Source organism: Arthrobacter sp. DualSoilB13 (assembly GCF_055389195.1).
This window is the reverse complement of record NZ_AP035865.1, coordinates 4,050,256-4,106,521: the sequence shown is the minus strand read 5'-3', so window position 1 is coordinate 4,106,521 and position 56,266 is coordinate 4,050,256. Positions and strand designations below refer to the sequence as shown.

54 protein-coding genes (2 of these 54 running past the window's edge) are annotated in these 56,266 nt (G+C 62.9%); 31 read left to right on the top strand and 23 right to left on the bottom strand.

The features are described from left to right. The 11 genes from ACZ5J0_RS18965 to ACZ5J0_RS18915 all read left to right on the top strand — a co-directional run. Positions 1 to 400 carry the 3' portion of an L-serine ammonia-lyase gene (locus ACZ5J0_RS18965; protein ID WP_464093803.1) on the top strand. Its footprint begins 1,001 nt before the window's first position, so only the last 400 of its 1,401 coding nucleotides appear in the window; its start codon lies off the left edge, out of view; it ends in the stop codon at positions 398 to 400. A 103-nt stretch (positions 401 to 503) separates the two neighbouring features. Further along, positions 504 to 1,523, top strand: coding sequence for a lipoyl synthase (gene lipA / locus ACZ5J0_RS18960; protein ID WP_464093802.1), 1,020 nt, complete (start codon positions 504 to 506; stop codon positions 1,521 to 1,523). A 529-nt stretch (positions 1,524 to 2,052) separates the two neighbouring features. Further along, the gene (locus tag ACZ5J0_RS18955; RefSeq protein WP_464093801.1) at positions 2,053 to 2,505 is read left to right on the top strand and encodes a hypothetical protein; all 453 of its coding nucleotides are present in this window, start codon (positions 2,053 to 2,055) and stop codon (positions 2,503 to 2,505) included. Positions 2,506 to 2,637: 132 nt separating this feature from the next. Continuing rightward, positions 2,638 to 3,444 (top strand): hypothetical protein, encoded by an 807-nt coding sequence (locus ACZ5J0_RS18950; protein ID WP_464093800.1) that lies wholly within the window; start codon positions 2,638 to 2,640, stop codon positions 3,442 to 3,444. A gap of 1 nt (position 3,445) precedes the next feature. Next, positions 3,446 to 3,961, top strand: coding sequence for a hypothetical protein (locus ACZ5J0_RS18945; protein ID WP_464093799.1), 516 nt, complete (start codon positions 3,446 to 3,448; stop codon positions 3,959 to 3,961). Beyond that, positions 3,958 to 5,196: a hypothetical protein gene (locus ACZ5J0_RS18940; RefSeq protein ID WP_464093798.1), complete on the top strand. Its 1,239-nt coding sequence runs from the start codon at positions 3,958 to 3,960 to the stop codon at positions 5,194 to 5,196. Before ACZ5J0_RS18945 ends, ACZ5J0_RS18940 begins: the two co-directional genes overlap by 4 nt. A 166-nt stretch (positions 5,197 to 5,362) precedes the next feature. After that, positions 5,363 to 6,427 (top strand): FUSC family protein, encoded by a 1,065-nt coding sequence (locus ACZ5J0_RS18935; RefSeq protein WP_464093797.1) that lies wholly within the window; start codon positions 5,363 to 5,365, stop codon positions 6,425 to 6,427. A 96-nt stretch (positions 6,428 to 6,523) separates the two neighbouring features. Continuing rightward, entirely contained in the window at positions 6,524 to 7,021 is a 498-nt protein-coding gene (locus ACZ5J0_RS18930) for a MarR family winged helix-turn-helix transcriptional regulator (protein WP_223941217.1), read from the top strand. Positions 7,022 to 7,137: 116 nt separating this feature from the next. After that, positions 7,138 to 7,503, top strand: a complete 366-nt coding sequence (locus ACZ5J0_RS18925) for a hypothetical protein (RefSeq protein ID WP_223941216.1) — start codon at positions 7,138 to 7,140, stop codon at positions 7,501 to 7,503. Beyond that, complete coding sequence (locus ACZ5J0_RS18920) at positions 7,500 to 8,480, top strand: serine/threonine-protein kinase (RefSeq protein WP_223941215.1); 981 nt, start codon at positions 7,500 to 7,502, stop codon at positions 8,478 to 8,480. Before ACZ5J0_RS18925 ends, ACZ5J0_RS18920 begins: the two co-directional genes overlap by 4 nt. 75 nt (positions 8,481 to 8,555) lie before the next feature. Continuing rightward, positions 8,556 to 8,816 (top strand): GlsB/YeaQ/YmgE family stress response membrane protein, encoded by a 261-nt coding sequence (locus tag ACZ5J0_RS18915; protein WP_142937478.1) that lies wholly within the window; start codon positions 8,556 to 8,558, stop codon positions 8,814 to 8,816. A gap of 71 nt (positions 8,817 to 8,887) precedes the next feature. Here ACZ5J0_RS18915 and ACZ5J0_RS18910 read toward each other — a convergent pair whose 3' ends face one another. From ACZ5J0_RS18910 to ACZ5J0_RS18895, 4 genes are all read right to left on the bottom strand, one after another. Then, complete coding sequence (locus ACZ5J0_RS18910; protein WP_464093796.1) at positions 8,888 to 10,399, bottom strand: leucyl aminopeptidase; 1,512 nt, start codon at positions 10,397 to 10,399, stop codon at positions 8,888 to 8,890. Next, positions 10,396 to 12,168: an MFS transporter gene (locus ACZ5J0_RS18905; RefSeq protein ID WP_464093795.1), complete on the bottom strand. Its 1,773-nt coding sequence runs from the start codon at positions 12,166 to 12,168 to the stop codon at positions 10,396 to 10,398. Before ACZ5J0_RS18905 ends, ACZ5J0_RS18910 begins: the two co-directional genes overlap by 4 nt. 45 nt (positions 12,169 to 12,213) lie before the next feature. Beyond that, positions 12,214 to 14,016 (bottom strand): SLC13 family permease, encoded by a 1,803-nt coding sequence (locus ACZ5J0_RS18900; RefSeq protein WP_464093794.1) that lies wholly within the window; start codon positions 14,014 to 14,016, stop codon positions 12,214 to 12,216. Between the two features lie 115 nt (positions 14,017 to 14,131). Continuing rightward, entirely contained in the window at positions 14,132 to 16,768 is a 2,637-nt protein-coding gene (locus ACZ5J0_RS18895; RefSeq protein ID WP_464093793.1) for a LuxR C-terminal-related transcriptional regulator, read from the bottom strand. Positions 16,769 to 16,843: 75 nt separating this feature from the next. Here ACZ5J0_RS18895 and ACZ5J0_RS18890 point away from each other — a divergent pair, with 75 nt between their 5' ends. Continuing rightward, the gene (locus tag ACZ5J0_RS18890; protein WP_223941211.1) at positions 16,844 to 17,494 is read left to right on the top strand and encodes a DedA family protein; all 651 of its coding nucleotides are present in this window, start codon (positions 16,844 to 16,846) and stop codon (positions 17,492 to 17,494) included. 10 nt (positions 17,495 to 17,504) lie between these two features. On the opposite strand, the gene cls is transcribed toward ACZ5J0_RS18890, so the two are convergent. From cls to ACZ5J0_RS18875, 3 genes are read right to left on the bottom strand one after another with little or no spacing between them, the layout of a single operon-like run. Continuing rightward, positions 17,505 to 18,971, bottom strand: a complete 1,467-nt coding sequence (gene cls, locus ACZ5J0_RS18885; RefSeq protein ID WP_464093792.1) for a cardiolipin synthase — start codon at positions 18,969 to 18,971, stop codon at positions 17,505 to 17,507. 6 nt (positions 18,972 to 18,977) lie between these two features. Beyond that, positions 18,978 to 20,042, bottom strand: coding sequence for an AI-2E family transporter (locus tag ACZ5J0_RS18880; protein ID WP_464093791.1), 1,065 nt, complete (start codon positions 20,040 to 20,042; stop codon positions 18,978 to 18,980). A 44-nt stretch (positions 20,043 to 20,086) separates the two neighbouring features. Continuing rightward, positions 20,087 to 20,464 (bottom strand): hypothetical protein, encoded by a 378-nt coding sequence (locus ACZ5J0_RS18875; RefSeq protein WP_464093790.1) that lies wholly within the window; start codon positions 20,462 to 20,464, stop codon positions 20,087 to 20,089. 314 nt (positions 20,465 to 20,778) lie between these two features. Here ACZ5J0_RS18875 and ACZ5J0_RS18870 point away from each other — a divergent pair, with 314 nt between their 5' ends. After that, positions 20,779 to 22,041, top strand: coding sequence for a hypothetical protein (locus ACZ5J0_RS18870; RefSeq protein ID WP_464093789.1), 1,263 nt, complete (start codon positions 20,779 to 20,781; stop codon positions 22,039 to 22,041). A 46-nt stretch (positions 22,042 to 22,087) separates the two neighbouring features. On the opposite strand, the gene ACZ5J0_RS18865 is transcribed toward ACZ5J0_RS18870, so the two are convergent. Further along, positions 22,088 to 22,843, bottom strand: coding sequence for a ZIP family metal transporter (locus ACZ5J0_RS18865; protein ID WP_464093788.1), 756 nt, complete (start codon positions 22,841 to 22,843; stop codon positions 22,088 to 22,090). Positions 22,844 to 23,126: 283 nt separating this feature from the next. Between ACZ5J0_RS18865 and ACZ5J0_RS18860 the strand changes: the two genes are divergently transcribed. From ACZ5J0_RS18860 to ACZ5J0_RS18850, 3 genes are all read left to right on the top strand, one after another. Further along, positions 23,127 to 23,735: a TasA family protein gene (locus ACZ5J0_RS18860; protein ID WP_142936802.1), complete on the top strand. Its 609-nt coding sequence runs from the start codon at positions 23,127 to 23,129 to the stop codon at positions 23,733 to 23,735. A gap of 305 nt (positions 23,736 to 24,040) precedes the next feature. Beyond that, entirely contained in the window at positions 24,041 to 24,781 is a 741-nt protein-coding gene (locus tag ACZ5J0_RS18855) for a signal peptidase I (protein ID WP_166841869.1), read from the top strand. Continuing rightward, a complete protein-coding gene (locus tag ACZ5J0_RS18850; protein ID WP_464093787.1) occupies positions 24,774 to 25,187 on the top strand; it encodes an Hpt domain-containing protein in 414 nt (137 codons plus the stop codon). Before ACZ5J0_RS18855 ends, ACZ5J0_RS18850 begins: the two co-directional genes overlap by 8 nt. 57 nt (positions 25,188 to 25,244) lie before the next feature. On the opposite strand, the gene ACZ5J0_RS18845 is transcribed toward ACZ5J0_RS18850, so the two are convergent. Further along, a complete protein-coding gene (locus ACZ5J0_RS18845) occupies positions 25,245 to 26,558 on the bottom strand; it encodes an MFS transporter (RefSeq protein WP_464093786.1) in 1,314 nt (437 codons plus the stop codon). Positions 26,559 to 26,777: 219 nt separating this feature from the next. Here ACZ5J0_RS18845 and ACZ5J0_RS18840 point away from each other — a divergent pair, with 219 nt between their 5' ends. Further along, on the top strand, positions 26,778 to 27,518 hold the full coding sequence (locus tag ACZ5J0_RS18840; RefSeq protein ID WP_142937490.1) for an IclR family transcriptional regulator: 741 nt from the start codon (positions 26,778 to 26,780) through the stop codon (positions 27,516 to 27,518). A 117-nt stretch (positions 27,519 to 27,635) separates the two neighbouring features. Beyond that, complete coding sequence (locus ACZ5J0_RS18835; protein WP_142937491.1) at positions 27,636 to 28,823, top strand: 4-hydroxybenzoate 3-monooxygenase; 1,188 nt, start codon at positions 27,636 to 27,638, stop codon at positions 28,821 to 28,823. A gap of 555 nt (positions 28,824 to 29,378) precedes the next feature. Here ACZ5J0_RS18835 and ACZ5J0_RS18830 read toward each other — a convergent pair. Beyond that, a complete protein-coding gene (locus ACZ5J0_RS18830; RefSeq protein WP_464093785.1) occupies positions 29,379 to 31,412 on the bottom strand; it encodes an HNH endonuclease signature motif containing protein in 2,034 nt (677 codons plus the stop codon). Positions 31,413 to 31,542: 130 nt separating this feature from the next. Further along, the gene (locus ACZ5J0_RS18825) at positions 31,543 to 32,166 is read right to left on the bottom strand and encodes a hypothetical protein (protein ID WP_464093784.1); all 624 of its coding nucleotides are present in this window, start codon (positions 32,164 to 32,166) and stop codon (positions 31,543 to 31,545) included. Positions 32,167 to 32,421: 255 nt separating this feature from the next. On the opposite strand from ACZ5J0_RS18825, the gene ACZ5J0_RS18820 reads away from it, so the two are divergent. Continuing rightward, entirely contained in the window at positions 32,422 to 33,192 is a 771-nt protein-coding gene (locus tag ACZ5J0_RS18820) for an IclR family transcriptional regulator (protein WP_166842540.1), read from the top strand. Between the two features lie 35 nt (positions 33,193 to 33,227). Here the strand turns inward: ACZ5J0_RS18820 and ACZ5J0_RS18815 are convergent, their stop codons facing one another. The 6 genes from ACZ5J0_RS18815 to ACZ5J0_RS18790 are packed head-to-tail and all read right to left on the bottom strand — an operon-like array spanning position 33,228 to position 39,102. Further along, positions 33,228 to 34,193: a sugar kinase gene (locus ACZ5J0_RS18815; protein ID WP_464093783.1), complete on the bottom strand. Its 966-nt coding sequence runs from the start codon at positions 34,191 to 34,193 to the stop codon at positions 33,228 to 33,230. Beyond that, the gene (locus ACZ5J0_RS18810; protein WP_464093782.1) at positions 34,190 to 34,864 is read right to left on the bottom strand and encodes a bifunctional 4-hydroxy-2-oxoglutarate aldolase/2-dehydro-3-deoxy-phosphogluconate aldolase; all 675 of its coding nucleotides are present in this window, start codon (positions 34,862 to 34,864) and stop codon (positions 34,190 to 34,192) included. Before ACZ5J0_RS18810 ends, ACZ5J0_RS18815 begins: the two co-directional genes overlap by 4 nt. Then, positions 34,861 to 35,664: an SDR family oxidoreductase gene (locus ACZ5J0_RS18805; RefSeq protein ID WP_142937498.1), complete on the bottom strand. Its 804-nt coding sequence runs from the start codon at positions 35,662 to 35,664 to the stop codon at positions 34,861 to 34,863. The genes ACZ5J0_RS18810 and ACZ5J0_RS18805 overlap by 4 nt, the downstream gene beginning before the upstream one ends. Then, positions 35,661 to 36,746, bottom strand: coding sequence for a zinc-dependent alcohol dehydrogenase (locus ACZ5J0_RS18800; RefSeq protein WP_464093781.1), 1,086 nt, complete (start codon positions 36,744 to 36,746; stop codon positions 35,661 to 35,663). The genes ACZ5J0_RS18805 and ACZ5J0_RS18800 overlap by 4 nt, the downstream gene beginning before the upstream one ends. After that, complete coding sequence (locus tag ACZ5J0_RS18795; RefSeq protein WP_464093780.1) at positions 36,743 to 37,750, bottom strand: C-terminal binding protein; 1,008 nt, start codon at positions 37,748 to 37,750, stop codon at positions 36,743 to 36,745. Before ACZ5J0_RS18795 ends, ACZ5J0_RS18800 begins: the two co-directional genes overlap by 4 nt. Further along, on the bottom strand, positions 37,750 to 39,102 hold the full coding sequence (locus ACZ5J0_RS18790) for an MFS transporter (protein WP_464093779.1): 1,353 nt from the start codon (positions 39,100 to 39,102) through the stop codon (positions 37,750 to 37,752). Before ACZ5J0_RS18790 ends, ACZ5J0_RS18795 begins: the two co-directional genes overlap by 1 nt. Positions 39,103 to 39,393: 291 nt before the next feature. On the opposite strand from ACZ5J0_RS18790, the gene ACZ5J0_RS18785 reads away from it, so the two are divergent. Then, positions 39,394 to 39,603, top strand: coding sequence for a hypothetical protein (locus ACZ5J0_RS18785; protein ID WP_142937502.1), 210 nt, complete (start codon positions 39,394 to 39,396; stop codon positions 39,601 to 39,603). Here ACZ5J0_RS18785 and ACZ5J0_RS18780 read toward each other — a convergent pair. Further along, positions 39,572 to 41,431 (bottom strand): glycoside hydrolase family 15 protein, encoded by a 1,860-nt coding sequence (locus ACZ5J0_RS18780; protein WP_464093778.1) that lies wholly within the window; start codon positions 41,429 to 41,431, stop codon positions 39,572 to 39,574. The two genes, ACZ5J0_RS18785 and ACZ5J0_RS18780, sit on opposite strands and share 32 nt — an antisense overlap. Before the next feature lie 100 nt (positions 41,432 to 41,531). Beyond that, complete coding sequence (locus tag ACZ5J0_RS18775) at positions 41,532 to 42,224, bottom strand: TetR/AcrR family transcriptional regulator (RefSeq protein ID WP_142937504.1); 693 nt, start codon at positions 42,222 to 42,224, stop codon at positions 41,532 to 41,534. A 162-nt stretch (positions 42,225 to 42,386) separates the two neighbouring features. Between ACZ5J0_RS18775 and ACZ5J0_RS18770 the strand changes: the two genes are divergently transcribed. The 4 genes from ACZ5J0_RS18770 (at position 42,387) to ACZ5J0_RS18755 (ending at position 45,331) form a co-directional block, all read left to right on the top strand. Then, a complete protein-coding gene (locus tag ACZ5J0_RS18770) occupies positions 42,387 to 43,460 on the top strand; it encodes an NAD(P)-dependent alcohol dehydrogenase (protein WP_464093777.1) in 1,074 nt (357 codons plus the stop codon). A 116-nt stretch (positions 43,461 to 43,576) separates the two neighbouring features. Continuing rightward, a complete protein-coding gene (locus tag ACZ5J0_RS18765; RefSeq protein WP_166842529.1) occupies positions 43,577 to 44,473 on the top strand; it encodes an SDR family oxidoreductase in 897 nt (298 codons plus the stop codon). Positions 44,474 to 44,590: 117 nt separating this feature from the next. Further along, complete coding sequence (locus ACZ5J0_RS18760) at positions 44,591 to 44,821, top strand: DUF6458 family protein (RefSeq protein ID WP_043470828.1); 231 nt, start codon at positions 44,591 to 44,593, stop codon at positions 44,819 to 44,821. Positions 44,822 to 45,046: 225 nt separating this feature from the next. After that, a complete protein-coding gene (locus ACZ5J0_RS18755; RefSeq protein WP_464093776.1) occupies positions 45,047 to 45,331 on the top strand; it encodes a hypothetical protein in 285 nt (94 codons plus the stop codon). Positions 45,332 to 45,402: 71 nt separating this feature from the next. On the opposite strand, the gene ACZ5J0_RS18750 is transcribed toward ACZ5J0_RS18755, so the two are convergent. Further along, positions 45,403 to 45,996, bottom strand: a complete 594-nt coding sequence (locus tag ACZ5J0_RS18750) for a histidine phosphatase family protein (protein WP_223942693.1) — start codon at positions 45,994 to 45,996, stop codon at positions 45,403 to 45,405. 364 nt (positions 45,997 to 46,360) lie between these two features. On the opposite strand from ACZ5J0_RS18750, the gene ACZ5J0_RS18745 reads away from it, so the two are divergent. After that, positions 46,361 to 47,827, top strand: coding sequence for a serine/threonine-protein kinase (locus ACZ5J0_RS18745; protein ID WP_464093775.1), 1,467 nt, complete (start codon positions 46,361 to 46,363; stop codon positions 47,825 to 47,827). A gap of 1 nt (position 47,828) precedes the next feature. Here ACZ5J0_RS18745 and ACZ5J0_RS18740 read toward each other — a convergent pair whose 3' ends face one another. Next, positions 47,829 to 49,058: a GAF domain-containing sensor histidine kinase gene (locus tag ACZ5J0_RS18740; RefSeq protein WP_166842528.1), complete on the bottom strand. Its 1,230-nt coding sequence runs from the start codon at positions 49,056 to 49,058 to the stop codon at positions 47,829 to 47,831. A 78-nt stretch (positions 49,059 to 49,136) separates the two neighbouring features. Here ACZ5J0_RS18740 and ACZ5J0_RS18735 point away from each other — a divergent pair, with 78 nt between their 5' ends. Next, a complete protein-coding gene (locus ACZ5J0_RS18735) occupies positions 49,137 to 50,567 on the top strand; it encodes an MFS transporter (RefSeq protein WP_166842527.1) in 1,431 nt (476 codons plus the stop codon). A 49-nt stretch (positions 50,568 to 50,616) separates the two neighbouring features. Here ACZ5J0_RS18735 and ACZ5J0_RS18730 read toward each other — a convergent pair whose 3' ends face one another. Continuing rightward, the gene (locus ACZ5J0_RS18730) at positions 50,617 to 51,255 is read right to left on the bottom strand and encodes an isochorismatase family protein (protein WP_142937511.1); all 639 of its coding nucleotides are present in this window, start codon (positions 51,253 to 51,255) and stop codon (positions 50,617 to 50,619) included. Positions 51,256 to 51,383: 128 nt separating this feature from the next. On the opposite strand from ACZ5J0_RS18730, the gene ACZ5J0_RS18725 reads away from it, so the two are divergent. The 5 genes from ACZ5J0_RS18725 to ACZ5J0_RS18705 all read left to right on the top strand — a co-directional run bounded on the left by ACZ5J0_RS18725 (position 51,384) and on the right by ACZ5J0_RS18705 (position 55,495). Next, positions 51,384 to 52,325 carry a GlxA family transcriptional regulator gene (locus tag ACZ5J0_RS18725; protein ID WP_250821432.1) on the top strand — a complete coding sequence of 314 codons (942 nt, stop codon included), beginning with the start codon at positions 51,384 to 51,386 and terminating at the stop codon, positions 52,323 to 52,325. A gap of 139 nt (positions 52,326 to 52,464) precedes the next feature. Beyond that, a complete protein-coding gene (locus tag ACZ5J0_RS18720) occupies positions 52,465 to 52,920 on the top strand; it encodes a DUF7793 family protein (RefSeq protein WP_223941192.1) in 456 nt (151 codons plus the stop codon). Continuing rightward, on the top strand, positions 52,917 to 54,014 hold the full coding sequence (locus ACZ5J0_RS18715) for a DUF998 domain-containing protein (RefSeq protein WP_464093774.1): 1,098 nt from the start codon (positions 52,917 to 52,919) through the stop codon (positions 54,012 to 54,014). Before ACZ5J0_RS18720 ends, ACZ5J0_RS18715 begins: the two co-directional genes overlap by 4 nt. Next, positions 54,014 to 54,919, top strand: a complete 906-nt coding sequence (locus tag ACZ5J0_RS18710) for a cation diffusion facilitator family transporter (RefSeq protein ID WP_142937514.1) — start codon at positions 54,014 to 54,016, stop codon at positions 54,917 to 54,919. Before ACZ5J0_RS18715 ends, ACZ5J0_RS18710 begins: the two co-directional genes overlap by 1 nt. Positions 54,920 to 54,997: 78 nt before the next feature. Beyond that, complete coding sequence (locus tag ACZ5J0_RS18705) at positions 54,998 to 55,495, top strand: hypothetical protein (RefSeq protein ID WP_464093773.1); 498 nt, start codon at positions 54,998 to 55,000, stop codon at positions 55,493 to 55,495. A gap of 113 nt (positions 55,496 to 55,608) precedes the next feature. Here ACZ5J0_RS18705 and yicI read toward each other — a convergent pair whose 3' ends face one another. Then, positions 55,609 to 56,266, bottom strand: the 3' end of a protein-coding gene (yicI, locus tag ACZ5J0_RS18700) for an alpha-xylosidase (protein ID WP_464093772.1). 1,520 nt of this gene lie beyond the right edge of the window; 658 of the gene's 2,178 nt are visible here — the last part of the coding sequence; its start codon lies beyond the right edge, outside the window; its stop codon occupies positions 55,609 to 55,611.

Below are 56,266 nucleotides of genomic sequence, written 5' to 3'. Positions count from 1 at the left end.
GGGGGTTTTGTATAAGGAGCAGGCGTCCATTTCGGGTGCTGAGGTGGGGTGTCAGGGCGAGGTGGGCTCGGCGTCGTCGATGGCTGCTGCCGGGTTGGCGGAGGTGATGGGCGGTACGCCGGGTCAGGTGGAGAACGCGGCGGAGATCGCCATGGAGCATAATCTGGGGCTGACGTGTGATCCGATCGGGGGGTTGGTGCAGATTCCGTGTATTGAGCGGAACGCGATCGCGGCGGCGAAGGCCATCAACGCGGCGAAGATGGCGTTGTGGGGGGATGGGACGCATCGGGTGTCGTTGGATGAGGTGATCGTGACCATGCGGGAGACGGGCAAGGACATGTCCCATAAGTACAAGGAAACCGCGATGGGCGGCCTGGCCGTCAACGTCGTCGAATGCTAAGTGGCACACCACCATGCATTGCGAGGCCCGCTCTGCGCCCTAAAACGCCCGCTGAACGTGCAGAGCAGGCCTCACAACTGGAAAATCAACACAAAGGAACGTCATGACACTCGCACCTGAAGGCCGTAAGTTGCTGCGCGTTGAGCAGCGTAACTCGGCGGTCCCGGTTGAACGTAAGCCTGAGTGGATCAAGGCCAAGGTCCAGATGGGTCCGGAGTTTGTCCAGCTCAAGAACCTGGTGAAGAAGGAAGGCCTGCACACGGTGTGTGAAGAGGCCGGGTGCCCGAACATTTTTGAGTGCTGGGAAGACAAGGAAGCGACGTTCCTGATCGGCGGGTCCGAGTGCACGCGGCGCTGTGATTTCTGCCAGATCGATACCGGCAAACCCTCACCGGTGGACATGTTCGAACCCACCAAGGTGGCCCGCTCGGTGCAGGCGATGCAGTTGCGGTACGCCACGGTGACCGGGGTGGCCCGTGATGACCTGGCCGATGAAGGTGTGTGGTTGTACGCCGAGACGGTCCGGAAGATCCATGAGCTGAACCCGGGTACGGGGGTGGAGTTGCTGATCCCTGATTTCTCCGGCAAGCCCGAGCACATCGCGGCGATCTGTGATTCCAGGCCCGAGGTGTTCGCCCATAATGTGGAGACGGTGCCGAGGATTTTCAAGCGCATCCGTCCGGCGTTCCGGTACGAGAGGTCCCTGGATGTGATCACGCAGGGCCGGGATTTGGGCATGGTGACCAAGTCCAACCTGATCCTGGGCATGGGTGAGACCCGCGAGGAAATCTCCGAAGCCCTGAGGGACTTGCACGCGGCCGGCTGTGACCTGATCACGATCACCCAGTACCTGCGCCCGTCCGAGCGTCACTTGCCGGTGGACCGGTGGGTCAAGCCGCAGGAGTTCGTGGACCTCCAGCACGAGGCCGAAGAGATCGGGTTCCTGGGCGTCATGTCCGGTCCGTTGGTGCGGTCCTCGTACCGTGCCGGGCGCCTCTGGGCAACCGCGATGCGGAAGAAGGGCCGGGACATCCCCGACGAGCTCGCCCACATCGCCGAGGGCATCCAGGACTCCGGCACCACCCGCCAGGAAGCCTCCACCATCCTCGCCGCCCACGGCTAAACACCCGCACAAGCATTTCGCTGGCCACCAAGTTGCGGGCCATCACAACAGCAGTAGTACGACGGCGGTCGGTTGCCTCTCAGGGGCGACCGGCCGCCGTCGGGCGTGAGTCCTAGACACTAGTAAAACTGTCCGTCAAGGAGCCGACACAATCGAACACCAGCGCAGTTTTTGCTCAAGACGAGCACAATATTCGCGCACTCGCGCCACGGTTCGGGCGTTGGCGGCGGCGACGGCTGTGTCCATATTTTGGACACAGCCCGGGGAAGGTGAGTACTCGACGCACCGCCGAAGCTGGGTATACCTGCGGGGGGCCAAGTAGTGAGGCGGAAAAACTAAGTACCGGCATCGCACAGGTGGGTATCTTTCGACTCCCTGTTCGAATGAAAAGAGAGGTACCCGGAAACCTAGCCACGGCACTTGCGCTGACTGAACCATTGGGGACATCGCTTCATCCGACAACAACGATCGGATGCTTGGGGGTTGCGACGCGGCTCCCCGGGACGTAGATCAACCAAGGAGTCTTATCATGCGCAAGCTTTCCAAGAAGAGCCGGGTCACCGCAGCCGTCGCAGGTGTGGCATTGGTAGCAGTGGGTGGCGGAGCCGCCTACGCCTACTGGACCACCACCGGTTCAGGCAACGGCACGGCAACCAACTCGGCCGGCGGCGGAACGGTCACCCTTCACGCGAACTTCGCAGGAGGACTCGCGCCGGGCAACCAGGTTGATGTTGCCTACACGGCCGACAATTCGACCACTTCCAGCACCGTGGTGGGCGCCCTCACCGCCAGCGTGACCACAAACGTGGCTGGCTGTCTTCCGGAGTGGTTCCAGGTCACGGCCGTCACCAGCAACAGCCCGGTCGCGGCCAACACCACAGGAACATCCGTGGGCGCCGGCGTCCTGAAATTCAAGGACGAAACGGTGAACCAGGACGCCTGCAAGGGTGCAGTCGTCAAAATCACCGTCACCAGCCTGTAGCTCAGGACCGCCGGGGACCACTTTGCCAGTGGTCCCCGGCCTACGCATTTCTGCCCGCAGCACCGAACACGTCCGAAAAGAGCTTCCATGGACCACCGGCCAACGCGAACAATGCCGTTCCACCGAACACGAGTGCCTCTCCGCGCGCTGATACTTGCGCTCGTAGTTGCTTTCGTCCCGGTGGCGGCCCTCGCGGCAAGCAGCGGGCAGGGGACCTCGCAAGGGAACCAGGCGAAGGACAGCAAGGGAATTACCGTGACGCTGTCACCCTCCAGCCGCACCGTGGACCAGGGGCAGTCCGTCACGTTCACGGTGGCTGCGACATCCACCGGGGGCTTCGCCGGCCCGGTGACCTTCGCGGTCGCGGGACTGCCGGCAGGAGCGACAGCCAGCCAGTCGCCGTCGTCGGTTAACCTCACGTCCGGTAGCACCGCACAGGTGACGCTGACCGTTGCCACGGCAACCACGACGCCGGCCACGAAGACCGACTTCACCGTCAAGGCCGGCAGCGGGACAACCGTGTCCAACACGGCACCGGGACAGCTGCAGGTTTTGGAGGTCAAACGGAACTTCGGAGTTTCCGGTTCCGTCGTCGGGCTCCTGGCCCCGGGGGTTTCCCGCGGAGTGGACCTGCAGATCAACAACACCAACAACAAGAGCATCGCGGTGACGAACTTGAGCGTGCAGATCAGCCAAGTGGTCAGGACGCCCGCCGCTGTGGCCGCTAATCTGCCGTGCACGGCCGCGGATTACCACATCGCCCAATACACAGGGTCATACCCACTCACCGTTGAGCCGGGCATCAGTTCACTTTCACGCTTGAACGTGCCGCCAGGGAAGTGGCCGCAGCTCAAAATGCTGGACACCGCCCAGCTTCAGGATGGTTGCAAAGGCGCGACCCTCAAGCTCACGTACTCCGGCACGGGACAGGCGAACTGACATGACTGCGACAGCCCGAACTCCGCGCACTCCAAACACAGGACGCCTGGCACGAACAGCCGCTGCCACCGTGGCCCTCTGCATCCTGGGCGGCGCAGGGACCGCGTACGCCTACTGGGCTACCAGCGGAACCGGCAGTGGATCAGCAACGAATGGCACCATGCAGACCGTCACGGTGGACGCGCTTATCCCGGGCGATACCCTGCAAACCAGCCTTGCACCCGGTGGGACCGCCGACGTCATCTTGCGAGCCATAAACCCCAATTCCCACGCGGTGACCATTTATGGCATCGCGGGCAATGGTGCCGTCACCGCCGACGCAGCCCACCCCGGTTGTGCCACCACAGGCGTCACCTTCACGCCGCCTCCCATTCCTTTGTCACCGCCGATAACTATCCAGGCAAACAGCTCCATCCCGCTGACGCTTCAGGGGGCGGCAAGCATGAGCGCTGCTTCGCCGTCTGCTTGCCAGGGCGCCCAGTTCACTGTTCCCGTCACCATGGAGGTGCGGAAGTGAGTCGGCATCGTCAGACCACCAACATCGGCACCTTTGGCCGGTGGCATCGCATTGCCTTAATCGTGGTGGGAATCCTCTTCGTCTCCTGGGGAGGGCCCGCTGCCGTTGCTTTCTGGGGTTCGGTCAGTGCCGGCTCCGGACTGGCAAAGGCTGATGCCCTTAGCCAAGGCGCGAGGCCAACTACTACCGTTTCCGGCACCAGCGTGACGGTCGCCTGGACCGCTAGTACGACGGCGGCAGGACGGCCCGTAACCGGCTACAGCATCGCGCGCTACGGTTCCGCAACGGGAGGTACAAAGGTTCCGGCAACGGGCAGCTGCAGCGCAACCGTTGCAGCACTGAGCTGCGTTGAAGCCGGCGTCCCGGCCGGGACCTGGTACTACGCGGTGACTCCCCTGCTGTCCCTCTGGCAAGGAGCCGAAAGCCTGCGAAGCAACGCAACCACTCCGGTTACGGACACCACTGCGCCGGACGCGCCAAGTGTGAACGCACCCGCCGCCCTTAACGGGACAACTGCTGCGGAAGTTCTGGTCAAGGGCGCAGCCGAACCGAACTCGACGATCACCCTGACCATCTCCGGCGCAGGAGCGCAGCCCAAAATCCAACAAATAGGCACCGACAGCTCTGGCAAGTGGACGGCTGCAGTGGTTGATCTCCGTGGCTTCGGTGACGGAACCATCACCTATTCTGCGAGGGCAACGGACGCAGCAGGAAACGTCAGCCTCGCAGGGTCTGCGACCTCATCAAAGGACGCAACAGCGCCCAAGGTTACGGGCGTCAGACTGAACAACGGTGGGAGCAGGGATGGGAAGATCGACCCGGGCGATACCGTGACGCTGACGTACTCCGAGGTTCTTAAAGTCAGTACAGTCAACACCGCATGGACTGATTCGCCGGGTGGATCACCTACCCAAAATGTGACGGTCAGTATCAACTCAGGCAACGTGCTCACGGTCAGCGCCGGCAGCTCGCCGACACTTACGGTGGGCAGCGTGGATCTGGGAGCCATCTACGGGCCGTCACCAGGAGTCCTGACGTACTCCGGGTCAACCCTGGTTTGGGATGCCACGGCAAAAACACTCACCATCACCTTGGGTGCAACTGTTTCGGGCACCCCAAGCAACGCAAATCGAAGCGCGCTAGCGGCGACGTACACGCCCGCATCTGGAATCACGGACTTGGCCGGCAACCTACTGGCGACAACCCCGATGGCTGGAGCAGCGTCAAACTTCTAGTCCCAGGGTCCCGGCCATGTTTCAAAGATAGTGCCCCTCGTACACGTGATGAGGGGCACTATCTGCGCCCAATACCCGGGTAGCCCTAAATGCCGGGCGTAACCTTGAAGCGGACGCCAGCGCCGCCGTCGTACGTTTGGTCCTGCGACGAAAGGCGAGCCGCCCCTTGAAGGCTGTAGCGGAAATGTTCACGATGGGTCCTGGAAACAAGGACCACCATCCCGCACTCCGCTGCGCTGTAGGTGTGTTTGTTCCGTTGATTACGTTGACGTTGCTGGGACGGCTGGATCTGGCCGTGTTTGCTTCGTTCGGGGCGTTCACCGGTATTTATGGCAGGAACGAACCTCACAGCGTGCGCTTCCGCAGCCAGTTGCGCGCCGGCGGCTTCATGCTTCTCATTATTCTTCTGGCCACGATGGTTGCCCGCCTGGCGCAAGCAGGGGGCATGGATGGTGCAGCATACTCCTGGCTACTCACGGCAGCGACCACACTGGTTGCCGGCGCCTGCTCCGTGGTGGTTGCAGCGTGGCGGCTCCGGCCCGGTGGCTCCTTGTTTCACATCTTCGCCTTCGCTGCCATTGCCTCGATCACGGCTCAGCCTCCCTTCTGGGAAGCCATGCTGGTGGCGGTGGCGACTACCGTGTTTTGCCTGCTGATCGGTATGTCATCGCGGATCCTCAAAAGCCACCGGACTCCGTGGAAGCGGCCCCCGCCCATTCGTCACACTGCGGCCGAAAAGCGTGCCATCTGGCTTGAGGGTGCCGGCTACCTGGTGGCCGCAGGGCTGGCGGGAACCATCGCTACGTTGGTGGGGGAACGGCTGGGGTTCGGGCATACGTACTGGGCCATGGTGGCAGCTGTTGTTCCGTTGGTGGGTCACTCCACACGGCACAGGGTGAGCCGTGGCATTCAAAGGATCGCAGGAACGGTGATTGGGCTGGTCTTGCTCGCTGGCATTCTCTGGCTGAATCCTGCGCCGTGGGTCATGGTTTTGGTCATTGCCGCGTGCCAGTTCGGGGCGGAGATGTTCATTGCACGCCAGTATCTGGTGGCCCAGGTCTTCGTGACGCCGTTGGCGTTGATTGCTACTCTGCTGGCCGCGCCGGTGGATCCTGCTTTGCTGCTGCGGGACCGCATCATCGAGACCGTCATTGGCGCCGCCGTCGGTGTTGCCGTGGTAGTGGCGCCGGCTGTTTGGCGGCGTTTACGGGCGGCAAATTCGGGCGCTTAGCCTCAGGAAAAACGGATGCGGTCAGCGCCGCCCGGGCAAATCACTTAGTATCAATTGCTTAGACAATCTAGATACATGTCTACCAAAGGACCGGTGATGAGCGACAAAAGTGAACGTCAGGGCTATTGGTACGGGCTGGAAAGCCGCAAGCGGATGGGTGCTGTTGACGTGTTGAATGCACTGAGGGACTATCGCACGGCCGAGGCTGACATGCGTCGTCGAACCCAGGCGGCCATGGGCATGGGTGAGACGGACCTCATGGCATTGAGGTATCTGCTGGAGGCCGAGCGCGCTGGAAGGGACGTGGGCCCCAAGGAGCTGACGGTGCGTTTGGGGATGACGTCTGCCTCCATGACGTCCCTGGTGGACCGCTTGGTCCGTTCCGGCTACGTCACTCGTGAGCCGCATCCAACTGATCGGCGCGCCCTTATTCTCAAGCCCACACCCGGGTCCGATCAGGAGGTTCGTAGCACCCTGGGTGACATGCATGCCCGGATGATGGAGGTCGCCGAGACCCTGGATCCCGAGGAATCGGCAGTAGTGGTGGACTTCCTGCGGCGAATGCGCGGAGCCATAGACAGCGTGGCCAAATAATCCGGACTGGACATTAAGTAGTAAGTACACATATAACTAGATAGCCAAGCTACTTACTAGGGAATGTGTGGGAGAGAACGATGACAGTCGCGCTGCGTGAACCAAGTTCTAAACCAGTGGCTGAAAACACCGTGGATACCGTCACGGAACAGACAATTCCCAGTGGACCCGTGCACTGCGGTTCGCATATGGCAATCTCCGCCGGACCATCCTACGACTCCATGCAGTGGGTCGCAGTGGAGCCGATCTGGCCCGAATGGGCCTGCGGGTGCGGCTTCCGCATGGACATCGACGCCTTGGACCCCGTGAGTGGTGTCTGGATCGCGGCTCTCCGCCGCCAGAGCCTGCAGCATGAACTGGCAATTGCGCAGAACACGCTGGAGCTGGCGTTCAAAAAAGCGGTCGACGCCGGTGTCGACCCTCGCGCTCTGGCCGAGGTGACCGGAGTCCCGGTCACCGAAGTCGACCTCCTCCTCAAGTGACGCTCCTTGAACGGGCGGCCGTCCGCGCTGATCGCGGGGCCGTCTGTACCGAACGCGCCGCTAAGAGGGAAACATCAACCACGGCAGTCGCAACAGCAACGTCCACGAGCATCGTCGCCGGGACTCCCGCCGCAATCGCCGTAGCCTCAAGTGACAGCCAACCGGACGTGGTCCTTGGAGGCCGCTACCGGCTCGGCACCCAACTGGGCGGAGGCTCGGAGGCTTACGTCAATGAGGCCTGGGACCTGGCTACCGGCAAAGCGGTTGCGGTCAAGATTTTCAGGTCCACGGATTCAGCGGATAACGCCCCTTTCCGGCGAGAGCTGGAAATCCACGGACGCCTGCGGCACAAAAACATTGTCAGGGTCCTGGACTCGGGAGACTCCCGCGACGCAGGAATCCACCATCAGGAAAGCCGCAGTTACGTGGTGCTGGAGCTGGTGGGCGGCAAGGATTTGCGCGGGATCATGCACCATAACCCGGCTTCCCCTGAACAAACGGCTGCCTGGATGACGGACATTGCCCGTGCCTTGGCCCACGTTCATCGCAGGGGAATCGTCCACAATGACATCAAACCCGGCAATATCCTGGTGGACTTCGCTTCCGACCCGCAAGGGCCGGGAATTGCGAAACTGACCGACTTCGGAATCGCGCTCAACGGACGCCACGCGGCGCCCAACTCTTCTTCGGGCACACCTCACTACCTCAGCCCCGAGGAGGTGTGCGGCGAAGCATCCACCACCGCCAGCGACATCTACTCACTGGGTTTGGTTGCGCTCGAATGCCTGACCGGGACCAAAGCGTTCCCAGGCACACCCTTGGAGTCCATGGTGGCAAGGACTCTTGGGGAACCCCGAATTCCCGGCACGGTGCGGCGGCGCTGGTCCATGGTGCTTCACGCCATGACTGATCCCCGCCCTGCCGGCAGGCCGTCTGCCAGCCAAACCGTCGGCATGCTCCGACGCCTCAGCTGGTAGCCAAACAATCAGGCAGATAGCGGCACACGTCCCCGTGCCGAACTGGGGCCTCCTTCAGGAAAGAGAGAATGAAAAATGGGAATCATTGGTTGGATCGTCTTGGGTTTGATTGCCGGCGCCATCGCAAAGGCCATCATGCCCGGTAAGCAGGGCGGCGGCTGGATCACCACCATCCTCCTTGGCGTCGTTGGCGCCGTGCTGGGTGGTTGGATCGGCAGCGCACTCTTCAAGGTGGGCATCAACGAGTTCTGGTCGCTTTCCACGTGGTTGCTGGCAATCGGTGGCGCACTGCTGGTCCTCATCATCTGGGGACTGTTCACGCGCAAGAAGGCGTAACTGCCCCAAGCCCAAGAGGCCCCGCCGCTGCACGTTCTGCAGTGGGGGGCCTCTTTGCTGCCCTCCGCACCTCACCCCGCCGGGTAGCCGAGGGCCAGGTCGATCAAGAGGCGGGCGCCGAAGCCAGTGGCACCTTTGCTTCTCCACAAGTCGTCCTTGTCCGACTGCATGGTGCCGGCAATGTCGATGTGCGCCCAAGGGGTCTCCCCAACGAACTCGGCCAAGAACAGCGCAGCTGTGGTGGACCCCGCGTAGGGTCCGCCCAGATTGGAGATATCAGCAACGTCGGAATCCAGCTGGGGACGGTAGGCCCGCTCCAGGGGAAGCTGCCACACCTGCTCGTCAGCACGGCTCCCGGACTCAAGCACCAGGTCCACCAGGCGTTGATCGTTCCCGAACACCGGAGCGGTGAGCTGCCCCAAGGACATCAGCGCCGCGCCGGTGAGGGTGGCTATATCCACAATGCCGTCCACGTGGTCCTCCACCGCCAGCGTCATGGCATCGCACATCACCAGGCGACCTTCGGCGTCGGTATTCTTCACCTCGATGGTGAGGCCGCTGCGGGTGGTGAGGACATCTCCTAACTTGTACGCCGAACCGGAGGGCATATTGTCCGTGCACATCAGGAACCCGGTAACGGCGGCCTTGCAGCCGAGGTCACGGAGAGCGGTGAAAACGGCCAGGACCGCTGCCGCCCCGCCCATGTCCATTTTCATGAGCAGGTGCATGGGATCGCTCGGTTTCAGGCTGACGCCGCCGGAGTCGTACATGATGCCCTTGCCCACCAATCCGAGGTGTCCTGTTGGCGATCCCTCCGGTCGGTAGCTGAGCTTGATCATGCGGGGCTCTTGGGCGCTGCCGGCATTGACGCCGAGGAGGCCGCCGCACCTGAGGTCGATGAGTTGTTGCTTGTTGAACTCCTCCACCGTGAAACCGAACCGATTGGCTAGCTCCTGCGACACCTCGCCCAAACCCGCAGCCGTGAGGTGGCTCGGCGGTGCATTGCACAAATCGCGGGCTATGTTGGTGGCGCGGACCTTCACCCGACCCGTGGTCAGCCCCCGTTCCGCAGCCGCAGTGTCGACGCCCGGGGCGAGGAACTGCACCTCACTCAGAGCCGTTGGCTTGGCCTTGCTCTTTAGTGTGTCGTAGCGGTAGCGGGCCAGCAGTACGCCCTCGGCCAAAACCTGCCCCAGGTGCTCGGCGTCGATTCCCGCAGTATCGGAAAGCTCAAATCCAATCCGCGCGTGGCGCTGCGTGGCGCGAACCAAGGCCGCGGCGGCCTTCCGCCAGCCGTCAGCGTCCAATGAGCCGGGTTTGCCGCCGCCGACCGCAACCACCAGCGTGCCCGAGGCGTTTGCCAACTGCAGCGTGGTTCCGGGTTTGCCGTCGAAGCCCGCACTTTCCAAGGTTTCCCGGTGCAGTCCGACCGACGCCGGAACCTCACCCTCGGAGGGGACAACCACGCCAAGGGCATCCAGCTGGCCAAAGCCGTCCACGAAGTGCAGCTCCGGTTCGTCGGCCTCAAGGGACGGGACAGCCGTGAAACCTTCAGGGATGAGTTTGTAGGGTTCGTGATTCACCGTTTCGCCTGTTCTGTAGTGGTTTGAGCCGCTGTAGTGGTTTGAGCCGCCGTGGTGGCTTGCGCCGCTGTGGCGGTGGGATGCGCCGTAACCGCTTGGTCCGCCGGGAGGCCGGGTTCCGGGATGGCATCCGGATCGTCCGGTTCGAGTTGCTCAGGGAGGTCACCCTTCATGCGTCCGGGCATGCGGCCTGCCGGGACAACCGCCAGCAAGGCAAGCCCGGACAACCCGAGGAGGGAGATCTGCAGGGCCCGAAGGCGAGCTTCCTCATTGACTTCGATCGCGGCCTCCAACTCGGCGGGACTGCTGACCCGGTCGCCGATGACGCCTTCAACTTGGGCATTGGTCATGAAGTCGGCCTCGTTGATGTTCACCTTGTAGATCAACTCCTGGGATACCTCCGGATGCGCGGCGGCGCCGCTGGCTATCAGGCTGGACAACATTCCGACGGCGAACGCGCTCGCCACCGCGATGCCCACACTGCCGGAGAGGTTATGGACCAGCCCGCGCCAAGCTCCGACGTCGCCGGCCAACTCGCGGGGAACCGCGCTGAGCAGCGTGTTGAACACCAAGGCGACGATTGCGCCTTGGCCAAGTCCCAGCAGAATCAGCCCCAGCACCACGAAGACCTGACCCCAGTCATTGCGGATGGTGAAGGCGAGCAGGATGAGTGCGCCGGCCACCACCACGAAGCCGCCCTGGGCGATGACGCGTGGCGGGAATTTGTCGTACAGGAAAGCCACAAAGGTGCTCGCGAGGAAGATCGACAAGGTGTAAGGGATGATCGAAAACGAGGTCTCAATGCTGGAACGGCCCTGAACGATCTGTATATACAGGGGGATCAGGAAGTTTGCGGCCGTACCAACAAACAGCATGATGGCCATACACGCCGTGACTGCGAGCTCGGAACTGGAAGCGAGCACCCTGAGGTCGAAGATCCGCGGAAGCTTGGCATCCTGGCGCTTCCTGATCCACGTGAAGAACACCTGGCCCATGATGAGCCCCAGGATGATCAGGAGTGGCGCGGGTGAGAGGCCGAGGATCTCGAAGGGTGCCTGGCTGGTGGCGAACCACGTACCCCAGGAGGACAGGCCGCTGAAACCGAAGCTCAGCAGGATGACGGCCACCGCGGCGATGATCGACCCCGTCCAGTCGATCTTCAGGTTCGGTTGCGCCGGGACAGTCTTGAGCCTGAAACTCAGCAGCAGGTTGATGGCACCAAGGACCACCATGAGACCAAACGAGTAACGCCAGCCGATGGTGGTTGCGAACCAGCCGGCAATGAGCAGCGCCAAAACACCCGCTGCCGGGATGGCCGCGGCCAGGAGCCCGATGGCTTTGGCTTGTTGTTGGTCCTTGTAATTGGTGGCGATGAAGACGGTGAGGGCCGGTGCGATCAGTGCAATTACCGCGCCTGAAGAAGCCTGGGCAATGAACAGCATTGCGGGACTGAGACTCAGCGCCACACCCGCCATGGCGGCCGCATGGATGGCCACGGCGATCTGGAACACCTTGCGCGTTCCGAACCGCGCGCCCAGCTTAGCTCCCAACAGGATGAAGGCCGCCATTGAAAACGTTCCGGCAGTGATGGCAGTGCCCACGGATGTAGCCGCAGTGTCCAGGTCGGTAGTGATGCCTTGCATTGAAACCGTCAAGGCGTTGACGGCGAACGATGCCTGGATCTGGGTGAGGACCACCACGATCAGGGGCAGCCAGGAAGCCGCCTTGACGGGTGGTGGGGTTTCTTTGGTGGTGCGCTCACTGGCCATGTCTTGCTCCTGGTGTGCTCTGTTGGTTGCATGGGTTTATTGGTGCTAGTTCTGAAGCGGCCAGATCACGGGCACCAGCAGGATGGCCACAGCTGCATAGAGGGCCATGATCGCCAGCCCGAACTTCCAGTAGTCGCCGAACCGATAGCCTGCCGGTTGCATGATCATCATGTTGGCCGGAGTCGCCACCGGCGTCAGTAAGGCAGCGGAGGACGCCACCGACACACACATCAGCACTGCGTAGGGGTTGATGGAGGACTCCTGCGCCACGGACAGGGCAATGGGGATGATGATCAGCGCTGTGGCCGTGTTGCTGATCAACTGCCCCAGGACGGCGGTGACCACGAATAGTCCCACCAGCAACAACAACGGGCCGCCATCTCCCACTACGGACACCATGCCTTCAGCCAGGATCTCGGCAGTGCCCGTCGAGGTGATCGCCGTGGACAACGGGATCATTCCTGCCACCAGGATGAGCGTGGTCCACGCCATGGAACGGTGGGCCTGCTGAACAGGTACCACGCGGAGTACCACCATGGCCAGCGCGGCCAGGAGCGCGGCGACCGGCGCAGGGACGAGATTGGTGGCCAACAGGACAACCATGACGCCGACGACGATCAGCGCCGGTGTGGCGCGGGGCCCCAACGGGACGGTCTGCCTACGGATGGTATCCGGCGAGTCCACCAGCAAGACGTTGTGATCCACTGTGTGCTGGTCCAAGGCAGACCAGGTTCCCTGCAGAAGCAGCCTGTCTCCGGCGGTGATGAGAGTGCGTCCCGACGATTCCGGCTCGCCCGGATGATGGTGGGCCAGCACCACCAGGTCGCCGCTTTCGGTGACCATGCCGGGGTAAGCCTCCGTGCCAACGAGGTTCGAACGGGGTGCGACCACCACCTCGGCTACTCCGTAGCTGCTGCTGATGAGCCCGCACGTCGCGTCGTCGTCCTGTTTCAGGCCATACCGGGCGGCAAGGGCGTTGATGGTTTGCTGTCCCCCTCGCACCACAATCTCATCGCCTCCTTCGAACACATCGCTCTCGGACGGCTTGCCGGCCGGGTCCTGAACGCTGATGAGGTGGAGATGACCGCCGTCGTGCTCGTCCTGAAGACACGCAACCGGCTGGCCCACCAAGGCCGAACCGGCGGGGATGCTGAGCCGGCTCAACCCATCGCCATCCAGATAATGGTTCATGAGCGTCTCACCATGGGAACCCAGATCCTTTGGGAGTGCCTCAGGTGTCCTGGTGGGCAAAAGCCGTGGCCCCAGCCAGAGGGTCAAACCGATGGTTCCCAACAACAGCGGAAGCCCCACCAGCCCGAACTCGAAGAACCCGATCCCCGTTCCGGTAGTGTCCAGCGCCGCATTGAGAATGAGGATGTTCACCGGTGAACCGGTCAGGATCAGCAGTGAACCCGCGTGAGCGGCAAAGGCCAGGGGCATCAACAACTCGGAAGGCCGCCTGCCCAGGCGAACCGCCAGCACAACCACCATGGGAAGCAACGCGGCAACTGCCCCATTGACACTGATGAGTGCCGTTAATAGGGCCGTAAGAACCATCATCAACACCATCAGCCGGGTCCGGCTCGTCCCCGAAAACCTGATGAGCAGGCTTCCCAACCATGTAGTAACGCCTGCGGCATCAATGGCCTCCGCCACCACGAACAGCGCCGCAATCAACACCACGGTCCCGCTCCCGAAACCGGCAAACGTATCGTCCAACCCCACAATGCCGGTGCCATACAAGGCCAAGGCCGCTCCGAGTGCCACTACCTCAACCGGCAGGCGGTTCCACACGAACGCCGCAATCACCACGACGAGCACCAGCAACGTGAGGGCGACGTCTGTCATGAGCGCCTTCGGTAACCCGCAGGATCTTTGGCCAGCATTCTCTCAGACTAGATCCGTGTTCCCGCCGCAGGGTCACCCCAAACAGGTGAGTGATGGGCGTTTTCCGAGGTCACGGCTAGGGTAAATATCCGGTCTTATAGGCCGCTGCCACCGCGTCATGCCGTGAACCGGCCCCCAGCTTCGAATAGATAATGCGAACGTGAGTCTTCACCGTGTTCACGGACAAGTGGAGTTCCGCAGCCATCTGTTCCTGCGACAAATGCGATGGAAGGAGAGCGAGGACCTCCCGTTCCCGGGGAGTCAACGACTGCGCTTGCCGGGTGTCAGTGGGCGGCCGCAAAGTCAGCAGCCGCTGGGCCAGGGCCTCTCGGGGCCCATAGGCGCCTACCCTTTCCACCAGGAAGTCCATCACTTCCCGGGGAGCGATGGCCAGGGGTCGGAGGACGTCCAGTTCGTCGGCTATGTGGAGGGCTTCTTCCAGGAGTTTGCCGGCCAGTGTGCGTCGTCCGGTCCGTAGGGCCATGGAGCATTCCAGAACGGTCACGTGGAGCCTGGTCCATTCCAGCAGCGGCGTTATTGTGCCGGCGTGCAATGGCCTGAGGCGGTCCGAAGCAGCGTCGAAGCGGCTGATCCCGGCTGGCCCCTGAGCACGCAGGAGGCAAAGTTCACCCGTTCCTGGAATTCGCTCTTCCGCCCATTCCAACACCTCACGGGCTTGGTCGGCATGGCCAAATGCCAGTGCAGCGGTGTGCTCGATCACAGCGATGCTGGCAGCCAGCGGCCGGGCAAAGACATGGTTTCTGCTGATCCGCAGCCTGGCTTGCCGCAGGTCGCCAAGGGAGTTGCGCCTGTTCCCGGAATCCAGGTGCGCGCATGCTGTAATGATCTCCAGCGTGGCTCGCATGGCACCCCCGACTCCCGTGGAGGAAGACCCGAGTTGTCCGAGTTCGGAAAGGCCTGCCGCGGCAAACTGCAGGGCCTTGTTCGGTTCAGCACGGAGGAGCGCGGCCGAGGCATGCATGAGTGCGCCAGCAGACCTTCCGGCGCCGGCCGTCCACAGTTGTCTCGGCAGCTTTTCCTCTGAGAGCCGCAGAACTTCACCGGCACGGCGGAGCTGGCCTTGCAGCGAATACATGGCTGCCAGTTTGAGATAGACCTTGCCGGCGAGGTAAGCGTTGCCTGCCTCGCTGGCTTCGATGAGGGCTGCGGAAGCTTCGTTCTCGGCAATCCCATAGCTGCCTTCCACCAACGCCGCAGTGACCGTAACCATCCTCGCCTCGATACGGACGTCGCTGTGCCCCGAGAAACGGAGCGCAGCGTGGTCCACGGTGGCCTGCGGGTCATGGCTGTCCCACGCGTCGCTGAACCAGGAAAGTCGCGCTTTTGCCAGAGCCTGCAGCTCTCGGAGTTCGGCAGGAGGGTCGGCAGTCCGATGCCGGTTAGCCGCAGCTAAATAACGGGTAGCGGTGGTGGGCTGACGGCTTTCAACATAGGCCAGTGCGGCAACCACGCAGAGTTTGGGATTCACAGCGAAGAGGGCGTCAGGCAAAGCAGCAATCGCACGGCGGACGTGCACCACTTCACCCGATCCCAAGAGCGCCGCGCCATGCCGTTCAAGGACGTCGATGATCAAATCATTGTCCGCGGAGTCCATGGCGTGCCTGAGCGCCGCAACAGGCTCGCCGGCACACTCATGCCACCGCGCAGCAATCCGGCTGAAGCGCAGTAGTTCGTCGGGGTGCTTCCGGGCCAGCCTGGCTTTGAAATAGCCGCGGATCAGAGGGTGGACCAGGAAGACATTCCGCCCGATGCCTGACGACTCAACGATTCCCTTGTCATCGGCCAGGCGCGAGAGGATGCAGCCGGCGTTCGTGTTGCCAGCAAGGATGTTGGCCTGTGCCGCAACCACCTCGCGGCAAACGCTGGAGCTGGACAGTACATGCCGTTCCTCACGGGAAAGAGCACTGAGGATCTGGTGGTCCAGGTAATCGGAGAGCTGCCGGTCGTTGGCAGCGAGGTCTCCCAGAGCGGCGTCCGGATTGGCAGCCTCGCGAAGATAACGCAAGGCGAGGACCACACAGGCCGGCCACCCCTGGGTCTGCCTGAAAAGCTCAGGCAGTTGCTGCACCCCCACCAGGGTGGTTGTCCTTGCTGCCAGTACGTTGATGTCGTTCACAGTGAAAGCCAGGTCTTTCGCGCCGACCTCAATGACGCGTCCACTCAGCCGGGCAGGTCCCGGGTCAACCGCAGAGTTGTCCCGGAAAGCAAGGACCAGTTGAAGGGGCAGGCCCGCTTGGTTGAGCAATGCGGGTATCCAGTAATCTCGTTCAACCGGAGCAAAGCCGTCCACGCCGTCGATCACCAGACGAATGGTGGTGCCGGATGCAGTCAGTACTTGGGCAAGATCTCCCAGGACGTCCACAGCACAGTCTTCGGCTCCGGAAAATTGCTCCAAAGCGCCCGGTGGAACGGCAGGGCATCGCCGGAGCGCCCCCAATATGGCGGGCCATAGGGCTTCCCTGTTGTGTTGGTCGGGGCCGAGCCACGCGACGTCGTGCAACTGACCTTCCAGCCACTGGCTCAAGAGCACTGTTTTTCCGTACCCTGCGGGGGCGCAGATCAGCACGGTGCTGGCCGTGCAATCAAGCTTGGCCACGAGTCGGGGGCGTGCCATCAATGCCAAGGGCGGCCGTGGGACCGCAGTTGGCTTCGGGCTTAAGAGGTCCGGGCGGGTACCACCTAGGTCGTCCACACCTTCAGTGTAGGGGCGGGGCTTCGAGGATTCACCCGGTATAGACGATCCGCGTGGCGGCCATGGGACGTAAGGATGATCTTGGCGGCCGTGAGACGCTTGGAGAAGGCCCGCGAGAGGGGTTTCACCATGCAGTTTTTCAAGGACATCATGAGTGCCGCGGACTCCGGGTGGGTCTACCCGCTTGGGGCGATCTTTGTTGCGCTCTCGGCCATCTTCCCGCCGATTCCCACGACGTCATTGTTCGTGGCCTTGGGTGCGCTCGCGGCCACGGATAACCTCCCCAACGCGTTCCTGTTGTTCGCAGCCATGCTCGCCGGTGCCGTGGCCGGCGACGTGGGCGCCTACGAATTGGTCCGTCGCCGGGATATGGCCAACTGGAGGATGCTTCAGGGTCCCCGCCCCCAGAAGGCTCTGCACGCATCCCGGGAACGCTTGGCCAAGCATGCGGCCTCGTGGGTCCTGACGTCCAGGTTCGTGCCTATGGGGCGGCTGACCATGAACGTGGCCAGCGCGATCACCCCGGTTCCACGGGGGAGGTTCGTCCTGTATTCGGTGGTGGCAGGCATCGTGTGGTCCGCATACTCCGTGGGTATTGGTGCCCTCTCCGGGCTCCTGCCCGGGCTTTCCACTGAGTTCGCCGTGGTGATTGCCATAGCGTTCTCATTGCTTCTGGGCCGGGCCATCAGCGCTGGAGTGACCTGGTATCTGCAGTTGGATGACTAACCAAGCCACGCTACTGAAGCGAGGACGTCAACCGCGCCAGGTTATCCAGTGCCTTGTGGCCTACTGGCCGGCGGAGCCAGTCCTCCAGCAGCAACTCCGTGCTGGCCGCGCGGTAGCTGTCCTCGACTGCCCGCATTTGGTCGACTATTGAGCGTCCATGAACCAGTACGGAAACTTCCATGTTGAGGCTGAAGGATCGGACATCCATATTGCTCGAGCCGATCACAGCGACGTCGTAGTCCACGGTGAAGTGCTTGGCATGCAGGACTTGCGGGGCCTTGTACAGGTAAATTCGGACGCCTGCCCGCAGTAGAACCTCGTAGTAGGAACGCTGTGCGTGGTAGACCATGGCTTGGTCGCCCACTTCCGAGACGAAGAGCTCCACGTTGAGGCCACGGGAGGCTGCTGTGATGATGGCCAACTGGATGGCCTCGTCCGGTACGAAGTATGGGCTGGTGATGCTGACGCGGTGCTCGGCCTTGTAGATGAGTGTGGTGTAGAGCTTGAGGTTGTTGTCATTGTCGAAGCTGGGGCCACTGGGAAGGACCTGTGCGTCGATGAGCTCGGGTGCGGAACCAAGGACCACCGGCGAAGTGTCCAACGGCAGCAGTGTCTCGGATTCGCTGTACCAGTCAGTGACGAACACTGCGTCCAGTTCCCGCACCACGGGGCCTTCCAACCGCACCATCAATTCGTGCCATTGGAGGCCACGCTTGATGCTGCTCTTCTTGTTATAGGACGCATCTATGAGGTTTTGCGAGCCCGTGTATCCCACGCTGCCGTCCACTACCACCAGCTTGCGATGATTGCGCAGATCCGGGCGCTGCCACTGTCCTTTGAAAGGACGCAAGGGGAGCATGGCATGCCATTCGGCGCCCATCCCATCAAAAGCGCTCAGCATGTCCCGATACGTGGGGTCGCGGACCGCTGCCAAATGGTCGAAGAGGACGCGGACCGCAACTCCCCGCCGGCAAGCCCTGGCCATGGCCTCGAAGAACGGCTCAGTTGTGGGGTCCAACGCCAAAATGTAGAACTCCACGTGCACGTACTCCGTGGCGGCGTCGATGTCCGCGATCATGCGGTCGAAGCTTCCTTTGTAGTCCTCCAGCAATTCGGCCCGATTGCCGCCCACCATGGGCAGCGCGCCCAGCCGGAGGTTAAGTTCGACGGCGGAGCGCAGCCAAGCGGGCCAGTCCTCACTGTGGCTCACTGCTGAGAGGCCAGGCGTCCGTGCCAGCATGAGCTCGTTGACGACGCGCTGCTTATCGCGCCTGGCCTTGGGAAGTTTTCCGCGGCCAACCAGCAGGAATGCCGCCATTCCCAAATAGGGGATGAAGATGATAGCCAGCACCCAGGCAATGGCAGAAGACGGCCGCCTGTTTGCGGAGACCATCACTGCCGCGATTGATCCGAGCACAATGTGGAGCGCCAACAAGATCCAGGCGACAGCATCGGCGTCGTTCAGTAGTCCTTGCACGCCGCGCTACTTGGCGTTCTGCTGCGGTATGACCACCTTTTTGATGATCAGCAGAATAGAGGCCGTGGTGGGGCACGCTATCAGCGCCCCCAGCAGGCCCAGGAGCGTCCCGCCCACCATCGCGCCAATGAGGACCAGGGAGCCTGGGATGCTGATCGCCTTTCCCACTATGCGTGGTGTGAGCACGTAGGCCTCCACCTGCATGTAAGCCAGCATGACGAGGAAGACCACAAGGGCCGTCGAGGGAGAGGTGAAAAGTGACACCACGGTAATGATTGCCGTGCTGATGGCGCTGCCCACCAAAGGTATGAGGGTGATGGGGAACGCCAGGACAGCGAGGACCGCCGCGTACCTGACTCCTGCAACAGACAGGAGAATGAAGGTGAAGATCGCATTGAACAACGCAAGGATGGACATGCCGCTGAGGTATTTACCCACCGAAGCAACAATTGTGTCGGTTATCTCCGCGAATGATTCCCGTCGTGATGCGGGAACCAGGGAGTAAAGGCTGGCTTTCATCATTTCGTGCCCAGCCACAAAATAGAGGGTCAGGACAACAACAAAAATTACGGCGAAGGTGCCATTCACCACGTTGTAGCCCACCTGCACGGCACCCCCGCCAATGGCGAGCCACACATTGGGATCCGCCGCCGAGGTTTCCAGCCACTCCAAGAGCGGGGTCAGCGCTCCTCCTAAGGTTCCGTTAAATTCCAGGAACCATTCCTGTTCACTGACTGCTTCGAAACTGGATGGCAGCAAACTGACCAGCGCTGCGCCTTCCTCCACCAGGATGGGGACGATGAACCGTATCAGCACGGCCACCAGCAGCAGGAAGCCAACCGCCACGGCAAGGACTGCGCCGCCGCGGGAGAATTTCCACCGTTCCAGCCAACGAACCAGGGGATAGAGGCCCAGGGAGATGAACAATGCGGCAAAGATCAAGGTCAGCGAATACCGCAATGTGATGACTGCGGAGCCCAAAGCCAGGGCTACAAGTACACCGAGCGCTGCGATGAGGCCGAAGCGGAACGGTCCGCCTTCCAACAGGGGGAATGCCTTCAATCGCGTCATGCGGTCCCTTTCGGCTGTACGTGAAGAGCAGACCGTAGCCCGGGTCAGGCCAAAGCGATCTCCTTGAGGCGAGCGTACTCGGCTTCGTTAATGTCTCCAGCGGCAAGCAGCGCTTTGGCCGCTTCGATTTGTTGGGTGGGGGAGGGGGCTCCGGCGACGTCGCGGATGTAGTTCTCCGCCTCTTCCACCGATTCCCTGACCCGAATTTCACTACGCAGAGCCATGCCCTTTCCACGCATGATGACGTAGATCAATGCGGAGATGAAAGGAGCCACGAACAGGCATAGGATCCACAATGCTTTTACGCCACCACTCAGGGCTTTATCGCGGAGAAGATCGGAGATGATCTGAAAGAGGAGGATCAAATAGGCAACAAAGAAAGACGCAACAATGATGCTCCACAACGATTCCAAAAAGCTCATGGTGTCTTTCCCATCGTTCGTTCGGCCCGGGGCTGGACCGTCGTCCTCCGGCTGGGGAATCGCTCCCCGGCTGGACCACAACACCATTCTCGATTCGCCAGCACCCCCAGCGCGCGTGCCTTCAGGGGATCGGTATCGATTGGGTAGAAAGATCACCCACTAAGGGTGAGCGGCTTGATGGCGTTGGACGACTGACGGATTGATACGTGCCCGCTGCCGGTCACAAATCCCCCGTAGCGCCGTGGCTGCAGCTCGCATCCGGAGGTCCGCTACGCTGCTCAGAGCCACGCCAATCCGCACGCATAGGGCCACCAATGACGCACTCTTTCGCAGCCGACAACGCCCTCCCGCAGTCGCAACATTCGCCGGGACCGACGCCCGAGCACAGCCCCGAACGCAGCCCCGAGCGCTCCGCGGCCGGCACCGCTCTGGGAGCCTTCGGAATGGTGGCACTCATCGGCGTGATCGCACTCCTCCTCCACATGCTCGCGGAGCATTCTCCGCGAGTGGGTCCCGGTTACGCCGGCTGGGCGCAGGAAACCATCGGTTCCGCTCTGGCCGCGGTGCGCTGGTTCCTCGGTGACATGACCGAGCCGCTGTTCTACAAGTCCGATCTCGGAGCGGTCGGACTGCTCACGGGTGCCGCGTTAGCGTGGTGCGTTGGCCGTCGCGGTGTGAAGTGGGTCGGCACACTTAGCTACGATTCCGGGCTGTGGCCCTGGGTTTTGGCTTCCGCTTCGATGAGTTTGTTGCTGTCCAACCTGGTGTTCGGTTGGGTGCTCGACGACGGGTGGCAGCCAACGTTCGTTCCGTTCGTTTGCGTCGCTCCCGCTATGGTCCTGCTGTACGGGGCTGGTTGGCGGACCTGCATCACCGGAGCGATCCTGGGTGCAGCTACCACCACACCGTTGGCGTTGCTGTTTATCCCCACTGTTTCAGCCCCGCTTGCCCTGCCGGCTGTGGTGGCAAGCGTGCTCGCCATGTCAGTGGGCTCGGTCATCTCATTCCTGATAGCCCGGCGTCTGCCGTGGCTTGTCCTGCGGGAGTCTCGGGAGGTTCGCCCTGCCACGCAAGCGGAGCTGCCGCCGTCGAGCCTCAACCGGCGCGTTCCCGCCGACGCCGCTTGGGCTGCGCGGCGGGTCCTCAAGGACTTCACGGAAACTCATTTCTTCGCCAACGAGCTCGCCGGCGCCGGTGTAATCCTTGCTGTGGCCGCGGCATTTGTCCTGAACCCGGGACTGCCGTCGTACGGGACCGGCCTGCTGCCGCACATACTGTTTGCCCAGGCACTGACCTCGGCTATCGGTGTCACGCTGTGGCGGGGCTGGTACCGCGAGGGCGGATGGGCGGCCACCTACGCGTCCGTTGTGTCGGTTGCCCCGGCGGCAGTCCTCGCGTACGGCGGCTCCTGGCAGGGAATGGTGGGTGGTGCCGTGATAGGTGCCATCCTGGCACCGCCTGTAGCCAAGGCGATCTCTGCGCGGCTGCCCACCGGCTTCCATCCCGTCATCGGCAACACGGCCGCCATGGCAATCTCGACGGCGGTCGCCTTGCCCCTGATTGGGCTGCTGCCGTAGTTCGCGTGTCCCCGCCCAAGTGACGTGGGGCCAACCCGGCCGGTGTTTAGCCGCCGACGTGATGAATCGTGAACGCACTCAGGAATCCCACCGCGGCCGTTAGCCCGGTCAGATTATGGTGCTCCTCGAAGGCCTCGGGAATCATGGTGTCCGCGAGCATGGCGAGGATTCCGCCCGCGGCAATGGCCGTGATAAACGAGATCACGCTCTCCGGAGCATTTTCCAAGGCGGTGTATCCCAGCAGGGCAGCAAGCCCGCTGAACACTGCAATGCCGGCCCAGGTGCCAAAGACGTAGGCGGGGCTGCGTCCGGCCTTCTTCATGCCTGCCGTGCTGGAGAGGCCTTCCGGGACGTTGGATATGAAGACGGCGGCGAGCATGGCCGGACTCACTGCTCCGCCGGCGAGAAGGCCAACACCAAGGACCACTGATTCCGGGATGCCGTCAATAAGTGCCCCTACTGCGATGGCCCTGCCGCTTCCCGGGGAATCCTTCTCCGAGGGCTGAGGTCCACCGGAACGTTTCCGATGCTTGGCTCCAGCCCGGGCCAGCAAGACGTTGGAGCCCACAAAGATCACCGCCCCCAAAAGGAAGCCAAAGATGGTGGGGATCAGTCCGCCGCCCTCAACGGCCTCATCCACAAGTTCGAACGACAATGCAGAGATCAGGACGCCGGCGCCGAATGCCATCACCGTGGACACGATTTTGGCCGGCACTTTCCAGATCCACGCTATGCCCGCTCCGAGGACTAAAGCGCCACCGGCAAGTGATCCCCACATCAAGGCCTGCAACCACATTGGCATGAGTCCCACCCTTCCATTGGCCGTTCATGTGCATCAAGAAGTGTTGCACATGGGGTTCGATGGGCTATCCCGACGTGCGTAGATTGCCCGGGGTTCGGCTGGGTTGGGCTGGGCTGGGTTGTATTTGGCTGCGGGAGTCTTGAGGTTTTCCTGAGGAAGTGTTGCGGGTATGCAGGATTTGTTCTTGATCCGGGCCCGGCACAGTAGTTCTTGTCAGCCACACAGGCTGGAAACGAACGGCCGGCCGGTCTCACGGTGGCCTCCCGAAAGGAAACTGATCCCCATGGCCATCAGCCTCAAGACCACCTCCGGCAAGATCCTCGCTTCCGTCGCACTGGTCGGCACCGCAGCCGCCGTCGCCGGCATGGGCACCTACGGCGCGTTCACCTCTTCGACCTCCGCCTCCCAAGCCGTCACCGCAGGAACGGTCACCATCGCCCTGGGCGCACCCGGTCCGGCCAACACCCTCAACGTCCCGGTCGCTGGACTGCTGCCCGGTGACAAGGTCGAAAAACTCGTCACCCTGGCCAACACCGGCAACTCGGACCTGAACAACGTCACCCTCACCACCAACGCCGGCACCACCGCATCCCTGCTCACCACGGACGTGACCAACGGCCTGCAGCTGACCATCGAAAACTGCTCCGTGGCCTGGACCGGCGCCGCAGCCCCGTACAACTGCACCGGGACCAAGACCACCGTCCTGGCCTCCGGACCGGTCATCGCAGCGAACAAGGTCCTGAACAACCTCACCTCGCTGACCTCGGCCAAGACCGACAACCTCAAAGTCACCACCGCGTTCCCCACCACCGCGAACAACGACTTCCAAGGCGCCACCTCCACCATCGCCTTCGCCTTCACCGGCACCCAACGCACCGAAACCACCAAGTAAACAACACCACCGGCCCCGCCGGGTCTGATCGGTTCCTTTCCCCCAGCCCGATCAGGCCCGGCGAGTATCCCGTCAAGCACAGCCGCTTCACCAGAACGGAGAATCACCACCAGCCCCGCCGGGCCTGGTCGGGCGCCCCCCTGCCCGATCAGGTCCGCCGGTATTGACGCACCCGGTTCTGCTGTTGGGCAGCGTTTCTGCTGGAGAGCGGTTCTCCTGTGGGTCACCGGTTTCGCTGTTCAACACGGTGAGCGCGCCTTACCCCCCACGAACTTCAACCCCCACCACGGAAGGAACGCCACGTCATGAGCATTATCACCAGCATCAAAGAACCCGCACTCCACGGCCGGCGTTCCGCCGGGGAGGCTAGTGCCGCCGTCGGAATTTCAGCTGATGCGGCCACCCCAACTGTTGCCGCCGCAGCTGCCGTCACAACTGCGGCCCCTACAACTGCTGCCAGGGCCGCTGGCACTGCTGGCCGGTTTCGTCGGATTGCCGGCAAAGTGGTCAAGGGCATCGGCGTGGGCATGCTGATCCTAGGCGCGTTGGTGTTCCTGTTCCTGGCGATCGGGCCACGGATCCTGGGTTACCAAACCTCCACCATGCTCACCGGTTCCATGGCCCCGCTGATCAACCCGGGCGACGTCGTGGTCACCGTCCCCACCCCCACCACCGACGTCAAAGTAGGCGACATCATCACCTACCACATCCCCGTCGAAGACCAGCGCGTGGAAACCCACCGCATCACCGAGATCACCACCACCGCCGACGGCGGAATCGCAGTCCAGACCAAAGGCGACGCCAACAACGGCCTCGACCCCTGGATCGCCACCCTCCAAGGCAACACCGTGGACAAGCACGTAGCCACCATCCCCTACGTTGGCAACGCCATCCGGGCCCTGCGCGAACCCATCGTCATGAACACCCTCATGTACGGCGCACCCGCCATCCTCGTCATCGGAATGCTGGCCTCCATCTGGACCAAAGACCCGGACAACACAGCCCCGCAAGGCACCGCGAAGCCCCAGGCGGCAAACGGTGAGTGAGGACCCGGGCCCCGCAACGGAGGCCACCACCTTGGAACCGTGCCGCCTTCAAGAGTTGGCTGACGAGCTGGGAGATCCATCACCGGCGCTCGGTTTTCTCTCCAATTACCTGTCCATGCTGCCGGACCGGGTGCTGAGCATCTCCAACGGCTTATGCGGGCACAACGCTGAAGCGAGTATGGACGCCATCCTGAGCCTGAAGATTTCCTCGGCCATGGTGGGAGCCATGGAGACGGAGGATCAGTGCCAGGTCATTGAACGGATGATCCGGGAAGACCACTTCGACTCCGCAATCCGGGCATTCCCGGCCCTTCAGAAGTCCACGGACCGCTGCTTTGCCGAGGGTCCGCAGCTGCTGGGGAAAGCACGGGAGTCCCTCTGCACCACGCCCCGGACTTCTCTCTAGTGCGAAGCGCTCACCTGGTGTTCAGCACTCACCGGTCGTTCAGCACTCACCTGGTGTTCAGCGCTCTGCCGGCACGCTGGTGTCGGCCGTTGTGACCTGGTGCGGCACGAGGAACAGCGCGGCTACGGCCAACAGCCCGGCGGCGGCGAAAACGTAGAAGCCTGCAGGGTAAGCGATGTTTGCGGCAACCAAAGTCCCCGTCACCGCCGGCCCGACGATTGCGCCGAGCCGGCCCACCCCTGCTGCGAAGCCCAGCGCCGTACCACGAAGGCGGGGAGGGAAGAGTTGGCTGACCCAGGCGTACACCAGTACCTGGGAGCTGAAGACGAAGACCCCCGTGACGAATACGGCTGCGTTGAGCAGGAACTCGTTCTGGATTTTGACGCTCAGGATCGCCAGCAACACTGCGGACAAACCGAACCACATCAGCACGATCTTTTTGGTCCCGTGTTTGTCGGCCAGGATTCCGGCGAGGAAGAGACCAGCGACGGCGCCGAGGTTGAGGACCAGCAGCAGTGTAAGGCCCGTGCTAACCGGGTAACCTGCGGCTGCCATCAGCTGTGGCAGCCACGTGTTCAGGCCGTAGACCAGCAGCAACCCCATGAACGAGGCGATGCCGATACCCAAGGCAACCATCGGATACGGCTTCTGCAGGAGGTCGCGGAAACCTGTCTTCGGCTTGGCGCTGGTTGAACGCCCGACGGCGGTTGTTGCGTTTGCGGGTTGGCTCGTCTTGAGTTCGCTGGCCTGCGTCGGAGCCGTTGTGGCCGGGGTGCCTGCAGCAGGGGCTGCTTCAGGGAGAGACTCCGGGAGTTTCGCCCACAGGAAGGGCAGAAGGGCGAGACCCGCAACGCCGCCGATGATGAACATGAGCCGCCAGTTCGGAACGATGAAAATTGCCAGAAGCGCCGTTGCTACGGCGCCAACGTGGTAGCCGGTCATGGTCCGGGTAGTGGACTTGCCAGCCGATCCGGCAGGGGCGTAGTCGTTGATGTACGCCAAAGCCGCAGGGAGGCACGCGCCCAAGCCGAGTCCGGCCAGCATACGAAGCAGGGAGAAGACGGCGACATTCGGGGCGAAGGCAACTCCGACGGTGAACAGCGAGAAGCTTGCTACGCAGGCGATCAGGAGTTTACGGCGTCCGAATTTGTCCGAAAGCGGCGCGATGAAGAGGGCGCCGAGGCCCACACCTACCAATGAAATGGTGGCGGCGAAGGTAGCCCCGAACGCGTCAAAGCCCAACTCGCCGGTCTTGATGAGTGTTGGGATGACGGTACCCAGGACAACGAGGTCGAAGCCGTCCAACACCATGGCCAGCCAGCAAAGCCAGACGGGCCATTGAGAGCGGCGGGCAGATGACATCGTTGGCATAGCGTCCTCGGTACTTCGCAGATAGGTCGACCCACCGCAGAACGGTCGGTCGGTCGGTTAAGAGAGTTGTATCACCGCGCGGTGTTGCCTGGCACACGTTCTACCATTGAACGGAAGGGAGCCAGCAGGGCATTCGCCCAGGCCGTGTCCCGGAGCACCGCAATCAGCAGACTGATGAGCGCCCTCATGAGGCGGCGGCCGGAAGCAAAGGAGCAGAGCATGGCAAACTCGGCGTCAGGCGATTCAGTGGTAGACCGCGTGGTGCGGGTCATAGAGGCCTTCCCGGAAGGGACCACCTCGCTGCAGCTAAGCGAGTTGGCTGACCGATCTGGACTTCCGTTGTCATCAGCCCACCGACTGGTCCGGCAACTCTCCGAACATGGACTCTTGGACCTCGGCGCGGGCGGTACTGTTCGCTTGGGTCTGCGTTTATGGGAACTCGTCAACCGCAATTCACCCACACTGGCTCTCAGGCAGGCTGCCATGCCGTTCATGGAAGATATACAGCAAGTCCTCAACCAGAATGTGAATCTGGCGGTGCTTGACGGGTGGGAGGCACTATTTGTGGAGCGGCTTTCGCGTCGGGGATCAGTGGCCAACCGGGCGCGGATCGCCGGGCGGATGCCCGTCCACATTTCCTCGGCCGGTCTGGCCCTGATGTCGAACCAATCGCGCGAATTGCAGACGGAGTACCTCCGGCAATTCGCAGATCCCAGCGCAAAGGTAACTGCCGGCGTCGTGCGTCAACTTCTAGCCGAAGCGGCGCAGCAGGGGTACGCGCAATTGGCTGGTGTGGTGGATCCCGATACGTGGGGGATTGCCGTGCCGGTGATCAACAGCAAGCGTCGCACCGTGGCGGCGCTCGGAGTGGTTGTGCCGCTGGCGGAAATGCGACTTCAGGCGCTGGTGCCCGCGCTCCAAACGGCTGCCCGGGGGATAGGACGTCAACTCGGCGATTAAAGTCTAGCTTCCGTTCAACGGAATTGTTGTCACGCCAATCACTCCTCGCGGGCCACACTGAATACAAGATTCATCCCGCTTCATGGCAAGCAGGGATCCGCAACGAAGCGAGGAACCATGGCACGTACACCGATTACCACCCAAGTGGCCATCATGGGTGCAGGCCCAGCCGGCCTGATGCTCTCCCATCTGCTGGCCAAGCAGGGCATCGAATCTGTGGTGGTGGAAATCCGCAGCCGCAAGGAAATTCAGGAAACGGTTCGTGCAGGCATCCTTGAGCACGGAACAGTGAACCTGCTGGTGGATTCCGGCGTCTCGGACCGGGTATTGCGCGAGGGCGACCGACACGACGGCATCGAACTGCGGTTCAACGGTGAGAGCCACCGCATCAACTTCAAAGAGCTCGTGGGTGAATCCGTGTGGCTGTACCCGCAGACAGACGTGTTCGCGGACCTTGCCGCAAAGCGGGCGGCCGACGGCGGCGACGTCCGGTACAGCGTCACGGACACCACCGTGCACGACCTCGAAGGCAAGCCAAAGGTCTGGTTCACCGACTCCGACGGACAGGAGTTCGAAATCCAGGCCGACTTCCTGGTGGGTGCCGACGGGTCGCGCAGCCACTGCCGCTTCCAGATCCCCGAAGCCAACCGCAAGTGGTACTTCCACGAGTACCCGTTCGCGTGGTTCGGAATACTCGCTGAGGCCCCGCGCAGCGCCGACGAACTCATCTACGCGAACTCCGAGAACGGGTTTGCCCTGATCAGCCAGCGCACCGAAACCGTTCAACGCATGTATTTTCAGTGCGACCCCAAAGAGAACGTGGCCGACTGGGACGACGAACGGATCTGGTCCGAGTTCCGCAAGCGCGTCAACGGCAACGGCTTTGAACTCAAAGAGGGGCCCGTTCTGGAAAAGATGGTTTTGCCTTTCCGCAGCTTTGTTCACACACCCATGCGGCACGGAAACCTCTTCCTCGCCGGCGATGCAGCGCACACAGTGCCGCCCACTGGCGCCAAAGGCCTGAACCTGGCAATCCACGACGTCAAGGTGCTCTTCGAGGGGCTGGATTCCTTCTACTCCAACGGCTCCACCGCGCTGCTCGATTCCTATAGCGACCGCGCCCTGGACCGCGTATGGAAGGCCCAGCACTTCTCTTACTGGATGACGTCCATGCTCCACACCGTGCCAGGTGCCGACGATTTCGACCGCGCCCGCCAGCTTGGTGAGCTTCACTCCGTGGTCACATCCGAGCATGCCAAGGCGTACCTCGCGGAGTCGTACACGGGCTGGCCAACCTCGCGGTAGCGCTCTTTTTTGGGGGCTGCTGGGCGCTGTCGTTGCTGCGCTGGTTGCTGGTTGCTGGTTGCTAGAGAACGAATGTCACGTGTCCGCCGAAGTATGGGTCCTGGGCCACGGGCCTTGGACCCTGGGCCCTGAAACACGGGCGCGGTTCGTAGGAGGTCCTGTGCGGTCATGATCAGGTCACGGTTCGCGTGCGGAGCGCCGGTCCCGGGTTGCAGGTCGAAAGCAGCGAAGGCGCGGCAGTGATCGGAACTCACAGGCCACAGATAGCCAGTAGGGAGTGCGGGGCAGGCAGCTGCACGGGCGGCCCAAGCGCCACCATGAGCGTTGAGCACACGTTCCTGTATCGCTCTTTGCCCATCGCGCCCTGCCGCTCCTCGGGTTCTGCCGCCCCTCGCGCCCTGCCGCCCCTCGGGTTCTGCCGCCCCTCGGGTTCTGCCGCCCCTCGGGTCAGGCCCCGCGCACCCGTTTTCAGGCAATCCCGTTCAGGCAGTCCCGTTCAGGCAGTCCCATTGAGCCTATTCAGACAGACCCGCGTGGGGTTGTTGTGGGTTGGGTTTATGTTCGTTGGGGTGTGTGGTGGTGGTTGCGTCGGGGTTTTTGGTGGGGGTCGATGTGGGGTGGGGGGATGAACCAGGGGGCGCCGGTTGTCATGTCGATGCGCCATTGTTCTTTGTGGATGATGTGGTGGTGGTGGCTGCAGAGCAGGGTGCCGTTGTCTGTGCCTGTGGTGCCGCCGTGGGACCAGTAGGTGGTGTGGTGGGCTTCGCACCAGGGTGCGGGCATGGTGCAGTCGGGGAAGGTGCAGCCTTGGTCGCGGGCGGTGATGGCTTTGCGGATGTGGGGTGGGAAGATCCGGGTGGTGCGGCCGATGTCCAGGATTCGGGAGTCGCTGCCGAGTAGGACGGGGATGATGTCGGCGTCGCAGGCGATTTTGCGGATGGTGGTGGGGTGGATCGGGCCCAGGAACGTCGCTGTCCCTGTGCTGGGCCGGTACCGCGGAGCGCCGGTGCCGGGTTGGTTGGGCGTGTTTGGCTGGTTCGGGGCCGTGGCGGAGCCGCTGGATTGGTCGGCTTGGCGGGTTGTTCTATTTTGGGCTGCGTGGCCGGGCCCGGTGAGCTGGGTGAAGAGGTCGCGGTGGTCGATGGTGACAGTGAGTTGGGGTCGGAGTCCGCCGTTGGAGGGCAGCTTGCCGGTGCTCATCGCGACACTGCACGCACCGACGAGGCCGTCGAGGAGTTTCTGGGCCCTCGAACGCCGGTCCAGGTCCGGGCCGTCAGCGGTGTCCTTACCAGCTGAGTCTGTGGAAGCCGGGCTGAAGACTGCTGATGCGTGCACGGGTGATGCCTGCGGTGTTGATGCGTGCACGGGTGATGCGTGTGGTCCGTGACCGTGCGAGGTTTCGTTGGTTCGTCCGTGACCGGCACCGGTAATGGGGGAGCTGGCGGGTGCTGTGTCGGGTGGTGCGGTGGTGAGGCGTGGGTTGGTGGCGGTGTTCATGGTGGTGGTGAGGGTTTCGTATTGTTCGTCGGTGGCGAAGATTTCGATGTGGTGGAGTCCGTAGCGGCGTCGGCGGCGTAGGAACGCGCCTTGGTGTTGGCGGAGGATTTCTTCGGTGGGTTCGGGGCCGTCGTGGTCTATCAGGTCGGTCCAGCGTCGGGCCATTTTGGTGACGAAGTCCGGGTCGGTTTCGATGGCGGTGGTGGTGAGGGCGTGTTCCATCCGGGTGAGCATTTCTTCATCGGCGAGGTGCCGGACTTTGTCCAGGGCGGTGCTGATGATCGACGCCGAGCGTGAGGGCAGCTCTCCGGAGGCGAGGGCGTCGGCGAGGGCTTCGCGGCGGGCCGGGACGTCCTGGCCGGTCATCCCGGTGTGGGGGAGGACCTCGGTGGCGAGGGCGAGCCTGCGCCGGGCTTCAGCGATACCGATCCGCAACCGGGCCCGAAGGAACTCCGCCGTGTTCCGGTACCCATCATCCACGACGCTGGCAGGAGCTGTGACCTTCGAATCCGGGACGTGTTCGGTCCAGCCGGTCCGCCATTCCGGTGCGGCCGCTGACGCCCCCGGCCGAGCTTGCAGTGCTTGCTTCCGGGACCGTTCCACCGCCTGCGCAGCAACAACTTGCAAGTACTCCACGTTTCGGGAGATCTCCTCGACCCTGCCCGCGAAATCAGCCGCCTCAACAAACCCCAACAACCGCACCTCATCGGCCGCTATTGATCGCAGCGCATCAGTTGCGGCAGCACCCTCAAGGAGCGCGGCCTCCAGGACCGCCGCACCGGCCACCGCGGACACCGCGGACAACCCAGCCGCTGGTTCTTCTGTCAGGGTGGATTCCCCGCGCCCGGACGACTGCTCGAGCAACAACGGGGGCACTTCTTCCGGCCCTGGTTCCCCAAGCCCATGCAACGATTCGAATCCAAGAAGCAGCCCAGCGTTCCAAGAGGGATCAGCGGCGGGTCCTGCCGCCGTCGAGGGCTTGCGCACCGATGGCCGGGGCATGTCCAAGGAAGCTGGGAAGCCAATTCCGGGCACCTCACTGGCACCGGGGGAGCCGTCCCGCCGCGCCACGACCTGCCCAATGCCTTCCATAACCCAACCCTGTCACGAAGGCTTTACCACCATCAGACCCAATCGACGCTATGTGGAAAACCCCACCCAACTGCCAAATGCCAACGCCCGGCGCGAGCGTCTTTTAGCAGGGCTAATCCTTGCACTGGGCCTAACCGACGAGCCCGGTTTGGTGGTGGACGACGGCCTGATCGACTTTCCGGTGGAATCGCATTCCGGCCGCGCCTCCCACGATCGCGCCGGGGAGAGGGACGATTAGGGCGATGGCGAGTCCAACGATGCCGCTGGCGGTCATGAGGCTTCCGTCGACGGGAATCTGCGGGGCGCCGTTAAGATTGCCGAGAATATCGAACTGGCTTCCAGCCACCGCTGCGAGAATCGCCACGATGATGGCGATGATGATGCCCCAAAGCCACACGGCGAGTCCTTGCTTCACGCCGTCGAAACGCGCCATCCGGCCAGCGACGTACCCTCCGCAGTAGTAAGCAAGAAACAAGACGACCGCCAGCACGATTCCACTCACAATGCCTAGGGTTTCCGCGTTCTGCCGGGCTTGCTCCGCCGCTTGTTGGGTCTCGGATGGATTTGCCGCTCCTACTCCTACGCCTATGGCCGTGGCCAAGGCGCTTAGCAGGACGGTCATCCCGATGGCGGTTAACCAGCCGAAGAATGCCGAACCCCACTTGATTCCGCCGAAGCGTTCCTTCTCCGCGGCAACGACGTCGTTCCTACGGCCCTGAGGGGTGCTTGATCCTGCGTCATTTTCATATGCCATGTCAGCTCCTAAGCCGGCTCCCTGAACTCGGGTTAATCAAGAAAACACCACGCCCTGCAGGAAAGCAAGGATGCTTACTAATTGCTGTGCCTCATTCATCGGCGTCAGTCGGGCCAAGAATATGCACGCGCACGTGCCCAGGAGTCGACTTCTGCCAAACCGCGCGTGCCAAACCGCGCTGGACTCCATCCCACCCTTGGCGCCAGGGTTCCCAAATATAGGGATCCGTGCCTGTTGCGTGGGAGAATTTGAAGCATGGAAGCCACCACCGCAGGAGCTCGCACGCTTGAACGCGGACTCAGCCTGATCGACCATGTAGCGGCAGGCAACCATCGGCTCGAGGACATTACCAAAGCCTCGGGACTCAGTCGCTCGGCCACCCATAGGATGCTGACCTCACTTGTTGGAGCAAGGTACCTGAGCCAGGCCGAAGACCGAAGCTACCACCTTGGCGTGAAGCTGCTGGAGCTGGGCACTCAAGCCCAAACCAGCATCGACTTGCCAGGGGCCGTGCAGCAGATCTTGTCCGACATCGCCCGGATTACCCTGGACGCCACCCACTTGGGAATACTCTCCGGGGATGAAGTGGTGTACCTGGCCAAGGCCCGTGGTCACCGTGGGTTCGAGATGACCTCCTACCCCGGCGTCCGCCGACGGGCTCAAACCACTGCACTGGGCAAGGTGCTGCTGGCCGAGAAGGACGAGTCGGAGGCGATCAAGGCCTTTAACCACACCTTCACTCCCACGCCGCTTTCCATTAGGACGGCCGAAGACTTCCTGGATGCGCTGCACCGGGCGAAGCACAATGGTTACGCCATGGATGATCAGGAGAACGAACTCGGGATCACGTGCCTGGCCATCGGGATACCCGATTTGAGCGGTGTCATGGCTGCCGCCGTGTCAGTCTCGGCCCCCAGCGTCCACATGACCCCTGAGCGCATCCAGTCCCTTGTTGTGTTGCTTCAGAAGTTCCAGCCGGAGCTCACCAGTTGCCTTCCTCCCGGATTCGAAAGGGCTTGGATCTAGCCCCGGCAGACCCAGCCCTTCCGACCCGACGGCGGCTACCGCCTCACGGGTTCTGAGGCGTCCAATAGTTCGAGTTCGTGCCGTTGTGGCATGCCTTCCCAGTCGCCGGGGACGAGGCAGGCGAAGGCGCCTGTTCGTACTGCGGTGTGGAGCCGGTCCTGGATGGGGGCTCCGGCTAGGAGGTCGGAGATGTAGCCGGCTACGAAGGCGTCTCCTGCGCCGACGGTGTCCACAGCGTTGATGCGCACTGCTTCCTGGCGGTATTCAGCGTGGTCGATCACACCGACGCAACCGGCTGGGCCGTTTTTGATGATCACTTGGTGGGGGCCCAACGCGGCGATTTTGTGGGCGAGCTGGAGTGAGTCCGCTCCGGGCCCTACTGCGATTTCGGCTTCGTCGTCGCCGGCGAAAACAAGATCTGCTTGTTCGATGAAGCGCCGGAAGACCGGCCCGGCTTCCTCTTCTGTCCAGAGGGCTGCGCGGTAGTTCAGGTCGAACGAGACGGTCACCCCGGCTTCGCGGGCCACGGTTACTGCGTGCAGCGCGGCTTGATGCGCTGTTGCGGAGAGGCCGGGTGTGATGCCGGTCAGGTGCAGGAGTTTCGCGTTTTGGATGGCGTCGACGGGGACGTCTTCCGGTGCCAGGCGTGAGCCGGCGCTGGCGGTGCGGTAGTACCAGACTTTCAGGTGTTCCTGGGTTCGGCGTTCCTTGATCATCAGGCCTGTGGGGGCGTGGGGGTCGCGGATGCCGAGTGTGGTGATGCCTTCGGCGGCCACTTCCCGGAGTACGAGGTCTCCGAGGCTGTCCTGCCCGACGCGCCCGAGCCAGGTCACGCTGGTGCCGAGGCGTTGCAGGGCGATGGCGAAGTTGGTTTCGGCCCCGCCCATGCCCAGCCCCAGTGACCCGGCATGTGCCAGGGGGCCCGGCGTTACGGCTTTCATGAGGGCCATGGTTTCGCCCATGGTCACCACGTCCGTGTATGTCCCGTTACTGCAGCTCATGTGGCTGTCCTCGCGTCCACGGCCTCAGCCACGAGCTTGCTGAGTTTTTCGGCGCGTGCGGTGAGTTCGGTCAGGTTCCCGCCGGTGAAGGCGTCGCGCAGCAGTGGGCCGCCGAGGCTCACGGCCAGGGCGCCGGCCGCGATCCAGGCCGGCGCGTCCTCGATCCCGATGCCGCCGGAGGGAACGATCCGCATTTGTGGGAAGGGTCCGCGGAGTTGGCTGATGTAGCCGGGTCCGACCGTGGAGGCGGGGAAGAGCTTCACGGCGGTGGCGCCGGCTTCCCAGCCGGCGAGTAGTTCGGTGGGTGTCAGGCCACCCGGGAACACCGGAATGTTACGTTCGACGGCGGCGCTCACCACTGCGGTGACCGTTGCGGGGGTGACAAGGTAGTCCGCGCCTACCTCGAGTGCCTGCTTGGCGTGGTCCACGGTGGTGATGGTGCCGACGCCGATTTCGGCGTCCGTACCGAAGCGTTCCTTAAGCCGGGGCAGTTCGGCGAACACGCCCTCGGTGCTCAGTGTCAGCTCAATGGACCGGACCCCGCCGCGGATCAGTGCCTCGATCACGGGGGCGTACTCGCGGGCGTGGTGTGCCCGCATGACGGCCACCACAGGATGGGCTGTCAGGATCGCCGAGGGGGCCGGGCGTGCCGGGCTGTGAGAGTTGTTCATCGGGCCAGCCACCCGCCGTCCACGGGCAGGACGATGCCGTGGATGTAGTCCGCGGCCGGGGAGGCCAGGAACACCACCGCGCCGGCGAGGTCGTTCCCTGTTCCCCAGCGGGCTGCCGGGATCCTGGTGGAGATTTGTTCGTTCCGCACGGTGTCGGCCAAGAGTGCCTCGTTCATGTCCGTGGCGATGTAACCGGGCGCGACGGCGTTGACGTTCACCCCGTGCGGGGCCCATTCGTTGCAGAGGGCTTTGGTCAGTTGGGCTACCGCTCCCTTGGATGCTGCGTAGGCCGGGACCCGTAAGCCGCCCTGGAAGGACAGCAGGGATGCGAGGTTGATGATTTTGCCGTGCCCGCGTTCGACCATGGGCTTGCCGAAGCCTTGGCAAAGCTGGAACACGGCCCGGGTATTGATGTTCATGACCGCGTCGAAGTCTTCCAACGGGAACTCCACGGAATCATGGCGGATCTGCGTGCCGGCGTTGTTGACCAGGATGTCGATCCGGTGCCTGCCCAGCGTCGTTTCGATGCCATGGGTGACGGAGTCCTGGCTGGACAGGTCGATGGCCACGGCCTCGGCCCTCACGCCGGCTTCTGCCGCGGCTGCTGCCAGTTCCGGGGCGAGCGGGCCGCGTTGGAGCGCGACAATGTTCGCGCCCGCCCGGACCAATCCCAACCCGATGCCCAGGCCGATGCCGCGGGAAGCTCCGGTGATGGCCGCCGTCGAGCCGGTCAGGTCAAAAGGCGCCCGCAGCGCCACGGTCTCAGTGGTGCCGGTGTCAGTTCCCGTTGTGTCTTTCATGCTTCTTCCTTGCCGGGGGCCGCTGCCGCCGTGGCGGTGGCGGGGCCCACGAATACTTTGAGGACCGCCCCGGCGGTCATGGCTTTGGTAAACGCGGCCAGCGTTTGATCGAGGGGGAAGACCTCCACGGGGATGCGTCCGAGCCCGAGATTGCCGCCCTCGATCAGTTCCACGGCGCGTTCGACGTCCGCCCGCGTGTAGACGCGGACACCCACCACCGTGTTCTCTGCAAAGGTCAAGGCTTGCAGGTCCACCTCGACGGGTTTCTTGTACACACCCACCAAGACGATGGTGCCCAGCACCCGGACAGCTTTAGGCAACAGTGCCGCCACGGAGGGGTGGGCTGCGGAATCGAACACGATGTCCGCGCCGTCCCCACCCGTAGCGTCCAGAACGGCTGCCACGGGGTCGGAGCCGGTAGGGACGGTGTCAAAGCCCAGCTCCTCGGCCACCTTGCGGCGCTCTTCCGAGGGCTCGGAAATCAGCACGCTGCCGGCCCCTTCATGCCGGGCGACCAAGGCGGTGAGGATGCCGATAGGACCGGCACCGAACACCACCACCCGCTCCCCGCCGCGAAGCCCGGACCGGGACACCGCATGCACCGCCACCGCCAGGGGCTCAGCCAACGCAGCTTCCTGGACCGGAACCCCGGAGCTAATGGGGATGAGTGTTTCCGCCGGCAAAGCAACGTACTCTGCCAGGGACCCGGCGACGTCAATCCCGTACAGCTTCAGGCTCCGGCACACATGCGTGTCACCCTGGCGGCACGGGTGGCAGTTCCCGCAATGAATCAGCGGCTCCACGATCACCCGTGTTCCCACTGCCGGACCCCCCGGGGCTGCGACCTCTACGATTCCCGTGATCTCATGACCCATCACCACCGGCGCTTCGGCCCGGGGGTGGCTGCCATGAAGGATGGAAAAGTCCGTCCCGCAAATACCAGTGAGCTCTGACCGGACCAATGCCCAACCTTCCGGCACCTCGGGGAGCGGAATGGTCCGGTATGCGATGGTGTCCGGACCGGTCCAGACGGCTGCGCCCATGGTCAGTGACGTGGTTTCAGCTGCAGTTTCGATGCTCATGCGGACACGCTCCCCATCAACACCTCAATGTTAAGGATGTTCCGCGGTGTGCGGCCGGCGCACACCTCCACCACATTCTCCACCGTGCGTCGCTTGAGTTCCGCGTAGGATTCCTCGCTGTACCAAGCCGCATGGGGCGTGAGGACCGCGTTGTCCAGCTCGAGCAACGGACTGGTCCTGGGCAACGGTTCGACTTCGAAGACGTCCAGGCCGGCAGCATGCAGACGACCGTCCGTGAGGGCTGCTGCCACGGCCTCGGTATCCACCACTCCGCCGCGGCAAGTGTTGACGAGCACAGCGCCCGGCTTCACCCGGTCCAGGACGTCACCGTTGATCAGGTGATGGGTGTGCTGGTTGAGCGGCACATGGAGGGAGATCACATCAGCACCGGCAATGAGTTCCTCGAAGCTCACCACAGTGATCCCGTCCTCCGTGACATCCCCGGGAGCCAGCAGCGGATCCGAACCAATGACCTGGTAACCGAGTCCCTTTGCTTTCCGGCCCGTGGCTGCACCAATCAGGCCCAAACCCACCACCCCGAACACGCGCTCACTGATCCGGTGCAACGGCTGAACCGGCCCCAGCGAATATTCGCCGCGGCGCACGCCACGGTCCAGCTGCGTAATCCCGCGGGCCAGGCTCACAGCCAACGCGATCGCGTGATCGCTGACGTCTTCGGTGCCGTAGTCGGGAACGTTACAGACGGCGACGCCGCGCGCAGTGGCAGCTGCGACGTCGAGCGTGTCAACCCCGACGCCGTAACGGCCTATCGCTTTCAGGCCCGGCAACGCGTCCAAAACCTTGGCGGAAATAGGCGCGTACTGCACAACGATCGCATCCGCGCCCGCAGCAGCATCGATGACCTCGTCCTCGGTCCGGCACTGAGCCAACACCAGCTCAACGCCGGCAGCCCGGGCGACAGCACGCTCAATATCGATCGAATCATGATCACAGTCAGTGATGACTATTTTGGTGGGATGAGTGGGGGTGGTGGATTGCGGCATTACTTGGCGTCCTCTTCAAGGAGAAGGTCGCGGTCGACCGTCTCCGGGGATTTGATGGTTGTGAACAGGCTGATCCCCATGATGGCCATCATGTAGATGGCAACCGGGACCCAGGATCCGCTAAAGGCAGTAACCAATGCGGAACAGATCAGCGGGGCTATGCCGCCGCCGAAAACGGAGGAGAACTCGCGGCCAAGTGCCACGCCGGCGTAGCGGTAGCGTGCGCCGAAGAGCTCAGGGAAGTATGCGGATTGGACGCCTACGGATCCCTGGGCGGCAAAGATGAAGCCCAGGACGATGACCAGCGAAATCAGGAACAGGTTGCCGGTATTGATCAGCAGGAAGGCCGGGACGGGGAAGATGAAGAGGAACGTGGTGACCACCAAGTACATGGACCGGCGACCGAATCTGTCCGAGAGGTTGCCAAAAACGTAAGCGGACACGCACGCGAACAGGGCGCCCACCAGCAGGACCTTCGGTATGAACGTCGCGTCGATCTTGAGTTGGCTGATGAGGTAGGAACCCAGGAACACCTGGAACAGGTAGGAGTGGGCGTTGGCGCCGACGTTCATGAAGAACACTCGGAAAAGGTTCTTGCGGCCGTTCTTGACCACATCTGCCACCGGGGTGTCCTTCTTGCCGATAGCGCCTTCTTCCTGAAGTTCCTGGAAGACCGGGGACTCTTTGAGCTTTCGGCGGATGACGTAGGCAGCGATCGTCACGAAAATGGAGGAGAAGAAGACCAGTCGCCATCCGTAGGACTCCAGGGCTTCCTTGGGCATCATTTGGACCAGAATCCACACCACAGCTCCAAGCGCCGTGCCGGCCGCGGCCCCTACGAAGACGAGTGAGGCGTACTTGCCGCGCGTGCCCTTGGGAGCGGTTTCCGCAATCAGGACCACGCCGCCGGCCTGCTCAGCACCGGCGCCGAAGCCTTGAAGGAACCTGCAGGCAACCAGCAGCGCTGGTGCCCAGAGCCCGGCTTGCTCGTATGTGGGAAGAAGCCCGATGGCGAAAGTGGCGATGCCCATGAGGAAAAGGGTGGCCACCAGCACCCACTTGCGGCCCAACTTGTCGCCGTATTTGGAGAAGAAGAGTCCGCCCAGGGGCCGCGCGCCGAAGCCCACGGCGTAGGCTCCGAACGCTGCGAGGATGCCGATTGCGGGTTCTACGTTGGGGAAGAAGATCGTGTTGAAGATGATCGCGGAGGCGGTTCCGTAGATCACGAAGTCGTACTGCTCCAAGGCAGTTCCGATCAGTCCGGCCCATGCGGCGCGGCGGACGTTCTTCACCTCGGATGGGGTGCCGGTACCTGGCCGGCGGGCATTCTGAACAACGCTGTTCTCAGTCAATCTTGTCTCCAAGCGAGTGATGGCTAGAGGTTGTAGCCGTGTGAGTAGGGATGCGGATTTCTTGATTCCGATTATAGGGATGGCATCCCGAAAACCGCTGGAGATAAATGTAGCTTATGTTCCTGATCCGTGAAAGCGATTTCTATCAAAGGCCCGACGGCGGGGCCCACTTCCGGGCGAAGGTTGTGAGGCCCGCTCTGCACCCTAAGAACCCACTTAAGTGCGCAGAGCGGGCCTCACAACGCCGGCATCAAGCTATCTCTGGCCACCCAAGGATGGGACCATAGTCATATGGGCGAACAAGAGAATGTGCAGCCCGCCGAGGGCGTAGCAACATACAGTGTGGCGTCAGAAGAACGGGGAGATCCTACAACGCAGCAGATGCGGACCGTCGGCCAGCGTCGCCGCGAAGCCGAACGCAAGCTGGACCTTCACTTGGAGGAAGCCAGCCATAAGGACGGAACGTCTGTCACCGAAGGCGAGGGCCATTCCGAAGGGTAGAGCCGCTGGCTCGCTCTGGATGTTTGGATTGATGGAGCGGCGTGTCACTGCTGTGGGCTTCGCCCTGGTGGAGTTGAAGCGCGCTGTGGATCAGCGGGAAGTGGCTGAATGCCTGCGGTGTGTTTCCGAGGTGCCGTTGCGTCCGAGGATCCCACTCCTCGCTGAGCAGGCCCACATCGTTGCGCAGGCTGAGTAGTCGCTCAAAGAGCTCGGTCGCCTCGCCGGTGCGGCCGATTCCCAGCAGCGCGTCCACCAACCAAAACGAGCACGCCAGAAAGACACCTTCGTCGCCCGGGAGTCCGTCGTGTCCGGACTGGGTGCGGTAACGCAGGACCAAGCCGTCATCGCTAAGTCCCTTCTGGATGGCATCCACGGTCCCGGCAACCCGCGGGTGCCGGTGCGGCAGGAAACCCACCCGTGGAATGAGGAGCAGGCTCGCGTCCAATTCCGTACTGCCGTAGGACTGGACGAAGGTGTTGAGTTTTTCGTCGAAGCCTTTGGTCATGACGTCAGCGTGGATCTCGCTGCGAAGCGCCGCCCACCTGTCAGCCGGGCCGGGCAAGCCGGATGTACGCACCGCCTTGACCATGCGGTCCGCAGCCACCCAGGCCATCACCTTGGAATGGGTGAAGTGCCGGCGCGGTCCGCGCATCTCCCACAGCCCGTTGTCGGGCTGGTTCCATGCACCCTCCAGGTACTCCATCAACGCCACCTGGATGTCCCATGACGTGTCCACCGTGCCCTGAGGAGAAGCAGCCCGGGTCAGTGAGAGACCATCCAGTACCTCGCCCCACACGTCCAACTGAAGCTGCGGGGCAGCGGCATTTCCGGTACGGACCGGCTGTGAACCTTCGTAACCGGAGAGCCAGGGAATGTCCGCCTCCGGAAGTCTCCTGGCGCCGTCGAGCCCATACACAATCTGAAGCTCTGAAGGGTCGCCGGCGATAGCGCGCAGCAGCCAATCCCGCCACGCGCCGGCTTCCTCCGTGTAGCCCGCAGCGAGCAGCGACTGCAAGGTCAGCGTGGCGTCGCGCAGCCAGCAGTACCGGTAGTCCCAGTTCCGCGGCCCGCCCAATTGCTCGGGCAAGGACGTAGTTGCGGCGGCCACAATCCCACCGGTAGGTGCGTACGTCAGGGCTTTAAGGGTGATCAGGGACCGTTCCACCGGCTCCTTGTATTTGCCGGACATCTCACTGCGGCCAATCCATTCAAGCCAAAACTTCTCCGTTCCGGAAACGGCACGGAAGGGATCAATCCGCCGGGGCTCCCGTTCGTGGCTTGGCGCCCATCGCAGCACGAACGGAACGCGGTCGCCTGCTTTCACCGTGAATTCGCTGTAGGTGCGCTTGTCCCGGCCCTCCAGGGTGACCGGGGTGGTGAGGTAGGCCGAGTCGGGGCCGGCCACCGCGCTGATGCCGTGCTCGCTATGCCGGACCCACGGCACCACCCGGCCGTAGTCGAAGCGCAGAACCAACTCCATTTTCATGGTTACCTCGCCGGACAGCCCCTCGACGATCCGCACCAGATCCACGGCGTCGTCGCGGACGGGCATGAAATCGATCACCCGGACCGAGCCGCCGTCAACTTCCCACTCCGTTTCCAGGATCAACGTGTCCTCGCGGTACTGGCGTCGCGTGCTGTTTCCCCCGTCGGGTGTCCCGGCGGGGGCGAGGAGCCAGCGGCCAGCGTCGGGATTGTGCAATAGTGCAGCAAAGCACGCCGGGGAGTCGAAGCGCGGCAGGCACATCCAGTCGATGGAGCCGCTGCGCCCCACCAAGGCAGCCGTGTTCAGGTCCCCGATGATGGCATAGTCCTCGATCCTGGCCATGAACTCAACTCCCTCGCTTCGGCGTCGTCAGCTATGCCCGAACCGTACCCCGCGCGCCTGAGTGCCTCCAATGAGACTCGCGCGTCCTGCCGGAGGGCTTTTATTCGGTGCCGGCTTTCAACCGTTGGAGTCCGTCCAGGATGAGGTCGAGGCCGAACATGAACTCGTCGCCAAAGTCGTATCCGGGTTTGAGGACATGCTCGACGGCGATCTCCACCATGCGCGGATACTCACCTGTGGAGAAGCGCTCCATGATGGGTTTGGTGATTTCCGCTGCAGTGTCGCGGCCTTCGAACGGCAGGGCAGCTTCCTGGACGGCGAATCCGTAGATGTAGCTGTCCAGTAGGGCATAAGCGTGGGCCGTCAGTTGCACAGAGAACCCCGCACTCCGCAAAGTGTCGAGTGTCGCTTCATGGTGCCGGAGTGTGGCCGGTCCCGGGGCGGACCGGCTTTCCACCAGCCCGACTGCCCAGGGGTGCCGCTTTAGTGCCGCTCGCACTCCCGTTGCCCGCCGCTGCATCTCTTCGCGCCAATCGCCGTCGGACGCCGGAAGGTCGATTTCGCTGAAGACCATGTCCACGATTCCGTCCAGGATTTCGTCCTTGTTGGCTACGTAGTAGTAGAGCGACATGGGTTTGGTTCCCATGCTGTGAGCAAGCGTGCGGATGGTCAACGCAGCGAGCCCGGATTCGTCCGCGAGCGCGACGGCGCACTCCAGGACGCGTTCCCGGCTCAGGGGGAGGCGCTGGGCTGCTGCGGTCACGGGATCTCCCTCGGCTTGGAACGGGTTCATGGCGGTTTGGTGCTGGTGGTCTAGGTCCTGGACCTTCAGTACCTCTAGATCTTTAGCACCCCTAGACCTTTAGTACAGTGTACGGTAACGTCTTTGGTACAGCGTACGAAATTGCTGAAACAACCCCGTAACCCATCAACGCACACCCTGAGAGGTCCGGCCATGACCACTGGTCAGCAAGCCAAGGAATCACGTCATCACAAGCGGCGGTCCATGCCGGGCCCGTTCATGAGGGCCATTGTTCAGGAGGGTTACGGTTCCGCCGACGTCCTGCGCGAGGCTCAGGTCCCGCGCCCCGCCATAGGTGAGAATGAAGTGCTGGTGAAGGTTCAGGCCGCCGGGTTGGATCGCGGGACATGGCACATCACCAGCGGTTTGCCGTATGCGCTGCGCCCGGTCTACGGTTTCCGCGCTCCGAGGCATCCCGTTCCCGGGCTGGACCTCGCCGGTACCGTTGAGGCGGTGGGTTCACAAGTGACGCGGTTTGTTGTGGGTGACCATGTCTTCGGGTCGGGGAAGGGAACCTTCGCTGAGTACGCCGCTGCCGGTGAAAATCATCTTGCGCACAAGCCCTCGGGTATTAGCTTCGAGCAGGCCGCTGCGGTGCCGGTTTCAGCCTGCACTGCCCTGATTGCGCTGCGCGCCGGCGGTATTGATCCGATGAAGGCCTCGATGCCAAAGGAAAAGGCGGCGGCATCCAGGGAGCTCAGCGTACTGATCACCGGCGCCTCCGGAGGCGTGGGCAGCTACGCGGTGCAGCTCGCCAAGGCTGCAGGCGCCCGGGTCACCGGCGTTGCCAGCACCGCCAAGCTGGACTTGGTCCGAACCCTCGGCGCAGACCACGTCATCGACTACACCACGGAGGATTTTGCTGATGGCGCGGAACGCTACGACGTCATCATCGACATCGCAGGCAACCCGTCCGTTGCCCGACTTCGGCGGTCACTCACCCCTGCCGGTACTGCCGTGATCACCGGTGGCGAGGAAGGCGGCTCGTGGACGGGGAGCATGGACCGCCAATTGCGGGCAGTGGCACTCTCCCCGTTCATCAAGCAGCGGCTCACCATGATAGTGGGAACCCAGACGGCTGGGGATCTGGAACACCTTGCGGAGCTCTTGGACGCAGGAACCATCACTCCTGCAATAGACCGAACGTTTCCGCTGGCGCAGGTCCCCGAGGCCATGCGTTATTTCGACGCCGGTAAAGCCCGCGGGAAGGTGGTCATCACCATCTAAGCCACGCAGGGTAAGCCACGCAGGCGAGGGCAATGTGCTCGGCTGAACATGCCCTAGCCCGGAGCTCCCGTCGCGTGCTACCACTGACCCTAGGAACAAACCCTTGAGGAGAAGCCGTGGCCGAAGACCTACCTGTCCTTGTTGTTGGTGCTACGGGTTTCCTGGGTGGCCAAGTGGTGGACGAGCTTCTCAAGCGTGGCAAGAAAGTCCGCGCTTTGGTGAGACCGAAGTCCAATGCGGCCAAGCTTGTTGCCAAGGGTGTTGAGATTGCCCGCGGGGATATGCTGGACACCGCCTCCTTGATCACTGCGATGACCGGTGTTTCGGCGGCGATCTCGACGGCGGCCGGCTATACGCGCAATGACAAGAACGCCACAGCGATCGACACTTTCGGCAACAACAACCTGGCTGTCGCGGCGAAGCACGCCCGGGTGCCGCGCTTCGTGCTCATCAGCATCGTCACGTGCGACCAGACTCCCCAGATTCCCCATTTCTGGAACAAGAAGAAGGCCGAGGACACTTTCGAAGATCTCGGTGTTCCCTTTGTGGCCCTCAGGCCCGGCGCGTTCTTCGACCAAGCGGTGGGGATGGGCGGGGATCCCTTCGCGAAGGGCCGCTTCGTGTGGCTCGGGTCCAAGGATGCCCGGCTCACTTTCGTCCTGGCCAGTGACGTCGCCGCGTACCTTGCGGAGGCGGTGGACGCGGACGTTGTTGAGGGTGAGCGGATTGACATCGGGTGGAGCCGGCCGGTGAGTATTCATGAAGCGGCGGAGCTGGCTGGCCGTCGGGCGGGAAAGCAGATCAAGGTGATGTCCGTACCCGCCGGTGCCATAGCGGGACTCGGTAAAGTGACCGCGAAAGTCCTGCCGTTGGTGGGCGATATGGCAAGCATGGTGGCGTGGTTCGAGACCGGCAGGTACGTTGCGGACATCAGCCGCCAGGAGCAGGTATTTGGTCCAGCGCCGACTCCCGAGGATGCAATCGGCAGGGTGGCGGAACGCTACGGTCATTAATCAACGCCGATGAACGCGGCGTGGCGATGACTGGCCGGAGCTCTTGTTCGTAAGTATCCTGATGACACAGATTTGACGCAGGCCCTGACTGCGCCAAAACAATATGAGGAGCACGTTATGAGAATTGGTTCTTCCATTGCACTGATTGCCATCGGAGCTATTCTGGCTTTCGCGCTCGCCCCCGGAATCATCCCCTTCCTCGACCAAGTCCTGGTCGGCTACATTTTGATCGGGGTCGGCATCATCGGCCTCATCATCTCCATCGCCATGTCCAACAGGACCCGCCGCACTGTTGTTGAACGCCGCGGCGATCCCCACACGGTTGTCGAGCGGCGCCCCGAGGTCTAGCAGCCGCAACTTATCGAAGAAGCGCACGACGGCGGGAGGCCGCCGTCGTGCGCTGTTGTGCGTCCGGACCCGAAGGGCCAGTCGCCCGGAGGGCCCGGCGGCGACAGTTCAGGGTGCGCCTGTGGTCAAGCCGTTCGGAGACCATCTTGGCCGGAGCCGAATTCAGATAGCCAAGCCGATGCGGGGTATGTCAGCGCCATCTCCCTAGCGGCGTAGGCTGCTGCCATGGAGAAGTCATTCGACATTGAACTGGTCAATCACAACGAGTACTTGGTGCGGTGGGCCTCGGAAGGCCAAACCGGGGAGTCCCTGGTCCACAACAACCCGGATTTCCTGGCTGAGGCGGGCCTGGACGTCTTTGAGGAGCAGCGTGTTGTTGAAGAAACCACGACGTATCTGGCCGAACATCAACCCGTGATCGATTTCCCGCAGACCGTTGACCTGGAAGAGATTGCTGCCGCCTATTCGGACTACACGGAGCAACTGAGGGCCCGGCTCGACGCCCGATAGCTGCTTCAAGCCTGCGTCTTGGTCCCCGATGCAGCGACTGGTATACGGGGGTCCCGGCTGGGGTTGACGGCTTAGGGCTGGACGTCGGCCGTGACGCGCTCGCCGTTGAAGTACTCCAGCTGCCAGCCGTCGGTCACATGGTGGTGGGCCAGGTTGAGCACAGCGTTCTGCACGCTGCTCAGGGTGCGGCCGATCGCTTGGCTCAAGGTCAGCCGAATCAGGGTGCCGTGTGCAACCACCAGGACGCGTTTGCCGGCGAATTCTTCAGCTAGTGATTCCAAGGCGGCAATGCCGCGGTCAGCAGCGGCCTGGTCTGTTTCGCCTCCACGGAAGCCGCCCGGGATGCGCAATGCCTCCAGCTCGGGCCCTGCCTGGAGTCCTTCGGCGGGACCGAAACTGCGCTCGGTGAGCTCCGGAACCAGCCGGGCAACTTTGAGTCCCAGGCCGTCGGCGATGATCCGGGCAGTTTCGGCGGCACGGCTCAGTGGCGAGGACACTACGGTGTCCCATGCCTGGTCTGAGAGGAAGTCGACGGCGTCGCGCGCCTGTCCGCGGCCGACGTCGTTGAGCGGGATGTCAGTGGCCCCCTGCAACCTGCGCTCCGCGTTCCAGTCGGTTTGGCCGTGGCGGACGAGGGCGAAAGTTGTGAGGGTCATGCTTTCCATTGTGCCCTGCAGGCGCGCCGCTCCGCAGTTTCCTCCGTCACGTAGGGACGTTACGTCACGTGAGGAAGCGCCCGACGGCGGGAGGTCGCCGTCGGGCGTTCTGCTGCGGTTAGTGCCGCCCGGCCCGATCTCCGCCGGATTCACCCAGGTCCATGCTGAGTCCCGGGTGGCGGTGGACCGGCTCCGGATCGCGCCATAGCCGGGCAATTGCGTCTTAGCATTACCCATCCGGCTGCTTAATCAGTATCCTGATTACTTATCTGGTAAACCGGATGATGCTGTGTGGGCTGTTTGCCTGGGCCGCACGTGGCTGAAGCAGACGGCCGCGCGGCCATCGTGAAAGTTTGAATGACGGCATTGCGTGGTGACGCTAGGACAGTGGTTGGGTCCGCGGCTCCAGGTCGGCCTGAAGGACGTGACATTCGTGGGCAACAACTACGAGGCCGTGGACCCCCATCTCCCCGCCTCAGCCGCAACTGCAGGAACAGACGTTGCAGGTGCCGCTGAAACACTTGACGGCCGCTACCAGCTGGGACCCGTTCTGGGCAGAGGCGCCATGTCAGCCGTGTACCAGGCGACGGACCTGCTGCTCGGCCGCGACGTGGCCATCAAAATTTTCCTGCCCGGTTCCGGCGACGAATCGTTCCGGGCCCGCCAGGAAAACGAAATGCGGCTCCTGGCCGCCTTCGACCACCCGGGGCTGGTGGCTGCCTTCGACGCCGGAGTCGACACGCGCAATGACGAAGAACGTGCCTATCTGGTGATGGAACTTGCTGAGGGCAGGGATTTGCGCGCCGTGCTCACTGACGGGCCGCTGACCGTTCCCGAGACCGCGCGGATCGGCATCCGGCTGGCCGGGGCACTCTCCCAGGTCCATCAACACGGCGTTATCCACCGCGACATCAAGCCGGCCAATATTTTGGTATCCGACGACGACGGCCTGGCGCAGACCGTCAAGCTGGCAGACTTTGGCGTCGCTCTGGTCATGAACGACAACAGGCTCACCGCAACCGGCTTCACCGTGGGGACCGCCCAGTACCTTAGCCCCGAGCAGGCTCAAGGCCTGGGCCTGACTCCCGCGAGCGACATCTACTCGCTGGGCTTGGTACTGCTCGAATGCCTCACCGGCAGGGCCGAGTACCCGGGCACCCCCATTGAGACAGCATCAGCGCGCCTCCACCGGGCACCGCAGGTTCCGTTGGAATTGCCGGCTCCGCTGCGGGAGTTGCTCGAAGCAATGACAGACATGGATCCGGGGAAGCGCCCCACTGCGCAGCACGTGGAGCAGGCGCTCGCCGAGGAAGGGATACAGGCCGGGCGAAGGACCGCCGTGCTGCCGCAGGTTCCGAGCCGGCCGCCTCTGCGGGCAGTCACCCGGAAGCAGGCCACAGTTACCGGCATTAGGGACTTCAGCAAACGGCGACCCAAGACCGTCCGTGGCGTGGCCGCGGCAGCGGTGACCATTCCGCTGGCCCTGCTGATTCTCTCTCAGGGTTTCGCGCCCGCAAGCAACACTGCCGATCCCTCCCAGCCTTCGGACACAGGCGTTTCGCAGGCGGAGCCGCAGCCAGCTGCGCCGGTGGTGCCCGCCATCCCTGTTGCGCCATCGCCTGCTGATGCCCAGCCTGCCGACGCCGGTAGCGGCGACGCCGGAAGTGCTGACGTCCAGCCCGCTGACGTCGTCAATCTTCAGGAGCCCGCCCAGAATCCTGCGCCAGTGCAAGCGCCGGCGCCCGCAGCGGTGCCGGGCCCGGACATTGCCAAGGAAAAGAGCAACGGAAAGAGCGAGAAAAAGTCTGAAAAGGCCAAAGGACCCGGCGAGGGTAAGTAGTTTAAAGACCTGCGGGAAAGCTGACCGCCACGGTTGTTCCGCCGCCGGGAGTTTCGGTCAACGTGAGCTCGCCCCCATGTGCTTTGGCGATGCTGCTGCACGTGGCCAGACCAAGTCCGGAACCTGGGCCGTCGCCTTCCCGCCGCAGACGCACCAAGGGCTCCAGGGCTTTGGCGCGATCTCCGGGCTCGATGCCCTTGCCGTTGTCCGCCACGAAGATCGTGGCGCCATGATAATTGGAAACCCCGTTGATCCGGACGCGGAGATCGCGATCAGGACTGCGGTAGTTCATGGCATTGGAGAGCAGGTTCTGCAGCAGCGTCCGGAGTTGTCCATGGTCGGCATGGAGGGCCAAATCCTCCACCTCCACAATCCCGTGATTCTCGATGCCCAGGTCGCGGGCAACTTCTTCGGTCACTTGGCGCAGGGAAACGTGGGTGGGCTGGACTGCGCCGCCCACCCGGGAATAGCTCAGAACATCCTCCAGCATGCCCAGCATCCGTCGTCCGCTGGAGCCGATGCGGTCCAGGTAACGCGCAGCCGTGCTGTTCGGTTCTACATCGGGGTCGTCCTCCACCAGTTCCACATAGCCCAGGATGGTGGTGAGGGGAATGCGGAGATCATGGCTGACGCGTCCGGCAAACCCGGCGAGCTTGGCATTGCTGTCCTTCAACTCGGCATAGGTCCGGTCCAGCTGGGTGGTGCGGTGCTGAAGTTCCAACAACTCCACCACCTGCTTTGCCAAGACCTCCAGCATGCTCACCTGTTCGGGGCGCAGTTCTTTTGTCTTATCCGAGAAGACGCATAAGGTTCCAGGGACGAATCCGGATTCTGTCTGCAGGGGGACCGAAGCATAGAAGCGGACTTTCCCGAGTTCACCGGTAACAAAGGGATTGTCCGCGAAGCGCGGATCCTTTGAGGCATCGGCCACCACTGTCCTCTCACGGGAGAGGAACACCTTGGCGCACATGGAGTCCTCACGGGAGCAGACGCCCGGGTCCACGCCCCAGGCGCCAATCTGGTGCTGGTACTCCGCGCTGATGATGTTGACCACGCCAAAGGGAGCGCCGCACAGCTCCGTGGCGAGCCGCACCAGGTTCTGCAGGGCGCTCATGACGGCAGCATTGGGAAGCAGTACTGAATCCAAGGCCGGGTCCAAGCCATACTCCTGTAGTTCCAGGTCCCGGCTGATGTCATCAGTGAAGGAAAGCTGGCCCTGAACTTCCGTCATATTATTACTCCCCCAAGCGTCATTAGGATTCCCTGCCGATACTACCGGGACGCTGGCGGCGGTGGTTTACTGGGACGCATGACCGAGCAGGAACCGGCCTCCGCCGCGTCTACTGACAGCATCGATCTCTCCCTACGTACCCCCGCGGAAAGATCCCGTACTTTCACCGGGATCCTGGTGAACACTGCCCTGGCAAATATCACCACCAGCTACTTGTGGTTCGCCCTGACGTTCTGGGTGTACTTGGAGACACGCAACGTCATTGCCACCGGAGTGATCGGCGGTGCGTACATGCTGCTGATCGCCCTCTCCAGCATCAGCTTCGGAACGTTCGTGGACCGTTACCGGAAGCTTGCCGTGATGCGTTTCGCCGCAGCCTTCACCATGGGGATGTTCGTCCTCTCAGGCGTCATGTTCCTGCTGACACCGGAGCAGGCGCTCCTGGACCTGACGCAGCCATGGTTCTGGATCTTCACCATGATCATCCTGATCGGTGCAGTGGTGGAAAACATGCGGAACATTGCCCTATCCACCACCGTCACCATCCTGATCGAACCGGATCGGCGGGCCAACGCCAACGGGCTGGTGGGCATGGTGCAAGGGCTCATGTTCATTGTCACCTCGGTCCTCTCCGGGCTATCGGTGGGGTTGCTGGGCATGGGTTGGACCGTAGTTGTCGCCCTGGTGCTGACCGCCTTGGCCTTCGCGCACTTGCTCACCCTGCGTCTGCCGGAGGAAGTGAAGGCGGCGGCCTCCGATGCGCAAGGCGGCTTCGACCTCCGGGGGTCGTGGGCTGCCGTCATGGCAATCTCCGGGCTCTTCGCGCTGATTCTCTTCTCCACGTTCAACAACTTCATCGGCGGCGTCTACATGGCGTTGATGGACCCTTATGGCCTGGAAATGTTCTCCGTTGAAATGTGGGGAGTCGTCTCTGCCATCGGTGCCACAGGCTTCATTGTGGGCGGCGCACTGGTCGGCAAATTCGGCCTGGGGTCCAACCCCCTGCGGACCATGCTCATTGCCGTGGTGCTCATGGGATTCATCGGCGCCTTGTTCACCTTCCGCGAGTGGGCCTGGCTCTACATCGTAGGAATCTGGCTCTACATGGCGCTGGTTCCCGTGGTGGAAGCCGCCGAGCAGACCGTCATCCAAAGCGTGGTGCCACTTCCCCGGCAGGGCAGGGTGTTTGGCTTCGCCATGGCATTCGAGTCCGCTGCGGCGCCCATCACTGCCTTCCTCATTGCCCCGATCGCCCAATTCTGGATCATCCCGTACGCCCGGTCCGCGGAGGGATCTGCCAACCTCGCACCGCTGCTGGGCGAGGGGATCTCCCGCGGCATCGCCCTGGTGTTCCTGGCCGCCGGCATCATCATGATCGTGGTGGCGCTGATCGCTTTCCTCACTCCCGTCTACCGCCGCGTGTCTGCCTCCTATGCGCAAACCTCCAAGACGCAGACGGCAACGGAAGAACGGGAGAGTGAAAGCTCGGAAACGCCGTCCTCGCATTAGGGGTGCCCGGGCGCCCCTCAAGCGAGGGCGCCCGCTTTGACGGGGCTGATCAGGAGGCTGCGCGTACTGCGGCTCCTGCCATGGCAGAAGTGCCCAGGTCACTCTTCTCCAGGGCCTGCCCGCCTTGGACCGCCTTGACCCATGCTTGGGTTGAGGCAACCGCAGCCCAGTTGGAGTTGAGTAACGCCATCAAGGTGGTGTGCACGGTCTTCGCGTCAGCGGTTCCTGCCTCATTGCTGAGGTTGATGGCACCGGTTGCATCTGAGAGGACTTCGGTGGCAAAACCAAGGAATTCTGCCTCGACGGCCGAGGCCAGGATGCAGTTGTTGGTCATGTAACCCACCAAGGTGACGGTGTCGACGTCGTGCTCGCGGAGCCAGGCAGCAACATCGGTGCCGGCGTACACCGAACCGTAACGCTTGACGACGTTCTTCCAGAAACCGGTCCTGCGGGCTTCCACCTCAGGGTGTAGCTCGTATTCAGCAGATCCCGGGGCGAAAACGGGCGCGCCTTCACCTTCGCTGTGCTGGATCGCTGCGATGGGAATGCCTGCGGCGGTTGCAGCATCGATCGCCTGGGTCATCATGGGCAGCGACTCCTGGTGGTGCGGGTACCGAATTTCCAGTGGCCCGCTGAAGTACTGCTGCTGGACGTCTACAAGGATCAGGGCGCGGCGGATTGTGCTCATGGTGTTCTCCGTAGGTGGTTGCTTGTGTTTGGATGTCCCTTCTCATCTTTGGGCCGAGTCCCTTTAGGCACCAGTGGCACGTATGCCTATATACGATTGATTCGGGCCAAAGGATTAGGGAGCACGGTGTGAGGATCGCGGTATATGCCTTCGACGGCATCACGATGTTTCACCTGGCCGTGCCGCAAATGGTGTTCGGCGAAGTGTCACGCCAGGGTTTGGCCGAGTGGACCACCGCCCTGTTCTCCCACCGGGCGGGCCCCGTCCAAACCGCTGAGGGGTACACGCTGGGGGAGGTTCAGGGACCCTCGACGGCGGAACGGGCCGACGTCGTGGTGGTGCCCTCGTGGTTCGACGACGAGCGCGAGCCCGGCGAGGCTTTCAGTAAGATCCTCCGACAAGCCCACGCCAGGGGTGCAACCATTGTGGGGTTGTGCCTGGGAGCCATACCCGTTGCAGATGCCGGCCTTCTGAATGGTCGTTCTGCCGTCACGCACTGGCAAGCGTTTGATTCCCTCGCTGTCCGGCACCCCGAGGTGTCCCTCGACCAAACAGTGCTCTACATTGATCACGGCGACGTCCTCACCTCTGCCGGTACGGCCTCCGGGCTCGATGCCTGCCTGCATGTGGTGAGGGGCCGCTTGGGGTCTGCGGCAGCAAACCAGGTGGCGCGAAGCCTGGTCATCGCTCCGCACCGCGAAGGCGGGCAGGCCCAGTACATCGAGCACCCCCTTCCGCCGCGAGCCGAAGGCGACCCCATGGCAAGGCTGCTTGAATGGGCCATGGGGCGACTGGCTGAACCCCTCAGTATTGACCGGCTCGCGGCCCAAGCCCACATGAGCCGGCGAACCTTTGTGCGCGCCTTCCGTGCCTCAACCGGGACGACGCCGTCTGCCTGGATACGTAGTCGCCGGCTTGATGCTGCCCGCCGACTCCTGGAAACCACCAACTTGTCAATCGATCAGGTTGCGGCCGACTGCGGCTTCGGCAGCGCAGTGACCCTCCGGCAAAACTTTGCCGGCACCTTCTCCACCTCGCCCACGGACTACAGACGCCGCTTCACCGCCTGACGGGATGCGGAACATCCCCACATTCACGGCAAAGATCACTCTATTCGGATGAGACGGGATGATTGCCGCGTGGTGCAGGGTGGAGTCAGTCCGTGGCCCGCGGGCAGTCCTGCGTACCTGCAGAGATGGAGACGGTTCTATGGCTGAGGCGAACCACGTCGATTACACGCTCCAGCTTGAGCCGGACAATGTTCTGTCATTGGCGTGGGCTCCGGGAGCCCGGATCGAAGCCGAGAATGCCCGGGCAGCCGTGGACGCGGTCAACGAGTTCGCTGCCGGCAATCGCTACCCTCTGCTGGTCAGAATGGCCAAAACGAGCCATCTGAGCCGGGCCGCGCGGGACGTCTTCGTAGAGCCCTGCGCGGCATCCAGGATCGCGTTGCTGGGCGAAAACGCGGTTGACCGCATGCTGGTGGATTATCAGCTGGCCGCCCAACCGGCACCCTGCCCCACCCGGTTCTTTTCCTCCGAGGCCGAAGCCATGGCGTGGCTCGTGGAACCGGAGCAGCAAACCGCTGATCGAAATGCCACGGCTCAGCATGCCATGGATCAGCGGAAGGGCGGTTCAGGTTCCTTGGGAGGAGCCGCACCATGACCCAACCGGCAGCAGCGAGAAGAAGCACCTCTGAAACGCCGTCACCCGTCCACCCAACCCCGCAGAACCGGATGGCAACCGAATCCGAGGCGCTCCTGGCCGCATCCTCCGCGGCGGTGGTGGCAGGCCTGGCAGCATTGGTGATCTTCTTTGGCCGGACGCCGCCCTTGTGGGGTGGCGTTTCCCTGGGCCTCATCTCCGCGGGTGCCATTCTGGTGCTCGGGATGGCTGCGGCGTACATTGGCTACTGGCGCTCGCGGTACCTTCCGGACCAGCACTGGCGGCTGGGCCTGCCTCCCTGGAAGTTCATCGTGGATGCGTCCACTGTTGCCTTGGTCCACGCGCTGATCGCAGCGATCGCCACCGTTGCCTCCTTCCTGTTGTTGCAACGCAGCTTCCAAGGCCTCACCGTGGACATCTATGCTGCGACAGTGGGGATGGCGGTGGCCTCCGGTCTTGCCGTCTACTGGATTTACCTTTCCGTGGCGGACATCAGCACCCGGAAACTGTCAGGGCTGCTGGTCCTGTTCATGGTCATGAGCATTGTGGCGAGCATGGCGACGTCGCAGGATCCCAAATGGTGGGAGTACCATTTCAGCCAGCTCGGCACACTGGGCGGGGCGTCCAGTGGCCTGTTCAACCTGTCGTTGATCGTTGCGGGCTTCTTCATCACCACGTTCGCCGTGTACCTGGACCGGGATCTGAAGTCGCTGATCGCGCGCGGTGTGCTGGTGCACCGGTGGAGTGCGGGCCTCTGCTCCGGCGCGTTCGTTGCCATGGGACTGCTGCTGGCCGGCGTAGGGGTTGTGCCGCTATCCGTCAGTTTCCTGATCCATACGCTGTTTGCTTCAGGTATGGCCGTGGTCTTCATTCTGCTGCTACTGGCCTCCCCGTTCATTCTGAGGGGGCTGCCGGGCCGCTTCTTCTTGGTGTGCGGGGGCTTTCTGGCCGCCCTGATCGTCTCGCTCGTGCTGTTCTTCCCGGTGGGCTATTTCAACCTGACCGCTTTTGAGCTGGTCGCTTTTGTGATCATCTACGGCTGGATCGCCGTGTTCATCCGTCTGCTGGACGCCCTCGCCACGGGTAGCAACTGATGTCGGCCGGAGAGGTGGGGGCAGAGCGGAGGGCCCTGGGGATTTCGTTGTGGGTGTCCGTTGGCTCGGCGGCCGGGGCCATCATGCTGGGGGTCCTCAGCGGGACAAGGATCATTGTGTTCGACGGTGCCTACATGGGGATCGGGTTGATACTTACAGCGATCTCCTTGAAAGCGTCGTCTGCGTCCGCAGGCGGACCCACACGTCGCTTCCCTTTCGGACGGGATGCCTTCACCCCGTTGGTGGTGCTCATCCAGGGCCTGGCGGTGGCCGGAACGCTGCTGGTCGCGGCAGGTGACGCTGTGGTAATCATTCGCGACGGCGGTTCTCCGGTCAGCGCCGCCATTATTGCTGTTTATGGGGTCATCACCGCGGCGATTGGGTTCGCGCTTGTCTGGTGGATGGGGCGGGCGGCACCTGATTCGGATCTGGTGGTTGCAGAAATTGCGCAGTGGCGCGCCGGGGCAATCCTGAGCGTCATGATGGTACTGGGTGCTGTGGTGGCGTTGGTCCTGCAGGGCCTTGGCCTGGACGATGTTGCCCTCTACGTTGATCCGGTCCTGGTGCTCGTTGCCTGCCTGATCCTGGCCTACATTCCCGTGGGACTGATCCGGACCGGTTTGAACGAACTCCTCGAAGGTGCACCGTCCAAGGAACTGGACGCAGCCATCACTGATGCAGTTCAGGCCGTGCGGCAAGAATTCGGGCTGCAAAAACCGCTTATTCGATCCGGAAAAGTGGGGCGAAAGCTCTACGTGGAAGTAGATTTCGTGGTGGCGGGAACTGACTGGAACGTGGGCGAGGAAGACGCCGTCCGGCGGGCGGTTGTCAAAGCACTGGAGCCCCTCGGCCTTGATGTGTGGGCCTACGTTGCGCTGACGGCAGCCCCGGATCTCTTCGAATAATCACAGAATCATCGCCTGCTTCGAGTGATAACTCGATAACCTCTTTCCCCCGTCATTGAGGTATGCAAGTATCGGCCAATGGACCAATATCTGTGGGTGTTGAAGGAAGATCAACTGGATTTGATTCGGGAGTTGGAGCCGGCCAGGCTCGAACTCCTTGATGAGGACGGCCTGCTGAAGTTGCACAAACGGGTGCGGCGGGCCCGCAACAAATACACCACCAATTACCGGCGTAAAGCCGCTGACGAGGTCTTGGAGGCCGGCGGGCGCGGAGCTGCTTCCAACAAATCGGACAAAGCCAGGGCACGGGCCTTCGTGTTCGAGGAAGCCCTTTCGATCGTGAGCAACGAACTCGCCCGCGTAGCCCACGAAGCCGCCGAAGCCCTCAAGCATGAGCGCCTGGAACGCGCCAGTGCCGGGAAGTCAACGGGGCCGGATTCCGTGGGTGCCGGTGCCAGGACAGGAACCGGTCCCGGACGGAGCCGGTCCCACCAGAAGACGACCGGCGGCGTGAAACGCGACGCCTCCAGCCGGTCCCAAGGAGCCCAGCGCCAAGCCAAGAAGGATGCGCGCTAAGGCCGGTCACCGGTTATCAGCAGCAAACGCACGACGGCGGGAGGTCGCCGTCGTACGTTTGCTGCGGTGCCGCTGCGGTGCCGCAGCGAATCCGAAGCGGTGCAAGCTGACCGTCAGAGGAGCGTTGCCGTGACCTTTCCGTCCTGAACACGCACCGTGAAAACCCTGCTGCTTCCATCCGGCGAAGGCACCCGCACTCTGCGCTCAAGACCGTCGGGGGCCGCGAAGGCGTGGAATTCCATGTCCTCGCCCCAGTCGTAGTCGGGTCGGTTGGATACCGTGCCGATCGGAATGACAGCGGCCTCCCGTACCCACACCGCCGCGTCCATCACGGTGTACGCCTTGTGATGCCAGCGCGGGCCGTTCAGGGTTTCTCCCGTCTGAAGATGCGTCCATGTGCCCTCGGGAAGATAGAAGGAAACCTCGCCGCCCGGATTCATGACCGGAGCAACCAGGAGATCCGGCCCCAGCATGTACTGCCGGTCCAAAGGTGCGCAGCCGGGGTCCTCCGGGAACTCCAGGAACATGGGGCGCATCAGCGGAATGCCTTGCGAATATGCTTCTTCTGCCGCCATCTGCAAATAGGGCATCAGACGCATTTTCTGCTCGGTGAAGTGTCGGAGAACCTCCACGGACTCCTCGTCCACCAGCCAGGGAACGCGGTAGGAATTGGAGCCATGGAGTCGCGAATGGGAGGAAAGGAGTCCGAAAGCGATCCAGCGTTTGAAGATTTCCGGTTCAGGCGTCCCCTCGAAGCCTCCAATGTCGTGG

Bases quoted from the DNA above. Each gene is read 5' to 3' on its own strand.
- ACZ5J0_RS18930 (WP_223941217.1), top strand. From the start codon at position 6,524: ATGAGCGACAAAAGTGAACGTCAGGGCTATTGGTACGGGCTGGAAAGC.
- ACZ5J0_RS18770 (WP_464093777.1), top strand. From the start codon at position 42,387: ATGACCACTGGTCAGCAAGCCAAGGAATCACGTCATCACAAGCGGCGG.
- ACZ5J0_RS18875 (WP_464093790.1), bottom strand. From the start codon at position 20,464: ATGAGCTTTTTGGAATCGTTGTGGAGCATCATTGTTGCGTCTTTCTTT.
- ACZ5J0_RS18945 (WP_464093799.1), top strand. From the start codon at position 3,446: ATGACTGCGACAGCCCGAACTCCGCGCACTCCAAACACAGGACGCCTG.
- ACZ5J0_RS18825 (WP_464093784.1), bottom strand. From the start codon at position 32,166: ATGGCATATGAAAATGACGCAGGATCAAGCACCCCTCAGGGCCGTAGG.
- lipA (WP_464093802.1), top strand. From the start codon at position 504: ATGACACTCGCACCTGAAGGCCGTAAGTTGCTGCGCGTTGAGCAGCGT.
- ACZ5J0_RS18740 (WP_166842528.1), bottom strand. From the start codon at position 49,058: ATGACGGAAGTTCAGGGCCAGCTTTCCTTCACTGATGACATCAGCCGG.
- ACZ5J0_RS18900 (WP_464093794.1), bottom strand. From the start codon at position 14,016: ATGACAGACGTCGCCCTCACGTTGCTGGTGCTCGTCGTGGTGATTGCG.
- ACZ5J0_RS18795 (WP_464093780.1), bottom strand. From the start codon at position 37,750: ATGCCGCAATCCACCACCCCCACTCATCCCACCAAAATAGTCATCACT.
- ACZ5J0_RS18775 (WP_142937504.1), bottom strand. From the start codon at position 42,224: ATGAACCCGTTCCAAGCCGAGGGAGATCCCGTGACCGCAGCAGCCCAG.
- ACZ5J0_RS18735 (WP_166842527.1), top strand. From the start codon at position 49,137: ATGACCGAGCAGGAACCGGCCTCCGCCGCGTCTACTGACAGCATCGAT.
- ACZ5J0_RS18760 (WP_043470828.1), top strand. From the start codon at position 44,591: ATGAGAATTGGTTCTTCCATTGCACTGATTGCCATCGGAGCTATTCTG.
- ACZ5J0_RS18805 (WP_142937498.1), bottom strand. From the start codon at position 35,664: ATGAAAGACACAACGGGAACTGACACCGGCACCACTGAGACCGTGGCG.
- ACZ5J0_RS18715 (WP_464093774.1), top strand. From the start codon at position 52,917: ATGACCCAACCGGCAGCAGCGAGAAGAAGCACCTCTGAAACGCCGTCA.
- ACZ5J0_RS18870 (WP_464093789.1), top strand. From the start codon at position 20,779: ATGACGCACTCTTTCGCAGCCGACAACGCCCTCCCGCAGTCGCAACAT.
- ACZ5J0_RS18810 (WP_464093782.1), bottom strand. From the start codon at position 34,864: ATGAACAACTCTCACAGCCCGGCACGCCCGGCCCCCTCGGCGATCCTG.
- ACZ5J0_RS18780 (WP_464093778.1), bottom strand. From the start codon at position 41,431: ATGGCCAGGATCGAGGACTATGCCATCATCGGGGACCTGAACACGGCT.
- ACZ5J0_RS18840 (WP_142937490.1), top strand. From the start codon at position 26,778: ATGGCAAACTCGGCGTCAGGCGATTCAGTGGTAGACCGCGTGGTGCGG.
- ACZ5J0_RS18820 (WP_166842540.1), top strand. From the start codon at position 32,422: ATGGAAGCCACCACCGCAGGAGCTCGCACGCTTGAACGCGGACTCAGC.
- ACZ5J0_RS18730 (WP_142937511.1), bottom strand. From the start codon at position 51,255: ATGAGCACAATCCGCCGCGCCCTGATCCTTGTAGACGTCCAGCAGCAG.
- ACZ5J0_RS18750 (WP_223942693.1), bottom strand. From the start codon at position 45,996: ATGGAAAGCATGACCCTCACAACTTTCGCCCTCGTCCGCCACGGCCAA.
- ACZ5J0_RS18815 (WP_464093783.1), bottom strand. From the start codon at position 34,193: ATGAGCTGCAGTAACGGGACATACACGGACGTGGTGACCATGGGCGAA.
- ACZ5J0_RS18835 (WP_142937491.1), top strand. From the start codon at position 27,636: ATGGCACGTACACCGATTACCACCCAAGTGGCCATCATGGGTGCAGGC.
- ACZ5J0_RS18915 (WP_142937478.1), top strand. From the start codon at position 8,556: ATGGGAATCATTGGTTGGATCGTCTTGGGTTTGATTGCCGGCGCCATC.
- ACZ5J0_RS18785 (WP_142937502.1), top strand. From the start codon at position 39,394: ATGGGCGAACAAGAGAATGTGCAGCCCGCCGAGGGCGTAGCAACATAC.
- ACZ5J0_RS18905 (WP_464093795.1), bottom strand. From the start codon at position 12,168: ATGGCCAGTGAGCGCACCACCAAAGAAACCCCACCACCCGTCAAGGCG.
- ACZ5J0_RS18955 (WP_464093801.1), top strand. From the start codon at position 2,053: ATGCGCAAGCTTTCCAAGAAGAGCCGGGTCACCGCAGCCGTCGCAGGT.
- ACZ5J0_RS18710 (WP_142937514.1), top strand. From the start codon at position 54,014: ATGTCGGCCGGAGAGGTGGGGGCAGAGCGGAGGGCCCTGGGGATTTCG.
- ACZ5J0_RS18865 (WP_464093788.1), bottom strand. From the start codon at position 22,843: ATGCCAATGTGGTTGCAGGCCTTGATGTGGGGATCACTTGCCGGTGGC.
- ACZ5J0_RS18855 (WP_166841869.1), top strand. From the start codon at position 24,041: ATGAGCATTATCACCAGCATCAAAGAACCCGCACTCCACGGCCGGCGT.
- ACZ5J0_RS18800 (WP_464093781.1), bottom strand. From the start codon at position 36,746: ATGAGCATCGAAACTGCAGCTGAAACCACGTCACTGACCATGGGCGCA.
- ACZ5J0_RS18720 (WP_223941192.1), top strand. From the start codon at position 52,465: ATGGCTGAGGCGAACCACGTCGATTACACGCTCCAGCTTGAGCCGGAC.
- ACZ5J0_RS18705 (WP_464093773.1), top strand. From the start codon at position 54,998: ATGGACCAATATCTGTGGGTGTTGAAGGAAGATCAACTGGATTTGATT.
- ACZ5J0_RS18890 (WP_223941211.1), top strand. From the start codon at position 16,844: ATGATCTTGGCGGCCGTGAGACGCTTGGAGAAGGCCCGCGAGAGGGGT.
- ACZ5J0_RS18860 (WP_142936802.1), top strand. From the start codon at position 23,127: ATGGCCATCAGCCTCAAGACCACCTCCGGCAAGATCCTCGCTTCCGTC.
- ACZ5J0_RS18830 (WP_464093785.1), bottom strand. From the start codon at position 31,412: ATGGAAGGCATTGGGCAGGTCGTGGCGCGGCGGGACGGCTCCCCCGGT.
- ACZ5J0_RS18880 (WP_464093791.1), bottom strand. From the start codon at position 20,042: ATGACGCGATTGAAGGCATTCCCCCTGTTGGAAGGCGGACCGTTCCGC.
- ACZ5J0_RS18845 (WP_464093786.1), bottom strand. From the start codon at position 26,558: ATGCCAACGATGTCATCTGCCCGCCGCTCTCAATGGCCCGTCTGGCTT.
- ACZ5J0_RS18755 (WP_464093776.1), top strand. From the start codon at position 45,047: ATGGAGAAGTCATTCGACATTGAACTGGTCAATCACAACGAGTACTTG.